Here is a 57,328-nt window from a genome sequence, read left to right on the forward strand (position 1 = left end):
TCGGACGGAGCCCGAACTACCGGTCTCCTTCCCCTCCCTCGACAGGTAATGATCGTTGTTGGGACACGGTGCTGCCTCGTTGCTACGCAACATCGGGTGGGCGTGGGGGCGACGGGTGACAGTGAATATCGGCAGCGCCCGCTTAGCGCATCCATTTCGCACGGCCACTGCCGTCTGATTTGTCACCGTTCCCGCCACGAACCGCCAACGTTTCATACGGTGGGTCTAGACCCACCACCCAAAGCCGCCCGAAAGCACGGTCTACGCACCGGAAGATGTGCTTCTGAAAGTGGCTGGGGTGCCTGGCGATCACGCTTCCGGCCCGAAAGCCCGGTTTGTCCGTGTCCAGTATGTGTGCGCACACCTGTCCGGTATGTGTCCGGTCTAGCCGGCGAAGCAAAGAAAATGGCTACAGCCATGGTCGCGGCGCACCGCTCATCCAGAACCGCCGCCCCGCCTACAGCATATCCGGACGCCTTCCCTACGCGCGCCAGCCGTGCGCGCGCTAAAACAATGCATCACAACAACAGCTTGAGGAGACGACCATGCCATCCCCCCAACCCGAGGCCGGTGCCGATTCGCCCCGCGCCATTGACGTCAGCGTCAGCGGCAGCGCGGGCCGGGTGCCGCAGCCACAAGAATCCGAGAGTGCCTGGCGCTGGTGGCAACGGGGCGTGATTTACGAGGTGTATCCGCGCTCGTTTCAGGACAGCAACGGGGATGGCGTGGGCGATCTGCAGGGCATCCGCCAGCGCCTGCCCTATCTGGCGTGGCTGGGCATCGACGCGGTGTGGATCCCGCCGGTTTATCCCTCGCCCATGGCTGACTTTGGTTATGACGTGATTGATCCGACGGCCATAGACCCGCTGTTTGGCACGCTGGCCGATATGGATGCGCTGATTGCCGATGCGCACCAGCTGGGGCTCAAGGTGATTATCGATTTTGTGCCTAACCATACTTCGGACCAATGTGCATGGTTTGTCGAATCGCGCAGCAGCCGCGAGCACCCCAAGCGTGACTGGTATATCTGGCACGACCCTGCGCCGGATGGTAGCCCGCCCACCAACTGGTTCAGCCACCTGGGCGGTCGCGCCTGGACGCTGGATAAGGCGACCGGCCAATACTATATGCACTCGTTTTTGCCTGAGCAGCCCGACCTGAACTGGCGCAATAACGAAGTGCAAGAAGCGGTGCTGACGCAGATGCGCTTCTGGCTGGAGCGTGGCGTGGATGGTTTTCGCATGGATGCGCTGATGCATTTGTTCAAGGATGCCAACTTCCGCGACAACCCGCCCAATCCCGATTACGACCCGAAAGTGCATGGCGAACACGAGCAACTGATGCCGCGCTTTACGCTGGACCAGGCCGAAGTGCAGGTGGTCATTGCCCGTATGCGCGCCTTGCTGGACCAGTACGAAGGCGACCGCATGATGCTGGGCGAGCTGTATCTGCCGCTGGAAGCGCTGATCGCCTATTACGGGGCCGATGGCAAAGGCGTGCAGCTGCCGACCAATTCGCTGTTGATCCTGCAGCCGTGGCAACTGGATGCCATCCGCCAGGCCATTCTGGAAGTAGAGCGGCTGGTGCCGCAATTTGCCTGGCCCAACTGGTCGTTTGGCAATCACGACAAACAACGCCTGGCAACGCGGCTGGGCGAGGACCAGGTGCGGCTGGCGGCCATGTTGCTGCTGACCTTGCGCGGCACGCCCATCATGTATTACGGCGATGAAATCGGTATGCTGGATGTGCCGGTGGCACCAGAGGACATCCGCGATCCATTTGAAAAGCGCGTGCCCAATAAAGGTTTCGGCCGCGATCCCGAACGCAGTCCGATGCGCTGGGACGCCAGCGCCAAAGCGGGTTTCACCACCGGCGAACCGTGGTTGCCGCTGGGCAGCGCGGTCGCGACGGTGAATGTGGCGTCGGCGCAAGCAGACCCCTCGTCCTTGCTCAATCTGTATCGCGATTTATTGCGCCTGCGTCGCGCTGAGCCCGCCTTGCATATCGGCCGCTTTGAGGACGTGCCCGCGCCCGACACGGTGCTGGCATTTATCCGCGAGCACCATGGCCGCCGTCTGCTGGTGGCGCTGAATTTTGGCACCACACCAGTCCGGTTCAAGTACGCCGGGCTGGAAGGCGCGCGCGTGCTGCTAGGCTCGCACGCGCATGAAGCACCGCAAGCCGCAGGCTGGCAACAAGACGGCGTGCTGCTGCCCGCCTTTGGTGGCGAAATTATCGCCTTGGCAAACCAGGCATAGTCGCGGGCGTCGGATGCGTTGCCCGGCGGGCGACGCACCTCCGCGTATGGCCTGGACGCGGCGTGGGGCCGCGGCTGACGCCGCGCATGGTGCGTTGCCCTTGCGATAACGCACCCTGCGCATCAATGCGCGGTGCGGTACGCGTTCGGCACCGTCCAAGGCGATACCAAAAAGCAGAGCCGGTTCAACGAACCGGCTCTTTTCCCCTCGGCGGCCGTCATTGCGGCCCCGTCTCCCTGCTTGTGTTAATGCGCGGCTTTGTCCAGCAAATACGTTTCGCCTGCCGAGGTAATCTGCCAGCCATAAATGGCATTGGCTTCCAGCAGCGGTGGCTCCACCTGGATCAGATGTTTGACCTGGTCGGTATCCAGCGTCACCGAGCGCCCGGCGGCAGCCAGACGCAGGATTTCCAGATCGCGTGGTGTGAGATCGGCGAGTTCAGACATGATGCGGTTTCCCCTGTTATGTGCGTGTTGTTCACTGCAGGGTGCGCGGTGCGTCCGGCATGCCGGGCGTTATCGGCATATCCAGGATGGTGGTATCCAGCACCTCGCCATCACGTTCCGGCATATGCAGTTCGGTTTCTCCGGGCGGCAGCGGAATCGGCTTGCGATAACGTTGGCTGGGCGGAACAGGAATACTTAATGCGGGCATGATGTTGTCCTCCAGTGATTGAGGCCATCATGCGCGTTTCAGCGCCGCATGCGGAGCGGTTGACGCCGCGCCGCGTTGTGAGCGCGCTGCGCGGCGTGTTGTCGGAACGGTGCGGACGACGCAAGTAGGAGCGCCGTGGCCGCTTTACTCGCTTTTGGGGCGATAGCTCAGCGTGACATCGGGCGCCAGCATATGGCCCATGCGCAGACGTTTGGTCTCGAGGTAATGGCGGTTCTCGTCATTGGGCTCAACCTGATGCACCACGCGCTCGGTAACGGGCAGGCCCGCAGCTTGCAAGGCGGCCAGTTTGAGCGGGTTATTGCTCATCAAACGAACCGAGCGGATGCCCAGATGGCGCAGGATTTCCGCCGCCGCATCGTAGCTGCGCGCATCGATCGGCAAGCCCTGCGCGGTATTGGCATCAACCGTATCCAGCCCCTGATCCTGCAAGGCATAGGCCTGAATCTTGTGCGCCAGCCCGATGCCGCGCCCTTCTTGCCCGCGCAAGTACAGCAACACGCCGCTGCCATGCTGGATAATGCGCTGCAAGGCCATGTCCAGTTGCTCGCCGCAATCGCAACGCAAAGAGCCAAATACATCGCCAGTCAGGCATTCAGAATGCAGCCGCACCAGCACGGCCGATTTGCAATTGATCTCGCCCGCCACCAACGCCATATGCTCGACGCCATCAAGGCGCGAACGATATACGTGCGCGGTAAATTCGCCGTGGCGAGTGGGCAAGCGCGAAATTGCAACCGGATCGACCAGTTCTAACGGGGTGGTGCAAGCGACAGGATTGATGATGGAGGCAGACATGTAAGGCCCGGATAGACTCAGATTTGAGCGGGATAGATGATGCTGCCTGGTAGATTATTCAACCCACGCCCGCTGCGCTTTGATGCACCACAACAAGGAAACGATAGAAATGGACGTTGCAATCATCCAGCAACAATTACGCGATTTTGCCGAAGCACGCGACTGGCCGCAGTTTCATACCCCCAAGAACCTGGTGATGGCGATGTCGGTAGAAATGGCCGAATTGCTGGAGCATTTTCAGTGGCTGACCCCGGAACAAGCGGTGGCACTGAAGGATGATCCGGCCCGGCTGGACGCGGTGGGCCAGGAAATGGCCGATGTGATGATGTATATGCTGCGGCTGGCCGACGTGCTGGGTGTGGATCTGGGCGACGCCATTGCGCGCAAGATGGTGCTGAACGCTATCAAATACCCGGCGCCATAACCCTGGGCGCATAGCGGAAACGGTCGTTTCCAGAGTGTATTACCCGCAGGGCAACGCACTCTGGTGGACCGGGTATCACCCCCTCGGTCCGAGGCTCAAGGTCTAGGCCTGCTGGGTTTTCAGCGTGTGCAGACTATGGCCGCAGGTCAGCAGTACGCCGATCCAGATCGGGATATACGTACCCAGCCCGGCGGCGGTGAACGGCTCGCCGAGGAACAGGATAGAGATAAAGAACAGCAGCACCGGCTCCACATAGCCGAGGATGCCCAGCACGCTCCACGGCAGCAATTTGCTGGCGGCCAGGTAGAGCGCAAACGCCGTCGCGGTCAGAATGCCCAGCAGCGGCAACATCAGCCACAGCATGGGCCGCAACGCCAGCGCGTGGGTGGCGGCGTCGTGGCTGGCCAGATACCACGCCACGCAGGGAAAGATAAACAGGCTTTCCAGTAAAAAGCCGGCCACCGGATCCAGCTTGGCCCAGCGCCGCAACATCAGATAAGGCGGATAGCCCGCCGCCGTCAGCAAGGTCACCCACGAAAACGCGCGCGTCAGCCAGATTTCGTGCAGCACGCCCACGCAGGCAAAGCCCACCGCCAGCCATTGCAGCGGCGTCGGGCGTTCTTTATAAAAAAAGAAACCCGCCAGCACCATCACCAGCGGCAACAGAAAATAACCCAGCGAGACTTCCATCAAGCGCCCTACCCCGGGCGCCCACATAAACAGCCATTGCTGTACAAACAACAAAAACGCCGCCACCGGCAATACCAGCCACAGGACAGGCTCGCGCTTCATGCGGCCACACAAAGCCCAGAACCGGTCGGTCTGACGCAACAACATCAGCACCAGCCACATCGCCGGGATGGTAAAGGTGACGCGCCAGGCCACGATGGCCATGCCATCCAGCGGATGCAGCCACGCGGCATACGCGCCCAGCGTTGCAAACACCAACGACGCGCCCAATGAATAAGCAAACCCACGACCCGACAACAGCATAGATGACCTCTTGATAGAGGCGGCATGCTACCAGCCCGGCCGCATTTGCCCCAGCCCCGCCCGCTGGGTCGCCCCTTTGCTTGCGCCGCAGCGGGTGCGGGACGGGTGCCGTTCTGCTACATTGCGGCACCCGCTTTTGCTGTTTCAGGAACACCCATGTCGAGCTCGCCCAACACCATCCACCATCTGATCGTCCACCACCTCGAAAAGGCCGCCAGCGGCCCGGCCAGCACGCATCTGCGGCCCAACGAAGTGCCGGTAAGCGCCACTGCGCAACGCCTGGTGGATCATCTGTGCCAGCTTTACACCAGCCGTCTGGGTAAGGGATTCGGCAAGTTCGAGAGTGACGAGACGGCGTTTCCGATGCCCGCGCTAGTGCGGCAATGGGCGCAGGAGCAAGCCATCGACTTTGTCAGCTTCAGCCAGCAAATGATGGAACAGTTGCAGGTGCGTGCCGAGCAAGAACCGGCCGCCACCGGCGGCTATATCCTGATCGCGCATGCCAGCAACGAAGGCGGCGCATTCTTGCTGGTGGCGCTGGTGTCAGAAGTGATCGGCACCGCCATCGGCGCCAATATGGACATTAGCGACAGCGTGCATCTGGATATGGATAACCTGCGCGTGGCTGGCCGTATCGATCTGGACGCGTGGCAAGCGGGGGCGGATCGCTATCTGTCCTTCCTGAAAGGCCGTGGCGATGTGGCGCAGTACTTCAAGCTGTTTCTGGGCTGCAACGATGTGGTGACGGCGCTCAAAGAAACGCAAAAGCTGGTGCAGGGTCTGGAAAACTTTGTTGCCAAAACCCAGCTCGGGCACGAGGCCCGCGATACCTTGTTTGCCCGTGCGCACACTTATCTGGATGAGCTGGGCGACGACGCCCGGCCGGTGAGCCTGGACGAAGTGGCGGAAAAAGTCTGGCCCGATGCGCCAGCGGAAATGCGCGAGGCGCTGGCCGATGAAAAGCTGGAACTGTCGAGTGGCTTTGTGCCCGACCGACGTGCCATCAAGCCGCTGATGCGCTTCAAGGCGGCTGCCCCGGGCTGGAAACTGGAATTTGAGCGGGGCGCGCTGCGTAGCGGCGATGTCATCTACAACAAACAGAACGACACCATCGTGCTGTACAACGTGCCGGAACAACTGCGTAAAGAACTGCTGGGCGATTGAACGCATAGGGTGGGTCTAGACCCACCTTTCAAAGTGACTGGCTGGTACGCAGATGTTGGCATTCTTGTTCGCGGCTTTGGCTGGTGGGTCCAGACCCACCCTATAAACAAAACGGCATGGATAGCTCCATGCCGTTTTGCGTTGCACCGGGCGATTGCCGTTTAGTGCAGTTGATGCTTCAGCTGGCTGAGCTGGTCATGCGCTTGTTTGACCGCGTCGCGCAATTTGCTGTCCAGATCATTGTTCTGGCGCACGGCCTGCATGGCCTGGTCGCCCAGTTGCTCCAGCCGGTCGACGGCTTGTGCAAACTGTTGCTCGGGCACGTCGGCAGTCTGGCTGGCAAATTGCTGGCTGGTCTGCTGCGATTGCGTATCAAGCTGGGCGATGGTGTCTTGCAATTGTTGCGGCACGTTTTGAGTTTGGCGACACGTCTGCGCAGCAGTCTGCACGCTACGTTCGATCTGGGAAAAACGTTGCTGGAATTCGCTGGTTTGCATGATAAGCACTCCGTGTTATTCGGCTTGCGCCTTGGAGAACCCAGTCTGCGCCAGCCCGGTGCAGATTACGCCCGGCATGGTGCGCGAACTGCTGTAGGACAGTGCGGCCCCAGCCACTGACAGGCGCTTAACTGCCCTGCAATTGCCGTTGCAGAAACGCCAGCACTTCCAGTTCGAGTTCACGCAGCGGAATTTCGGCCCGGGCCTTATCCGGATCAAGCACGCTGCCCTGCTGATAGGCCTCGATAATCACCGGGTGGATATAACACTTGCGACACACCGCCGGCGTGTTGCCCAGCCGCTGCGATACCACCTGCACCGTGGCGGTGATATGGCGCTTGGCATCGGCATCCGACTCATACGGCCAGTTGCGCGCCAGTTCGCCGGCCGCCAGTACCGTGCCCGCCCAGGTGCGGAAATCCTTGGCGGTGTAATCCTCGCCCGCGATGTCTTTCAGATATTCATTTACATCGGACGAATCCACGCCATGGCGCGCGCCGTCTTCGTCCAGATACTGAAACAATTCTTGCCCCGGCAACTCGCGACACTTTTGCACTATGCGCGCCAGACGGCGATCCGACAGCTCGATATCGTGCTGCTTGCCCGATTTGCCGCGAAAGTGAAAGCGCACCGTATTACCGCTGATATCGACATGCCGATTGCGCATGGTGGTCAGGCCATACGATTTGTTGGCTTTGGCGTATTCATCATTGCCCACGCGGATCAGCGTCGATTCCAGCAGCAACACCACGGCCGCCAGCACTTTGGTGCGCGGCATGCCACGTTGCGCCAGGTCTTGCGCGGCGCGCTCGCGGATTTGCGGCAAAGCGTGGCCAAAGGCCAGCATGCGGTGATATTTGGATTCATCGCGCACTTCGCGCCAACGCGTGTGATAGCGATATTGTTTGCGGCCTTTGGCATCGCGCCCGGTCGCTTGCAAATGCCCGTTGGCATACGGGCAAATCCAGACGTCGGTCCACGCGGGCGGGATGACCAATGCTTTGATCCGCGCCAGCGTGGTCAGGTCAGTCACGCGTTCGCCTTTGTACTCATACACCGTCTTGCCGCGCCGCAGCGCTCGGCTGATGCCGGGTTTGTCATCGCTGACATAACGCAGCCCGGCCAGTCTGGCGCTGGCCTTGGCGGCATCCACATCCGCAGTGGCGGCAACGGGCGGCAGCGGCGGTGGTTTGAGCGCTGCCTTGAGCGCTGTGGCGACTTGAGCGGTGTGCGCATTCATGCGGGCGGCCATATCAACCTTGCGGCGTGGCGGCATCCACCAGCGGCGGCAGGTCCACCGGGCTGAGATGGCGCGCATTGGCCGGATCAACCTGCTGGCCGCGATCATACGGCTCCAGCAATTGCGGCAGACCGGTTTTGAGGGCGGTTTCGATGGCGGCGATCACGCGCACATCGGCCAGGCCTTCGCGACCATCCGGCTCCGGCCAGGTGCCATTGCGGATGCATTCGGAGAAATATTGCGTCTCGCCACCAAAGTGGTCGGTCTGCATAAAGGTTTGGTGGCTGCCCTCGCCTTCGAGCGTCAGATAGTGGTGGTAGTCCACCGACAAATCAAAACAGGGTTCAACCCGCAAATCGCCCTTGGTGCCAATGACGCGATAGCTGTTCACCCCGGCCGAACCGGCATAGCTCACCACGAACTGCGCCAGTCGCTCCCCCGGAAACCGCAAGGTGACCGCCACGGTATCGTGGAAATCAAATTCCAGTTCGGGTCGCCGCGTGCCTGCGGCGTGCACTTCGATCGGCTCGGCGCCAAACATCATGCGCGCGGCATTGATCGGATACGGGCCCATATCCGCCACCGGGCCCGCCCAGAAACCGCTATGCGCGCGGTGATTAGCCGGATCCACCGGTTGGCCAAAGGCGGCGGTAAACAAGCGCACATCGCCCAGTTTGCCTGCGCGCACGGCTTCGACTGCGGCCAGGGTAGCGGGCTCAAAGTGCAAGCGATACGCCACCATAAACGGCGCTTTGCCGCGTTCGGCGGCCTGGATCATGGCCTCGCACTCGGCCACGCTGACGGCAGCGGGTTTTTCCAGCAATACGGGGATGCCGCGCTCCAACGCAGTGACGGCAAATTCCAGATGTTTCCAGTTGGGCGTGGCGATATACAAGGCGTCGATCAGGCCCGAGCCGAGCAAGGTCTCGAACTGGTCGTAATCAAAGTGCGCTTCGGGCGGCACCTGATAGCGGTCGCCCAGTTGGCGCAGCTTGGCCGGATCGTCCGACACCAATGCGCCAACGCTGGAATTGCCCGTGTTGGCCACGCCCGGCAAAAAATATTGCTGGCTGATCCAGCCACAGCCCACCACGCCATAACGCACCTGATCCATTGCCCACTCCGCTGTTGGTTGGCGCAGCGGCAATAACCGTGCGCGTTTGCCACGATAGTGGGTGCGCGGGCGGGGGCTGTATGTCAGACGCCTGCCAATATCCTCATCGGATCAACCTTATAGGCGCTGGCATCTTCGTAATCGACGATGCGGTCGCCGCCGCCCGCGCCCAGCGGACGCGCCAGATCCACTTCCTGCACCGGTATATAACTCTGGCTGCGGGTTGAGAAAAATACTTTGACGCGCGGTTTGAGCATTTCGGTCATATTCGGCTCGCTCACCACGCCGATACGGCCGCTTTCCAGCTTGACCATGCTGCCCACCGGATAAATGCCCACCATGCGGATAAATGCCTGTACCAGCTTGGGATCAAGATGCGACGGCGCCCATTCCCACATGCGGCGCAAGGCTTCGGTGGGCGACAAGCCCGTGTGATAACAACGATTGCTGGTGATGGCGTCATAGACGTCGACCACCGCTGCCATGCGTGCCAATGTCGAAATCTGCTCGCCTTGCAGGCCATGCGGATAACCGCCGCCGCCAAAACGCTCGTGATGATGCAGCGTGATGTCGAGCGCGATATCGGGAATCTCCGGCACATCTTTGAGCACATCCCAGCCCAGCCGCGGATGCTGTTTGATCAATTCAAATTCAGCTTCGGTCAGGCGGCCGGGTTTGTTCAGCACTTCGGACGGGATTTTCATTTTGCCGGTGTCGTGCAGCAATCCGCCCATGCCGGCCAGTTGCACCACGCTCGAATCAAAGCCCACCGAGCGGGTAAAACTCACCATCAGCGCGCATACCGCTACTGAGTGCAGAAAGGTGTATTCGTCGGCCGTTTTGATCTGCAGCAAGGCAGTCAGCGCACCGCTGCTGCGCGAGATGCTGTTGGAAATTTCTTCCACCAGCGGCTCCAGGCTGCTGACCTGCACCACCTTACCCAGGCGCACATCGTTCATGACCTGCTGTACTGCGACTTTGGCCTGATTCTTGATGCGACCGGCGCGGCCCATTTCTTCGGCCACCGTCATGCGGATGATGGGGGCTTCGGCCGTTACCGCCTGCAGCATTTCTTCGTGCACGCGCTGGCGCACTTCGGCCTGGGTGGGGGCATCGGCGACATCCAGACCCTTGTCGGTGTCGATGTAGAGCGAACTGATGCCGGCGGCGCGGATGCGTTCGATTTCGGACGCTTCGCGCAGCGGAAACTGGTTGCGCACAAACGGATGGTTAAACCAGTCGGTGTCCAGGTCATGGACGTACATTCCGATCTTGAGATCGGCAAAAGGTATTTTTTTGATCATGGCCGGTGCCTGGGCTGCAGAGGCGGACGGAGAAGTCGCGCACGCGTCGAATATGGCATATCCGGCCATGCGTTTTGGCCCAGGAGTACACCTGGGTTACAGCGCGGTATTTTGACGTATCACATGCAAAAAGGCATGCCGATGGCATGCCTTTTTGCATATGACTTTGTACTGCAGCGTATCAAACGCCGTTTAGCTGCCGCTACCTTGCGGTTCGACTGCTGGCTTGGAGGCTTTAGCCTTCTTGGCTTTTTTCGGCTTTTTGGCCGTCTTGTGCATCGGCATATCTTGCGAAGTTTCTGGCGTCGCAACCCCGTTGGCGCCACCGGCACCGTTGGCTTCACCCTCTGCAAAGGCGGCGGCCGGAATGGCCAGGGCCGCTGCAATCAACAACGAAGTCAGCTTGATCATGCTTTATCACTCCCGAGTTAGTCATGGCGCTGCTCGCCACCGCTACGCAGTGTAGGAGAGCCAATATGCCAAACGCATCAGAGAAGCACCCGCGCCGCTGTCAGCGCTTTCCCCTTTATCGCAATCTGGCCCCCGCCGGGCGACGGCGTGCGCTGCGGGCGCAAAAAAAAGCGACCCGAAGGTCGCTTTTTCTAACACGGGCTCGCGCCGCATCAATGGGCCATCACAGACCTTTAACCGCGTAGATTGACAGCGTGTTACGCCAGTAGCCCTGGTAGTCCATGCCACAGCCAAACAAAAAGCGATCTTCCACCGCCAGACCGACAAAGTCGGCACTCACGCCGGGGGCTTTGCGGTTGTGCAGTTTGTCGACCAGCACCGCCACCAGCACTTCTTTGGCACCGAGCTTTTTGCAATGGTCGATAACAGCAGCCAGGGTGTGGCCTTCGTCGAGGATGTCGTCGATGATCAGCACGCTGCGGCCTTTCATGTCATCACGCGGCGGCACCAGCCAGTTGAGCGCGCCGCCACTGGTTTCGTGGCGATAACGCGTGGCATGCAGGTAGGAGCATTCCAGCGGAAACTGCAGGCGCGGCAGCAGGTGGCCAGCAACAATCAGGCCACCGTTCATGATGGTGTACACAATCGGATTGCTGCTGGACATCCGCTTGGTAATGTCCACCCCCAGTCGATCGATCGCGGCCAGCACTTCTTGCTCGTCATGCAGGCAGTCAGCGTTATCGATAATGGTATGGGCTTCAGGGAGTTCAAGCGTCACGGGTAAGTCCTCGTTCTTAATGTCCGGCAAAATCGCAGATCGTAAACAGCGGCAAATGATTATCGGCGATCAGTTTTGAGCCACCCAGTTCAGGCAGATCAACAATGGCCGCCGCTTCGACAACGGTGGCGCCCAGGCGGGTCAGCAGCTTGGCCGCAGCCAGCATGGTACCGCCCGTGGCCACCAGATCGTCGATCAATAACACCCGATCGCCAGGTTTGACGGCGTCGGTATGAATTTCGACAGTGGCCGAACCGTATTCCAGTTCGTATTCTTCTGCCACTGTCAGATACGGCAACTTGCCTTTTTTGCGGATGGGCACAAAGCCCAGATTCAGCTCATAGGCCACCACCGCCCCCAGAATAAAGCCGCGTGCGTCGACGCCTGCCACCATATCCAGCTTTTCGTCCATATAGCGGTGCACAAAGGTGTCCACCAGCAAACGAAAGGTTTTGGGATTTTGCAGCAGCGGCGTGATGTCACGGAACATCACCCCGGCCTGCGGCCAATCCGGCACCGTACGGATCTGGGATTGCAGATACTCGGCGTACAACGGCTTTTTCATCCTGGTAAATCCTGGTTACTCACAAATCAAAAGAGGGCGAACTTCACCATCCACAGCAGCGCAATCACGATCACGGCCGGGGACAGATCCTTGAAACGCCCAGCCAGCAGCTTGACGCCGACATAGCTGATAAAACCAAACGCAATGCCATCGGCAATCGAATAGGTAAACGGCATGCCAAAGGCGGTGACCACGGCCGGCGCGGCTTCGGTCAGATCATCCCATTCGATTTCAGCCAGGCCACGCGCCATCAGCACAGCCACGTAGCACAGTGCCGGGGCGGTGGCGAATTCGGGCACCGAGCCCGCCAGCGGCGACAACACCAACGCCACCAGGAACAGGATGGCAACCACAACGGCGGTCAGACCGGTGCGGCCACCCACGGCGGTGCCGGCAGCAGATTCAATATAAGCGGTGGTCGAAGAAGTACCCAAGGCTGCACCCGCCACGATTGCGGCGCTATCGGCAAACAGGGCTTTTTTCAGGCGCGGCAGCTTGCCGTCTTTGTCCAGCAGGCCCGCGCGATGCGAAACGCCAATCAGCGTGCCGGTGGTATCAAACAGATCAACAAAAAAGAATACAAAGATCACACCAGCCAGACCGGCATTGAGCGCGCCTTTGATATCCATTTGCAGCAGCGTCGGAGCCATCGACGGCGGTGCCGAGAACACGCCACCAAACTTGCTCAGACCCATCGCAATCGAGATGACGGTGACCGCCAGAATGCCGATGATGATGGAACCCGGCACGCGACGATATTCCAGCGCCACAATCAGCAAAAAGCCGAATACGGCCAGCAAGGCCGACGGTGAATGGATATTACCCAGCGTAACCAGCGTGGCCGGCGAACCCACCACAATGCCCGCGCCCTTGAGCGCAATCAGGGCCAGAAACAGACCGACACCGGCCGAAATCGACAGCTTGAGCGAATGCGGGATGGCGTTGACCAGGGCTTCTCGCACCTTGAACAAGCTCACCACCACAAAAATCACGCCCGAAATAAACACCGCGCCCAGCGCGATTTGCCAAGGCACTTTCATGCCCATGCACACCGAGAAAGTAAAGTAAGCGTTGAGACCCATGCCCGGCGCCAGCGCGATCGGGTAGTTGGCCACCAGACCCATCACAGCCGAGCCCAGCGCGGCCGCCAGACATGTGGCGACGAAGACTGCGCCGAAGTCCATGCCGGTCAGCTTCAGGATCGAAGGGTTGACGAAGATGATGTAGGCCATCGTCAAGAAAGTGGTAAAGCCCGCCAGCACTTCGGTCTTGACGTCCGTGCCGTGCTCCTTCAGTTTAAAAAACGACTCAAGCATCTTTGGTCCCCGGAATTTCTATTGTTTAAATAGTTAATGGTTTATAGCGTGTCCGCCGCCCGCGCGCGCCGGACCAAGCCGCCGCGACGCCAGATAAAACAACTTCCCGCGCCCTGCCTTCTGGTGGAAGGGTCGTGAGAAGGGAACAACAGATCGAACCTGGAAAAACAGTGTCTGGTAGCAAGAAACGCGCCCACCACCGGGCTGGACGACAGCCAGCTTGCAATTTTGCCGGCGGCTGACAAAGTGACAGCGGCGCTGGCCAAATGGTCAAAACGCGGGACGCCCGGTAATGCGCGCCAAGCGCCTGATCTTTAAGTGATACGGTGTGTCTGCCTCCGCGCCGATACGCAACGGACCACCCCGGATCAATAAAAGGTGCGCAGTGTACTCTGGGCTGTAAGGTTCAACAATCCTTACGGCCTTTTGTAGCGGATGGGCGGCGCTTACTTGTGGGGCGCTCGCGCACCCTGCCGGTGCAACGGCACTAGGGCAAACGCAGCCCGGTCTCTTGCGCAATATGCGTCATCACGCCCTCGCAACCCGCCTCGACTAGATCAAGCACGTGCTCAAAGCCATCCGGGCCACCGTAATAGGGATCGGGCACTTCACGCTCAGGCTGCCCGGGTGCGAAATCAAGAAACAATTTGATCTTGTGCCGGTACGCCGCCGGGCAGTGCTGCTGCAATCGCCGCAGATGCGACTGATCCATCGCCAGCAGCAAATCGAAATGCTCAAAGTCATGCGCATTGACCTGGCGCGCCCGCAGCGCGCTCAAATCAATATCGCGCTTGCGCGCATGCTGCTGCGCGCGCCGATCCGGCGCTTCGCCGACGTGATAATCATCGGTACCCGCCGAATCAACTTCGACCTGAGCCTGCCAACCCGCCTTGCGCACCATCTGGCGCAATAAACCGTCCGCGGTGGGGCTGCGGCAGATATTGCCGGTGCAGACCATCAAAACTGAATAAACACCCATAACATCAATCCCTTATAAAATCTTCAGGAAATTTTTTTCCGTGATGAAGTGCAAGCCATGTCGGTCACACCTTAAGAAGCTCGCAAAATTCCATGACCATACCGCAGAAGTAATGCCTGGTAGCCTGCCTGCAACCGCCGCCTCAGGCGGGTTTTGCTTTGCTATACAAAGCGATGATCTTTTTGATCAGCGAGAAGGATGGTCTATGAATTGAAACTGTGCAATCGCATCGCGCCACCCCAATACTGCTCCAATGATAATTGCCAATAAGGCCAGTATCAGCAGCATTGGCTTCCTGGGGCGATGACGCATCCCTAAATCAAAATAGAGCACGCTAAAAGCCGTTACAAATCCTTGACACGCCAAGGCCCCGAGATACCTTTTAAAATTCAAACCGTGCTGATACGGCACCAAATCTGCTCCCTCATTTATTCCAAGATTGAAATTCGTGGGGGTTAAATAATCGTATGAATACCACGTCACAATCGAAACAAGTGGAACGGCAAGCCCGATGAAAATATACGAATAGCGGCCAAATCGAGGATGAATCAATTTAATCATCGCCGCCTGAATAGTCTGGGAAAGTGAAAAGACGGCAAATATACCAATTACAGCGAGCACACTAAAAAAAAGCGGGGACAACGCCATCATCAAACCAGCGTTGCCTTGGGTCCTGTTTGGATTTCCGTGAATAAAATCAATGAATACCAATGAAACCAGAACTGATATTGATAATGCCAAAGCCGAAAAAACCGCCACCCAAAGCAGGCTTTTGATAAAAAAATATCCGCTATAATTTTTTTCGTCACTCGCGACATTCATATATCACCCCGGAAAAATCATATTCCGCCAATCAAGATGGCCACTACGCGTCGGTCGCACCCATCGACGCTGGCGGACGCCCTGATTGCCGCGCCTTCCTTGCTAAGCAAACCCGCCTTTGCCGACAAGCTGCGCGCCGATATTTGCGACGAAGAATCAAGAAAGCGGCGCTGCGATGCGTGCCAGGCGCAATGGCACCACAGGCTCTGCCCGCTGTCGAGCGCCACAGCGGGTTAGAGGCGCATTCCGCGCGCGGCTGAACTAGGCTTTCGCCAGAAGGCCCGCTGCGCCACCTCGAGAATAGTCTGATAGATCAAAACAGTTGCGGGCTGAGATAGTCCGGGCCGTGACTCCGACTGCGGGGCCGCCTGTTCTGGAGCTCGAGATGAACCTATCTGAACAAGACATGCTGCAATACAACGCCGCCGTGCGCATGCTGCAATCGGCCGATTCGGGCGAGCAGCCTATCGATCAGTTCAAGCAACTGGCTGCCAAAGGCATGGGCAAGGCGGCGTGGAATGTGGCAGTGGCGTATTTGCGCGGGCAGCGCGTGGCGCCCGATGCGGTCATCGGGGCGCGCTATATGTTGGTGGCCGCGCTGGCCGGCGAGCAGAAGGCGTTTTATCCGGTCAGCCGTCTCTACACCGCAGGCGTGTTGCCCGCCACGCCCGATGCGCATGACGAAATGCAGCGCTTTGTGGCGGCACGCTGGTTCTGGCGCGCGCTGGCGCAAGGCGACCAACGCGCCTGGGCCGATTGCAGCTGCATCCACGCCTCGGTGATGTTCCGTTGCCTCGGCTTTGTACCCTATCGCTAGGCGGCCCCGGAACGGCGCATGCGCGAGCAGTGTTATGATGCGGCTTTTGCAATATCGGCTTGATGCACATGGCACAGAATGAAGCGTTCGACCACGACGATGACGTGGAACTGATCAGTAAATCGCAAGCAAAGCGTGATTCCACCCGCCTGCAAGAACTGGGCGAGCAGCTGGTCGCTCTCGATATCAAAGTTGTCTCCACGCTGGGCTTGCCCGAGCGCCTGGTCGAGGCCATCCGCGAATGCAAGCGCCTGCGTAGCCACGGTGCCTTGTCGCGGCAAAAACAATTTATCGGCAAGCTGATGCGCCAGGTTGATCCGGAACCGATCCAGGCCTTGCTGGACCGTATGGCGGGCACTTCGGACGAACACAACGCCTGGTTGCACAAGCTGGAACGCACGCGCGAACAGATGCTGGCTGATGGCAAAACGGTCGAAGCGTTTGTGGCGGAATATCCGGCGGTTGATGTTCAGCACCTGCGCCAGTTGATCCGCAATGCCCTCAAAGAGCGCGAGCAGCAAAAGCCGCCCAAGGCCTATCGCGAGCTGTTCCAGCTGCTGAAGGAATACATCCCCGAACCCGCCCTGCCCCGTTCTGATGGCACCGGCGCGGTGGACCTTGCTGACGCGACCGACGAGGAATAAGGCATGAGCTGGCAAGCCCCCGCGCGTGGTTTGTTGTTTGATATGGATGGCACGCTGGTTGATTCCACCCCCTTGATCGAGCGCATCTGGCGCGGCTGGGCGGCACGCCATGGCATCGACGCGGAATATCTGTTGCAGTTTGTGCATGGTCGGCGGGGGGTTGAGACCATCCAGATCGTGGCGCCAGAGATGGATGCAGCGGCCGAGGTCAAAATCTTGCTGGCCGAAGAAATGGCTGACATGAGCGGCATTACCCAAATCCCTGGCGCGGCCGATTTTGTCGGCCAGTTGCAGCCGCAGGAATGGGCGGTGGTCACTTCCGCGCCGCGCGATATTGCGCTGGCCAAATTACGCGTGGCCGGGGTGCCGGCTCCAGCCATCATTATCGGTGCCGAAGAGGTCAACATCGGCAAGCCGCATCCGGAAGCCTACCAACGCGGTGCGGCGGCGCTGGGCTTTGCGCCGCAAGACTGCATCGCGTTTGAAGACGCCGACAGCGGCATCCGCTCGGCCCACGCGGCAGGCATGCACGTTGTAGCCATCGCGCATGCCGCGGGGCTGGACCAGACCGGGCTGGCGCATCGCCAGATCAATCATTATCACGACCTCAAGCTGACGCGCACGGCCACTGGCCTGGTGTTGGCCAGCGCGGAGTAAATCGCATGAGCTTGCAGATTGGCCTGGTGTCCGTGTCTGACCGCGCCAGCCAGGGCGTGTACACCGACCAGGGCATCCCGGCATTACGCGAATGGTTGAGCGCAGCCTTGACCACGCCGTTTGAAGTTCACACCCGGCTGATTCCGGATGAACAAGCCGAAATCGAAAGCACGCTGATCGAACTGGTCGACACCACCGGCTGCCAGTTGGTGTTGACCACCGGCGGCACCGGCCCGGCGCTGCGCGATGTAACCCCCGATGCCACGCTGGCCGTGGCCGACCGCGAAATGCCCGGCTTTGGCGAACAGATGCGTCAGGTCAGCCTGAAGTTTGTGCCCACGGCGATCCTGTCGCGCCAGGTGGGTGTAATCCGCAAGCAAAGCCTGATTCTTAATCTGCCGGGGCAGCCCAAGGCCATCCGCGAAACGCTGGAAGGCTTGAAAGATGCCGATGGCAAGACGCTGGTGCCAGGTATTTTTGCTGCCGTGCCTTACTGCATTCAGTTGCTGGATGGCCCGTATATAGAAACCGACGCCAGCGTCGTCGCCGCCTTCCGCCCCAAATCTGCCATCAAACCCGCGCCTGCGGTCTGAGAGTATCTGCATGAGTACGTCTGAATTGCTCGACGCCATCGAAATCGACACCGGCGCCCAGCCGACTGCCGCCGTCATCTGGATGCATGGTCTGGGCGCGGACGGCAGCGACTTTGCTGGCGTATTGCCGCAACTGCAACTGCCGGCAACGCTGGCCGTGCGCTTTGTGTTTCCGCACGCGCCACATATGCCGATTACCTGCAACAACGGCTATGTGATGCGCGCCTGGTACGACATTCTGTATTTTGATGATATTGATCGGCATGCCGACGAGAATGGCGTGCGCCAGTCGATTGCTGCGGTGGGTGCCATGATTGCGCAGCTGAACCGGGACGGTATTCCGACTGAACGCATCGTGCTGGCGGGCTTCTCGCAGGGCGGCGCGATTGCGTATAGCGCGGGTTTGACGTTTCCGCAAAAGCTGGCCGGCATCGTGGCGCTATCGACTTATTGGCCGTCCGCCACACTGATCACCGACTCGCCCCACACCATCAACCGGAGCACCCCGGTCTTTGCGGCGCATGGCTTGCAAGACCCGGTCGTGCCCTATGTGCTGGGCGACCGTGCCCGCGCCGCGACTGAGGCTTTGGGCAACCCGGTGCAATGGCAGCATTATCCGATGCAGCACTCGGTATGCGTGCCGGAATTGCAGGCAATCGGCGCGTTCTTGCGCACTGTGCTGGTCTGACCGGTATGCGTGGGTTGTGACGCGCCCTTCAAAGCCAGGCAAACCCCAAGCTGAACTGGCAGCAGCATAAAAAGCCCCGCTGTTGCGGGGCTTGGCTTAAGACGATTGGCTGAGAACGGTGACCGTGACCCAGATCCAGTCCACGCCCTTTTCCAGCTGCGCACCGAGGCTCACGGTAAATTTGCGATCACGCGCCTGCACCTGATAAATCCGTCCGCCCGCGTAATCGGCCGAGTGCACCAGCAGTGTGTTGACGCTGGTGCCATCAATCTCATGCGGCACATACAGGGCGGTACCCGTGGTGAGCAGCGCCGAGCCGTCGATGGCATCAAAATCACCCAGCGCCAATGTGGCATGTTGATGCGCAGGCGGCGCATCTGTGCGCATTTGCACTGCCACCGGCGTGGCCGACAACACTTGCACACCGGCATAAACATCAAATTCATTCAGCCGCGACAAGCGCCGGATGACGCACACGCGCCAGTTTTCTTCGGCGGCAAAGCGCATACCCAGCAATTCGCCCGGCCTGGCCCATTCATTGCTGGCTATGGGCAGGATGGCGCCGTAGCCGCCTTCTGATTCGTTCTCGATATTCCAGCTCTGCCAATCCGCCGCCACCTGCACCGCTTGCTGCGCCGATTGCGCCTGTTTGCTGCGGGTACGGGCCGAGACAAAGCCGTACAGGCGCATATCCATGACTTCGTCGTAATCGATCGCTTCTTTGGCTTCTTTGCCACTGGTAGCGGCATATTTGCCGTTGTCCGCGCGCACATGTTTGTAAAGCCGGTCCAGCCCATGCACCACATCAGCGGTCTTCTGCACGTTGTGCCGATGGCTGCGCTGAATCTGCGCGTTGCGGATCGACATGCTCCAGTACACCTCCAGGTGCTTGAGCAGCTCGATGCACGAGGCAGTGCGGCAATCCGAATTCATGCCCAGCGATTGCGGCGTGGCGCCCGCTTCGAGCTTGCGCAACCAGTCCTGCACGCCGTTGAGCATTTCAAAAATGCCCCAGTAGCGATACGGCTCACCGTGCGCGTCGTCGCGGACTTTCTCGGGGCCTTGTTTGTCGGTGAGGTTGACGCAGTAATGATGGCGATCCGGCAAGAACCGGCGTGAAATCTGCACATCGTGTGACCACACATCCAGCCAGTCATCCACCCAATCCAGTTGCCGCACCGACAGGTTGTTGGCCGCAACCGTGTTCAGCATCAACAGCTGTATATATTCATCAGCGCACGAAGAAACGCGGCCTTCGCGCTGGCCGTACAAGGCAAATGGATTGCTGTCGAAGCCTTCGATTTCGGACAGGCGATACAGGCTGTGCGCTTGTGACCACAGCTTGCCCGGCACTTTATCAAAGCGGAAGTAATGCCATTTGGCCACCACCGCCAGGTAATGCAGGCTGCGCGCGATGGCTTGTGGCAGAAACGGGCGCCAGACGCGCTTTTCGGGCGTGCTGGTTTCCAGCAACACAAAACGGCCATAGGCCTGCACCATGGCTTCGGCAAAGCCGACGATGTCTTCAAACAGTTTCTGTTCAATATTTTTGGCCATGCGCGGATTGGCCACATATTGATCGCGTATGGTTTCCAGCGCGCCTTGTGCTTCTTCGTCCAGCAGCAACAGCGATTGCAACTGATCGGGGGCGACGGGCCGTTGGGTATGCAGGAATTCGCGCACCACCGCCGCCACGCGTTCACGCTGCGCCTGCGGGTCGACCTCGTGCAATCTGGCGCACCAGGCTGCAGCGGCCTTGGGCGAAGACAGCGGCGACTTGTCGCGGGCAAACAGGTTGTTCAGCAATTCGCGCATGCTTGTTCTGCTCTTGTGTATTTATTCTGGTTTTATGCTGCGGCCACCCCGCCATCGCCGCGTTCCACCCAGAAGCGGGCGTCGTCGACGCGGTCAAAGACCTGGATTTGTGCTTCAGAAAACAATTGGTTCAGCCACGCCGTCCACGTAACCCACTGGTCGCTGCTTACAATGGCGACACGACCAAAATCGGCGCGATGTTTGCGGCCGAATTTGACTTCTTCGACCATGGTGTCAATGGTGTAACCCGACATCATGCTCAGATCAAACAACAGGTTGGGCTTGCCTTCAAACTGGATCCGGTACAGCACGTTCTCTTCAAACTCGCGGAAGTCGTGCAAGGTGAACTCAGCGAACACACTCACGGCGACATGGTCAGCTTGTTGATCGATCGTAATCATAATCGGCTCCTAGTTTATTACAATACCCGACAGCCCCAAACCAGAAGTTGTCGGGGCAAGAACTTACGCCACAGTATGCGCGACCAACGGTCGGCGCCGCCATCGCCATTATCCCAAGGCGGTTAGTGGTCTTCTTCGTCGTCCAGCGGCGGGCGGTTCTGCAGGCGTGCTCGCGTCATCGCCATTTTCATTTCGCGCACCGCAGTCGGCAGTCCAACGATCAAAGCGTGGGATATGATCGCGTGCCCGATATTGAGTTCCTCAATTTGCGGAATCGCCGCAATCGGCTCCACGTTGTGATAGTTGAGCCCGTGCCCGGCATTGACCACCAGGCCCAGATTGGAGGCGTATTCGGCTGCCACCTTGATGCGCGCGTATTCCAGCTCTTTGCTCTTGCGATCACGCGCGGCGCCATAGCGCCCGGTGTGCAGTTCGACCACCGACACGCCCAGCGCATGGCACAGGCGGATTTGTTCAAAGTCGGGGTCAACAAAGATGGAAGTGCGGATTTGCGCTGCGTGCAGTTTACGCACGTAATCGCCGATTTCCTGTTTACGCCCGCGCACGTCCAGACCCTGCCACAGGCCGGGTTCATCGCGCGTGGGCGGGACCAGGCAGACATCGCTCGGCGCCTGGTCAATGGCGAAGGCCAGCAATTCGGGATCAAGCGCGATCTCCAGGTTGAGCCGCGTTTGCAGCAGCGCCCGGACCAATCGCACGTCTTCATCGCGAATATGGGCACGGTCCTGGCGTAACAGCATGGTGATCAGATCGGCGCCCGCTTGTTCGGCCACCTGGGCGGCAAAAACGGGGCTGGGTTTGCGGTCATCGCGCGCGTTGCGCACGGTCGCGACGTGATCGACGTTGACGCCTAGCAATAATGCGCCGGCCATGGCGGGCACTCCTGTTATGTCCGGCGCAGGCTGCACCGGGTGGGAATGCACTAAATATAAGCCACTGCGCGAGCCCGCCCAAGCGCTTTGTCACGGCCCGCGCCGGGCTGCGGCGCGATCAGAGTCTTTGCAAATCCAGCAATAACTGGCGCGTGTGCAAGGGTTGTTCGCCCAGCACACTGCCTAATGCTTGCCGCATCAACAACTTGGCCTGAGCCAGCGTGCGTTCGCCGTTGACCTTGCCGCTGGCAAGTTCCAGCAACACTTCGCCGTCAAAGCGGCCCTGCCCCGGGGCAGCGGCAAAGAAACCCTGACCGCCGACAAAGGCATATTGGCGCGTGGCGAGCACGGCCTGACCGTTAACTTCATGGGCAAAATCGAGGCCGTAGCCCAGGCCGGACAGCAAGGCGAGTTCAAACCCGCGCAGGATGGGTTCAACCTGGGCACCTGCGTCGGTGGGCAAGACAGAGAGTTGTCGCACCGCCTCGTAATAGGCGGCGAACAGGTGCGGATGCGGATCTTCGCGGGGTAACAGCCGCATCAGCAGTTCATTGATATAGAAGCCGCATAACAAGGGCGAGCCGACCGGATGCGCCAGCCCCCCCTGCCAATCGGCCGCGTGCAAGGTTTTGACTTCGCCGCCGCCGAACCACGACAGCAGCAAAGGCTGAAACGCCATCAGCACGCCACGCAATTGCGAACCGGGCCGTTGCGCGCCGCGCGCCACTACCGTCAAACGACCGTGGTCGCGGCTGAAGATATCCAGCAGCCGACTGGTCTCGCGGTAGGCATACTGATGCAGGATAAACACCGGCTGCGCGTCAATACGCGGCTGGCTTTTACCACTGCGAGGGCGCTTGCTGCGCGCGGGCGCGGCCAATGGCGGTCCTTACTCGAAACCGTGTTGACGCAACACGCGCGTGTCGTCGGCCCAACCGCTTTTGACCTTGACCCACACTTGCAGGAACACCTTGGCATCGAACAGTTTTTCCATATCGACACGGGCATCGGTGCTGATGCGTTTGAGTTTTTCGCCATTCTTGCCGATCAGGATAGCCTTCTGGCCATCACGATCCACCAGCACGGCGGCATAAATCTTGTACAACGGCCGGCCATCGCGCATGGTTTCTTCGTCGAACTTTTCGATTTCGACGGTCATGGCATACGGCAATTCGTCGCCCAGCATGCGGAACAACTTTTCGCGGATGATTTCGGAAGCCAGGAAACGCGAATTACGGTCGGTAATCTGGTCCTCATCGTACAAAGGCACCGACACCGGCAGCAACGGCGTTACCGCTTCCATCAGTACGTCCAGCTTTTGCGCCTTCATCGCCGAAACCGGCACGATGGCGTGGAAGTTGAACGCGGCCGAAACGCGTTGCAAGAACGGCAACAACACGCCCTTGTCGGCCAGTTCATCCACCTTGTTCACCACCAATAACACCGGGCGATTGTCTGGCAGCAGCTTGAGCACGGCTTCGTCGGCGGGGCCAAAATTCAATGCTTCGATCACAAACAACACCACATCCACATCGGCCAGTGTGGTGGTGACGTTGCGGTTCATCGCGTCGTTGAGGGCATTCTTGTAGCGCGTCTGGAAACCAGGGGTATCCACAAATACGTATTGCGCTTTCGGCTCAGTCAGCACACCCGTCACGCGGTGGCGCGTGGTTTGCGCTTTGCGCGAGGTAATGCTGATTTTCTGGCCGATGAGGTGGTTCATCAGCGTGGATTTGCCCACGTTAGGGCGGCCCACAATGGCGACAAAGCCACAGCGGTAATCGGGAGGAAACGCGCTCGGGGTGGCCGCGGTTTCAATAAGATCAGAGTCAGCCATATTCGGCTCCATAGGAAGGTCTACGCACGCTACTCAGGCGTGGGTCTACAGGTGTAGATAAAAAGTCCGGCGCGCCAGGTGGGTGCGCCGGGGTAGTACCGCACCCGCTCAGGTGCGTTTACCGGCTTTACCCGGATATTTCTCTTTGAGGATGCCCAGCGCATCGCCCGCGGCCACTTGTTCCGCCGCACGCCGGCTGGCACCGAGGGCACGGGTTTGCACCGCCAGCTCGGGCACATTGCACGCCACCTCAAACACCAGATTAGGCGATTCGCCTTCCTGGCGTACCACCTCATACAGCGGCAGCGCTTTGTGGCGCGCCTGCAGCCATTCCTGCAAGGCTGTCTTGGGGTCTTTGAGGGCTTTGCTCGGGTCGATGGCCGTAATGCGCGGCACAAACAACATCTCTACGACGGTTTGCGCGGCTTCAAAACCGCCGTCCAGCCAGATGGCGCCAAAGATGGCTTCGAGCGCATCGGCCAATATCGACGGCCGCCGGTGGCCGCCGCTTTTGAGTTCGCCTTCGCCCAGCGACAGATAATCGCCCAGCTCCAGCGTGCTGGCCACGTCGGCCAGCGACTCCTGACGCACCAGCGAGGCACGCAGGCGCGATAATTCGCCTTCGTTCAGCTGCGGAAAATGCACAAACAGCGCGCGGCCCACCACCGCATTCAGCACGGCGTCGCCGACAAATTCCAGCCGCTCATTATGCGTTGCGGCGTAGCTGCGATGAGTAAGCGCCTGACGAATCAGGCGCTGCTCGTTAAAGGTATAACCGAGCACCTTTTGCAGGCGCTCGGGAGGCAAAACAATAGACACGCTTATGGACCTACCTGTGCGCCGCTGCCTTCGTAGATATCGAAATCAAACAGCAAGCTGATATTGGCCACCAAAGGCACGGTGCGCTGATAGTTGACGCTCACGGAAGTATTGCCGCCAGCCTGCTGGATTTGCAGATCGCTGGCCTTTACCGATTCGATATCGTCAATTTCCGCGTGCTTGGAGAAGGCACTGCGAATTTCTGCAGGCGGTTGGCCCGCGCCTTCTTTGGCAATGGTTTTGATCGTCTTCTTGATGTTGAAATACTCAACATAAGCCGGGATCACTTTAAAGAATGTCACTGCGACGGCTGCGACAAACACCGCCACCATAATAAAACCGAAAAACGAAAGCCCTTGTTGCTTGCGCATTTTTAATATCCCCCTGAAGCGCGCCGGATCATATTGCCCGGTTCGCGCGGTGCTTCGATGTGTCAGTGTATGACGGTGCCGATACGGCGCAGATCATGCAGGTTGAACCACACCAGAAAGGCTTTGCCGACCACATATTTGTCCGGCACAAAGCCCCAGTAGCGGCTATCGGCCGAGTGATCCCGGTTGTCGCCCATCATGAAGAAGAAGCCGTCCGGGACCTTACAACTAAAGCCATCGTCATCATAACGGCAGTTTTCGCGGAACGGAAAGTCGCGCACCTCCGAAAGCATGACGTATGGCGGATTCCCGATGGCTTGCAGCGTGTTGTAGGTATGCGCGCCCTGGGTTTCCTTGAACTGGTTGTTGCGCTCAAGGCGTTGACCATCTTCAACGTATTCCAGCTGACCGGCATCCGCGGTCGGCACCGGCTTGCCATTGATGGTGAGTTGCTTGTGGCGGTATTCCACGGTATCGCCCGGCAGGCCGATTACGCGCTTGATAAAGTTGATCTCCGGGTTCTCGGGATAGTTGAATACCATCACGTCGCCATGCTCGGGCTGCCCCACCGGTATCGCCACATTGTTCAGAATCGGCACCCGCAGGCCATAGGAAAACTTGTTGACCAGAATAAAATCACCCACCACCAGGCCCGGCCGCATGGACGAAGACGGAATCTGGTACGGCTCGATCACAAACGAGCGCAGCAAGAACACCACCAGGATTACCGGAAAGAAACCGCGACCATATTCAACCCAGTCGGCGGGCTGCTTGTCACCCCGGGCCTTGCTGAGCCTGAACTTGTCCAGCGCCCACACCACGCCCGTCAGCACCACAAAAATCAGCATGGCGCCAGGAATCGAAAACTTCTGCACCAGCAGAATGAACACACCGACGATGGCAAACAGATAGCCGTATTGCACCAGTTGCGGCGCTTCAGTGCCGGTGCGCGGCTGCTTGTTGCCAAGCACAATCATGATGGGGCCAAGCAATGTGACGATTGCGCCGATCAAATTCCAGTTCATCAGAGACCTTGTAGGTGGTTGGGCGAGCCCGGCTTGCGGCCCGCCAGAAACGCTTTTATTTATCGCTGACTTGCAGGATGGCGAGGAAAGCCTCTTGCGGGATTTCCACGTTGCCCACTTGTTTCATGCGCTTTTTACCGGCTTTTTGCTTCTCAAGCAGCTTTTTCTTCCGCGTGATATCGCCGCCATAACATTTGGCCAGCACGTCTTTACGCATGGCCTTGACGGTTTCACGCGCGATGATGTGGCTACCAATCGCAGCCTGGATGGCGATATCAAATTGCTGGCGCGGAATCAGTTCGCGCATTTTGGACACCAGTTCACGCCCGCGATACACGCTCATGGAGCGATGCACGATCAGGCTTAACGCATCGACGCGCTCGCTGTTGACCAACACGTCCAGCTTGACCAGGTCTTCAGCGCGGAATTCCTTGAAGTCATAGTCCAGCGAGGCGTAACCGCGCGATACCGACTTGAGCTTGTCAAAGAAATCCATCACCACTTCGGCCATCGGCAGATCGTAGGTCAGCAATACCTGGCGACCCATGTATTGCATATTGCGTTGCGCGCCACGCTTCTGATTACACAGCGTCATGACGGCGCCCACGTAATCCTGCGGCACGAGGATGGTCGAGGTAATGATGGGCTCGCGAATCTCCTCCACCTTGCTGGGGTCGGGCAGACGCGACGGGTTTTCAATTTCGACGACTTCGCCGCCTTTGAGCACCAGCTGATACACCACGGTCGGGGCCGTGGTGATCAGGTCCATATCAAATTCGCGCTCGAGCCGCTCTTGCACAATCTCAAGGTGCAGCAGGCCAAGGAAGCCGCACCGGAAGCCAAAGCCCAGCGCTTGCGAGACTTCAGGCTCGTAATGCAGCGAAGCATCGTTGAGCTTCAGTTTTTCCAGCGAATCGCGCAGCGACTCGTAATCGTGGCTTTCCACCGGATACAGCCCGGCAAATACCTGCGATTTCACTTCTTTAAAGCCCGGCAAGGCTTCAACGGCCGGGCTCTTGACGGTGGTGATGGTGTCGCCGACTTTGGCGCTGGCCAGTTCTTTAATCCCGGCAATCACAAAGCCAACTTCGCCCGCGCGCAATACGTCGCGCTGCACCGACTTCGGCGTAAACACCCCAACCTGTTCGCACAAATGCTGCGCTTTGGTCGACATGAACAGAATCTTGTCTTTAGGCGACAACTGTCCATCCACCACGCGCACCAGCATCACCACGCCGACGTAATTATCGAACCACGAATCGACGATCAACGCTTTGAGCGGGCCATCCGGGTTGCCGCGCGGCGCGGGAACCTTGCGCACGACTTCTTCCAGGATGTCCTGAATACCGATGCCACTCTTGGCCGAGGCGCGCACGGCGTCGATGGCTTCGATGCCGACGATGTCTTCGATTTCCTGGATCACGCGCTCGGGTTCGGCGGCGGGCAAGTCAATCTTGTTGAGCACGGCGACCACTTCCACGCCCTGCTCGATTGCGGTGTAGCAGTTGGCCACCGTTTGCGCCTCAACGCCTTGCGAGGCATCCACCACCAGCAGCGCGCCTTCGCACGCGGCCAGCGAGCGGCTGACTTCATAGCTGAAGTCGACGTGGCCCGGCGTGTCGATCAGGTTGAGGTTGTAGATCTGGCCATCGAGCGCTTTGTAGGTCAGCGCGGCGGTTTGCGCCTTGATGGTGATGCCGCGTTCTTTTTCGATATCCATCGAGTCGAGCACTTGCTCGGACATCTCGCGCAGCTCAAGGCCGCCACAAAACTGGATAAAGCGATCCGCCAGGGTGGATTTGCCGTGGTCGATATGCGCGATGATGGAGAAATTACGAATGTGCTTCATCAGGGGGACTGTGTTCCATGCCGAAAGCGGCTGTAAAAAAGGGCACGCCTTGCGTGCCCCAGCAGGTAGACGGCCGGGGTTGTACCCGGGCGTGACCGGTTCGGCCGCGATTTTACCGGAAATCGGCGTGCCTCACAAAACCGCCCCACGGGCGGTGAACCGCAGCTTAGACCCGGGCCGACAGAAATACGTCCAGCGCCGCCAGATCAAGATGGTAATGACAGATTTCGTGATCGTGCAGATCAGTCAGCACGGGCACCAGTTCGCCGTAGCGATCTTCCAGGTCGTCATCATCATCGATATCGATAAAGTCGACCTGAAAACCCCGTTGATGCGACAGCGCGTCCAGTTGTTCGCGCATTTCGGTGCAGAGACTGCAATAGACACGGCCATACAGCCGCAAGCGGATAGCGCCAGCATTCATCGTGGATCAGCTCATGCCGCCGGTGGCGGTGGTGCGATCGCAAAAGCGCACTGGTTGAACGCCGGGCACCAGTTTTTCCAGCGTGGTCGGCTCGGCCATGCGGGCCAGTTGACTGCGTTGCTTGAGCAAAGCAAATCCCAACACAAAACCCAGGCCCGCACCAAGCACCGCGCCCAGGTCAGGCAAACCGAACGGCTCGATTACATGGCCCACGGCCGCGCCGATCAGCAATGCAAACAGCGGCACGCCATAGGCAGCCAGCGCGCTACGCAACAACATGCCGTCGGCAACCCCGATCCGGACAAAATCGCCTGCTTGCGCGTCGACGGTGTTGCGCACGCGGAAGCTCTCTTGCGCGGTGCCAAACAAACGCGTGATTGCCACCGATTTGCAGCCGGTTTCGGGGTCGCAATTACCGCACGGCGAATGCGGTTTGATCTTGACCCACACATGCTGGCCGTCACGGCGCGTTACTTGAGCTTCACTTTCGATCATCGTTTTGTTTCCTGGTAACGGCGCTTATTGCGCGGCCGCCTTTTCACCTTTGGGTGTGTATCCATAACTGAAAGCCTGCACCGTATCGACCGGCACTTCACCCAGCACCGTCAGCAGCCAGGGGCCTGCCTGGCGTGCGAACACGCTGATGCCGGCTTGCTGCGCGATACCCAAGGGGGCTGCCGCGTCGAACGGTTCGATAAACACCGACACCGTCACCAGCCCATCACTGTACAGATGATGCGTTACCGGCCTGGTCTTGCCGCTCAGAGGACGCTGGCTGACTTTGAGCAAGCGGAATCCATTCGGCAAATTGTGGATATCCCACGCCGGATCTTTGGGCAGTGCGGTGGTACCGGGGTTGTCATCCAGCGGTGCTGCCTTCACCGGATGGACAGGCTTTAACAGTCGCTTGTCGAGCGTTCCGCCGATCTGGATTTGCGAAAAGGCAAATACTTCGACGGGCTCATGCCGGCTACCCAGCATGAGCGACTTGATCATCAAACCACTATCCGGATCGACCCAATAGCGATGCGCGTAGCGCAGTTTATCTTTGGGATCAAAGTCATAAATATTGGTCACGACACCGGCAATGCGTTCCTGGCCGATCAGACGGATCTGGTAGTTGGCCAGCACATGCTCGGGTTCGTCGGGCAATTGTCGGGGAAAAAGCTTGGAAGACTGGCGTCGATCCATCGGCAATACCTGACCACCCGGCAGATACAGGCTGATCTGGTTGCCTTGGCGCACCATTTCGCGCGGCGGCCCGTCCAGCGACTCGCGCCGTTCGATGTCGGCGCCATTGCCGGCTTCATGGATAACGCGGAACGATTCCATGTTGTCGCCGTGCTGATGCACGTAGATGCCCTGGAACGTGACATCGCGCGCCGCAGTGGCAACACGCGACACCAGTTGCGTGGCCTCTTGCGGGCTCATGAAATCATTATTTGCGGAAGGTGGTGCTGCGAGCACACGTTGGCCCGCCAGAAGCAAACTACCGGCCAGGATCCAGCCCTTGGTCTTCATCATTATTTTGGCTGCTTGGTCTCAAACGAAGCGTAAACGATATCGCGCCCATCAATGACATTGCCCGAGTCTTCGCGGTGGGCCGCCAGGTAAGCACGGAATTGCGGGTTGCTGTCGGCAGCGTTAGCCACTTTCAGCGGGCTGGCCGAGACGGCAGCCACTTGCGGCAGTGCGGTGACGTTGCCATTGGTGTAGGCACCATGGAACGCTTGCCAGCCCACCACACCCAGGAAGGCCACCGATGCCGCGGCCGACAGCGGTGCCAGCGCACGGCGCATAAAGCGGCGCTTGCGCGGGTTGGCTTGCGGCGCAATCACGATGGGTTCTTCGGCCAGACGCGCCGAGAATTTCTGCATGAAGTCAGGCGACAGGATGGGATGCTGCTGCATGACGTCACCGACCATATGCCAGTCGTGCCACTGCTGCCGCAGCGATGCGTCGGCATTCAGGCTGGCCAGCACCTGGTCATAACCCGATGGGTCGAGCTCACCATCGATCAGCGCGGACAAATGCTCTTTCATGATTGCGTACCCTCTAAGCGCCTGAGTGAACCAGGCATCAAGCTTCCAACTACCAACGCCGGTCTTTGCCGACCGTCTCGAGAAGCGGCCGCAGTTTAGCGGAGATTGCTTCACGGGCGCGAAAGATGCGCGAACGCACCGTTCCAATTGGACAATTCATCACACTGGCGATGTCCTCATATGACAAACCATCCATCTCGCGCAGGCTGATTGCGGTGCGCAGCTCGTCAGGCAAGGACTCGACCACCTCGTTGACGGTTCTGACAATCTCACGATTTGCAAGTTCAGCTTCGGGCGTATGGTAATCCGGAATCTGTGCGGCGGCATCAAGGGTTTCGCCTTCGTCGTCTTCATAATCGGCCGACAACTGCGGCCGACGGCCCAACGCCGCCAGATAGTTCTTGGCAGTGTTGATGGCGATGCGATACAGCCAGGTGTAAAAGGCGCTCTCGCCCCGAAACGACGGCAGCGCACGATAGGCCTTGATAAAAGCCTCTTGCGTGACGTCTTCGATCTCTGCGGGATCCCTGATCAAGCGGGACAGCAGTCGGGCGATTCTGCGTTGATACTTGGCGACCAGGAGCTCGAATGCTCGCTTGTCACCGTTCTGCGCCCGATGCACAAGCTCTTGATCGACATCCCGTTCGGTCATGTGTTCCAAATGCGGGCTCCGTGTTATCCGGCCTGCGTAAATTTTGATTTGCGGCGCCGCCGTGCAGCGTTGATCCGGGCAATCCTGTTGTTTCCAGCTTTACGCGGTGAACCGATTTCTATGTATCCGTTGCTTGCGGTTTCTGGCGTCCGGTTTGATCAATCCAGGTTGGCAAGACCTGCGTGGCTTGATCGCCGTCGGGATAACGCCTCGACCTTTTCACCCGTTAACAGGCACTCCGGCTCGCGGGCCGGGTGCGCGCTACTGCGCGCTCAGTGGGCAGTTGGGGGCTTGTATCTGCTTTTGCAAGCACTTGTCGTGCCGGGGCATCGTCGCATCCGATGCTTAATGGCGGCTTAAAGCACGATTGGTGCTATTCACCTGTCATGGCTGGAGACCAGGGTGGACTGATATAGTGTGCCCCTCGACCCACCTTGCAAGGAGCCTGAACTGACATGCGCCAATTCGATGTTCTGATCATGGGGAGCGGCCTTGCCGGCATGACCATTGCGCTGCAGCTGGCCGACAAACTCAAGGTGGGGCTGGTCACCAAGCGCGAACTGCGCGATGGCGGCAGCGCCTGGGCGCAAGGCGGTATTGCCGCGGTACTCGACGATGCCGACAGCATCGAATCGCATATCCGCGATACCCATATTGCGGGCGGCGGCTTATGCGATGAACAAGCCACGCGTTTTATTATCGAAAACTCGCGCGAAGCCATCGACTGGCTGATCTCGATGGGCGTGCCCTTCACCCGGGATGCCAGTGGCGACACCAACTACAACGGCTACCATCTAACGCGCGAAGGCGGCCACAGCCATCGCCGCATCATTCACGCCGCTGACGCAACCGGCGCCGCCGTGATCGATACGCTGGCCAAGAAAGTGGCGGCGCACCCGCACATTACCGTGCTGGAAGAACACATCGCGCTGGATCTCATCACCGGCAAAAAGCTGGGGCTGGAAGACGACCGTTGCTGGGGCGCCTATGTCTATGACAAGCAAGCCGGCAAGGTCGAAACCATGTTGGCGCAGCACACCGTGTTGTGTACCGGCGGCGCGGGCAAGGTCTATCTATATACAACCAACCCGGACGTGGCCACCGGCGATGGCATCGCCATGGGCTGGCGTGCGGGCTGTCGCGTGTCGAATATGGAATTTATCCAGTTCCACCCGACCTGCCTGTATCACCCGCATGCCAAATCGTTTTTGATTACCGAAGCGGTGCGTGGCGAAGGCGGCATTTTGCGGCTGCCCGATGGCACGCGCTTTATGCCCAACCACGACGAACGCGGCGAGCTGGCCCCACGCGATATCGTCGCGCGCGCCATCGACTTCGAGATGAAAAAAGGCGGCTATGACTGCGTCTATCTCGATATCTCGTATAAGCCGTCCAGCTTTGTCAAAGAGCACTTCCCCACCATCTACCAGCGCTGTCTGGAGCTGGGTATCGACATCACGCGCGAGCCGATTCCCGTCGTTCCCGCCGCGCATTACACCTGCGGTGGCCTGACGGTAGATCTGACCGGGCATACCGACGTGGACGGCCTCTATGCCGTCGGCGAAGCCGCCTGCACCGGCCTGCATGGGGCCAACCGGCTGGCGTCGAACTCCTTGCTGGAATGCATGGTCATCGGCAAAGCCGCCGCCGCCGAAATGCTGGCCGCGCCGCCGCGCGAACTGCCTGAAGTACCGGAATGGGATGAAAGCCAGGTGAGCGACCCGGACGAAGCCGTGGTCATCTCGCACAACTGGGACGAGCTGCGTCGCTTTATGTGGGATTACGTCGGCATCGTACGCACCAACAAACGCCTCGAACGCGCGCTGCACCGTATCCAGTTGCTGCAAACCGAAATCCACGACTATTACAGCAACTTCCGCGTCGGCAACGACCTGATCGAACTGCGCAACCTGGTCACCACCGCCGAACTGATCGTACGCAGCGCCATGGCGCGCAAAGAAAGCCGCGGCCTGCACTACAGCCGCGACTATCCGGAGTTGCTGCCGGATGCGGTGCCGACAGTGCTCACGCCGACGCTGGAAGGCACCGGCCAGGCCGGGATGTAAAAAACAGCGCCCGAAGGGCCAGAAACAAACAAAAAAACCAGGGCAGACAGCCCTGGCTTTTTGCTTTATCAAAACCGTACCCGCAAACCAGACGACCCCAAAGGGGCCGAGGCTGCGCCTCAAATGTGCGTTGCCCTCCGGGTAACGCACCCTACAAAAGCTTTTGCCCTGGGGCTTGCCGCGGCAACAGCGAAGCGCATTGCCCGGAGGTTTGCCCCGGCAACAGCGAAGCGCATTGCCCGCGGTTTGCCCCGGCAACAGCGAAGCGCATTGCCCGGCGTTTGCCCCGGCAACAGCGCAGCGCATTGCCCGGCGTTTGCCCCGGCAACAGCGAAGCGCATTGCCCGCGATTCGCCCCTGCAACAGCGAAGCGCATTGCCCCCGGTTTGCCCCGGCAACAGCGAAGCCCATTGCCCGGCGTTTGACCCGGCAACAGCGAAGCGCATTGCCCCCGGTTTGCCCCGGCAACAGCGAAGCGCATTGCCCGGCGTTTGACCCGGCAACAGCGAAGCGCATTGCCCGGCGTTTGCCCCGGCAACAGCGAAGCGCATTGCCCGGCGTTTGCCCCGGCAACAGCGAAGCGCATTGCAAGTATCAACAATGCAGCGTCGGGGCCGCTGCAGTGCGGTCAGTTTGCGTACCGCCGGAACGGAGAAACCGGAGCGTACGTTTTGTACGTGAGGATTTCGAGTACCGCCGGGACGCAAAATGGCCGTGCTGCAGTGGCCCCCTCACCCTTGGGAGGGGCGGGGCATGCCGATGTGATACCCCTGCAGATAATCCACCCCGATCTCAGTCAATTTCGCCGCAATCTGAGCCGACTCCACATACTCCGCAATCGTCTGTCGCCCCATCGCATGCGCAATGCGGTTGACCGCAATCACCATCTGCCGGCTGACGTGGTCTTCCACCACATCACGCACCAGACTGCCATCGATCTTCAGATAATCCACCGGCAGCGTCTTCAGATAAGTAAACGACGAAAAGCCGCTGCCAAAGTCGTCCAGCGCAAAGCGACAGCCGCGCAAGCGCAGTGCCTCAATAAACAGCGTGGACTCCTTGATATTGGCAATGGCGCTGGTTTCAGTAATCTCAAAACACAACAAATCGGGCGGCACTTTCGATTCGTCCAGCTGCTCCAGCACAAACGCCAGCGTCTGTTTGGTCAGCGACTTGCCCGAGAGATTGACCGACAGCATGGTCACCTTTTCGCCGCGCGCCATGCGCTCGTTGATTTCGGCCAGCGTATGCGCGATCACCCAGCGGTCGATGGTCGCCATCAAGTCATAGCGTTCTGCCGCCGGGATAAACGCGCCCGGCGAGATGACCTTGCCCGTTGCATCCACCAGCCGCAGCAGCACTTCGTAATGCGGTTCACCCTGGCCATTGGCGGCCACGATGGGCTGAAAGTACAGCTGGAACCAGTTCTGCTCAGCCGCCTGGCGCAAGGTGGCCAGCAACTGCAATTCGTTATGCCGATGTTCCAGATTGACTTCGCCACCGCGATACCACGAATAGCGATTGCGCCCCGCCTCTTTCGCCGCAAAACAGGCGACGTCGGCGCGGCTGATTACTTCTTGCAGATTGGGCGCGTCAGCATCCAGATTGACCAGGCCCATGCTGCCGGTGACGGTAAACGGGCGGTCGTGCCAGACAAAGCGATATTGCTCCAGCGTCATCAGGATGCGTTCGGCCAGCGCCTGCGCGCCGTCGCTCTCTTCGCCGGGCACCAGCACGCCGAATTCATCGCCGCCTAAACGCCCGACCAGCACGCCGATGGGCACCATTTCTTGCAACAAACGCGCCAGCTGGCGCAGCAATTCATCGCCCGCCAGATGGCCGCAGGTATCGTTGACCAGCTTGAACTGATCCAGATCCAGCTGCATCAGCACACAGGCTTTGCCGCCTGAGCGCACGGTTTCGTTGGCGTGCACCAGCGCACTCATAAAGCCGCGTCGATTGGTCAGGCTGGTCAGTTCATCGTGCGTGGCCTGATACGCCAGACGCGCCGTCAGCGCCTCGGCTTCAGAAATATCGTGCAGCGCCACCACAAAGCCGATGCCATCGGCATCGGGCACGGCGGCCAGCGCCATCTCGACGCGATAACGTTGACCAAGGCGACTGATCACCGTGGCCGTAACGCGGCGCGGCGGATGCTTGCCCGCTTGCACTTCATCCAGCATTTCGATCAGTTGCGTGCTGCCGTTTTCGGCCAGCGTGGCCACCACTTCGGTAATCGGACGGCCTAGCGCTTCCTGATACATCCAGCCCGTCAGCGTTTCCGCCGCCGGGTTCAGCAATTTGACGCGGCCATCGGCCGTGGTGGTGATGATGGCGTCGGCCACCGAGCCCAGGGTGGCTTCGGCCAGCTCTTTTTCGCGGATCAGTTCATGCTGCGCCTGATCACGTTCGTTCAGGCCTTGTTGCAGATTGCGGCGCATGGCATTGAAGGCATCGGCCAGCGTTTGCAGCTCATCCGGGCTGGTATCGCGCCGGGCCAGCACCAATGGCGCGGTCAAGCTCTCGTAATTGAAGTGGCGAGTGAAATCGGCGATATGGCGGAGATGCCGCGCAATCAGACGGTGGTACAGCAAGATAAAACACAGCGCTGCCGCAAACATCCCGGTCGCCAGCAGCAGCAGAATCCGCATCATCTGATCAAAGATCTGCGCTTCCAGCCCGTCCAGCGTGTTCACCAGCGTCAGCTGGCCCAGCCGCACCGCCTTGTTGGTAAGCGGATGCAGGTATTCAACCGGAAAGCTCATGCTGACCACTGAGCGATGATCGTCCGGCAATTGCCCGGCCTGATACCGTGAGCCGTCGGTTTCCACCAGTTCGGCGTAACCGACCACCTTGGTTTGCAACAGCGAATTGAGCTGGGTGCGCACCGCCTCGGTATTGACCAGCCACAGATTGACGGCCAACTGCGGGCGCACGGTGCGCGACAGTGTTTCCAGATCGCTACGAATCTGGGTCAGGCTACGTTGGTATTCCTGGCGGGCCAGAAAGAACGCCAGCGATAGCGCGACCAGCACGCTGGTTACGATGACGGCAGCCACCAGGCGCAATGCTAAGCGGTTATCTGTATAGAAATTGCGCAGCCGGGATAACAAGGGCGGAATCACTTGGAAGGGGTTGGTCACGGGGTCATTCAGGGAATGAGCATAAACAGAGTATTTTGCTGGCACAAACTGTAATTATCGGCGATGCCACTTTTGTGTGTGCACCATGACACCAGCATGTGCGCGGCATGCGGCGCAGCGGCCGCCCAGGCAATCCGGGCGCGCCTTGCGCCCGGTCAATACTGCTTAAGAAAAATGCTTGCAGAACAGCCGCTTGCCCGCCGCGTCGGGATCAAAGATCCCTGTAGTTAGGCCCGCCACCGCCCTCTGGCGTCTGCCAGACGATGTTTTGCGAAGGGTCTTTGATATCGCAGGTTTTACAGTGCAAACAATTTTGCGCATTGATTTGCAGGGCGGGCACGCCGTCGCGCTGCACTGTTTCATACACCCCGGCCGGACAATAATGCGTTTCTGGCGCGCCATACACCTGCAAATTCAAAGAGATAGCGCGCTCGGCGTGCAGCAACTGCAAATGCACCGGCTGATTGGCCTCATGCCAGGTGTTGGATAATTGCAACGAACTGGCTTTATCAAAGGTCAGCACGCCATCGGGGCGTGGATAGCTTTCAGCTTGTAAGCTGGCTTGCGGCCGCAGCGTGGCAAAGTCAGGTTTGCTATGGCGCAAGGTCCAGGGCGTGCCCAAACCGAGCTGTTGCAGCCACATCTCGGCCCCGGCATACAGCGTGCCCGCCACCAGCCCCAGCCGCGACAAAGCCGGTTTGATATTGCGAACCTGGCGCAATTCGCGGCCGATAGACGACGTGCGCACCGCCTCGGTGTAATCCGCCAGCACATCGTGTTGTCGCCCGCTTTGTAGCGCAGCAAAAGCGCTGGCGGCGGCAAGCATGCCGCTCTTCATCGCGTTGTGATTGCCCTTGATACGCGGCACGTTAACCATGCCAGCCGCACAGCCCAGCAATACGCCGCCGGCAAATGCCAGTTGCGGCAGGCTTTGCCAGCCGCCTTCGCTGATGGCGCGGGCGCCGTAGCCGATGCGCTCGCCGCCAGCCAGCATGCTGCGTATGGCGGGATGCGTTTTGGCACGCTGGAATTCTTCAAACGGCGACAAGGACGGATTAGCGTAATCCAGGTGCGTAACCAGGCCGATCGAAATCAGGTCTGGCGCCATGTGATAGATAAACAGGCCGCCGCCCGCGCGATCGCCCAAAGGCCAGCCCAGCGCGTGGATCACGCTGCCAGCACGATGTTGCGCCGCCGGCACGCGCCACAATTCCTTTACGCCCAGGCCGTATTTCTGTGGCACCGGCCGCAAGCCCAGGCGTTGCTCCAGCACGCGGGTTAGCGAGCCGCGTGCGCCCTCACCGATCAGGGTATAGCGGGCGTGGATTTCAATGCCGGGCGCGTAGGCGGCGGTCGGCTTGCCGTCCTTGCCCACCCCGGCATCGGCCACTTGCACGCCTTTGACCACGTCGTGCTCATCAAACACCAGCGCCGCTGCCGGAAAGCCAGGATAAATCTCAACGCCCAGCGCCTCGGCCTGCTCGCCCAGCCACTGGCCAAACCGCGTCAGGCTGATGATGTAATTGCCGTCATTGCGCATCAGGGGCGGCAACATAAAGCCGGGCATGGCGTAGGCGGCGTCTTCATCCAGCAATAAAAACTGATCATGCGTGACCGGCGTATCCAGCGGCGCACCGCGCTCGCGCCAATCCGGCAGCAATTCATTCAGCGCCACCGGGTCCAGCACCGCGCCAGATAACAAATGCGCCCCCACTTGCGCACCCTTCTCCAGCACACAGACGCTGACCTCGGTCTGCGCGGCGGCCGCCAGTTGCTTCAGGCGGATGGCCGCCGCTAAACCGGCCGGGCCGGCGCCGACGATAACGACGTCGTATTCCATTACATCGCGTTGCATACGCTGTCCCGCACTCCAGATTTAACTACTTACAGATAGTGAACCGGTTGCCCATCCGGCCCCGGCAACACGATCTCGTCGCTACGGCGCACGCCTTGCGACACGGCACGGCACAGCGCAATAAAGGCCTCGACCCCGGCGGTACGGAATTTCTGCTTGTGCAACACAAAGTGGAACATGCGTTGCAGATCGAGTCCCGGCACATCCAGCGGCACCAGGCTGCCGCGGCGGAACGCCTCCTTGAGCGCCAGCCGACTGATGCAGCCTATGCCCAGGCCCGATTCCACCGCGCGCTTGATCGCCTCGGTATGTTCCAGCTCCAGCCGGATATCCAGCCCCGACGCCACATGCCGCATCGCGTAGTCAAAGGTCTGGCGCGTGCCGGAACCGGCTTCGCGCAAGATCCACGGCGCAGCCACCAGATCTGCCATGCTCACACTGTCTTGCCGGGCCAGCGGATGGCCCGGCGCGGCAAACACCACCAGTTCATCGGCAATCCACGGCAGCACTTCCAGATCAGGATGCTGAAAATCGCCTTCGATCAAACCGACGTCGACTTCCAGGTGCGCCACCTGGCGCACGATGGTGGCGGTGTTGTGCACCGACATCTGCACGCGGCAGCCCGGGTGCTGGCGCATGAAGTCGCCCACCAGCAGCGTGGCCAGATAGTTGCCGATGGTGAGCGAAGCGCCAATGCTGAGCGGGCCGATGCCGGTGTCGCCAGTGAGTAGAGATTCGATCTGCCCGGCCCTATCTAATAGTTCGATGGCCCGTGGCAACAGCTGGCGGCTGAGCTCATTCAGCTGCAGCCGCTTGCCGAAGCGATCAAACAAGCGCGTATCAAACTGTTTTTCCAGTTCGGCCAGCGCGGTGCTGGTGGCGGACTGCGACATGGATAAGGCTTCGGCCGCGCGTGAAACGCTTTCTTGCCGCGCCACGGCAACGAACACTTCGAGTTGTCTGAGGGTGTATCTCATATCTACTTTGTCGATTAGTTTTATTTAAACAATCCAGTTAACAGATATTGTACGTGTACTTAGAATGGCTCGACAAGTAACTCACAGGAATATCGCGATGACCGCAAATAGCAAATACACCACAGAGACGATTACGTATCTGCACCGGTGGACGCCCAACCTGTTTACCTTGCGCACCACGCGTGGCGAGGCCTTCAAGTTTGTGCCGGGGCAGTTTGCGCGGTTGGGCGTGCAGAAGGGCGACAAGATCGTCTGGCGCGCTTATTCGATTCTGTCGGCCGACTACGACGAGCATCTCGAATTTCTGTCCATCGTGGTGCCCAACGGTGAATTCACCAGCGAGTTGAATAATCTGAAGGTTGGCGACCCGCTGTTTGTTGATAAGACTGCCTACGGCTTTCTCACCCGCGATCGTTTCGAGCACGGCAAAGATTTGTGGATGTTGGCCACCGGCACGGGCCTGGCGCCGTTCTTGTCCATCCTCTACGACTTTAGCGCGTGGGAAGAATATGACCGGCTGATCCTGGTGCAGAGCGTGCGCGAAAAAGCCGAGCTGGCGTACGAAGACACCATCCGCGCTTTTGCCACGCACGAGTTCTACAGCGAATTTGCGCACAAACTGCATTACGTGCCCATCGTGACGCGAGAAGTCGTCGAAGGCGCACTCGATACCCGCATTACCGACTTACTGAAAAACGGCGGACTGGAAGCCGCCACCGGGATCGCGTTGGATCAGGAGCGCTCGCGCATCATGATCTGCGGCAACCCGGATATGGTCGATGAAACCCGCAATATTCTGGGCGAGCGCGGCTTCACCCTGTCGCGCCGCGGTGCGCCGGGCCATCTGGCTGTCGAACAACTGTGGTAAGCCGCTGGGCACTCAAGGACACACAACAATGAAGATACTGGTAGCGGTCAAGCGCGTCGTGGACGCCAACGTCAAAGTGCGGCTGAAAGCCGATGGCTCGGATGTCGATATCGGCGCCGCCAAAATGAGCATGAATCCCTTCGATGAAAACGCCATCGAAGCGGCCGTGCGCTTTAAAGAGGCTGGCCAGGCCAGCGAGATTATTGTGGTCAGCATCGGCCCGGCCGGCGCGCAAGATACCTTGCGGCATGCCCTGGCAATGGGCGCCGATCGCGCGGTACTGATCGATAGCGGCGATGCGCCGGTCGATGCGCTCAACAGCGCCAAACTGTTGCGGCAACTGGCCGAGCGCGAACAGCCCGATCTGATCTTGCTGGGCAAACAAGCCATCGACGAAGACGCCGCCGTGGTCGGCCCGATGCTGGCGGCCTTGCTGAACCGCGCCCAGGCGGTGGCGGCCTCGCACATCACGCTGGATTCAGCGCAGGCACTGAGCGTCGTTCGCGAAATCGAAGGCGGCCAGCAAACCGTGCGTGTGCCCCTGCCCGCCGTGGTCACCGCCGATTTGCGCCTGAACGAACCGCGTTACGTCAAATTGCCCAATCTGATGCAGGCACGCAAAAAGACCATCGAAACCTTGACGCCGCAGACCTTGGGCATCGCACTCACGCCGCACCAGCAATTGCTGGGCGTGAGCGAACCGCCCGCACGCGCCGCTGGCACCCGCGTCAATAGCGTGGAAGAACTGATTAACCGTCTGCGCGCAGACACCAAGGTGTTGCCATGAAAATCCTGCTTGTCGCTGAACATCATCAAGGCCAACTGCGTCCCGCCACGCGCCACGCTGTGAGCGCGGCCCGTCAGTTGGGTGAGCAGATCGACGCGGTTATCGCCGGGGCCGACCTCGGCACTGCGGCGCACGAACTGGCACAAATTGCGGGGGTGCAGCGCGTGCTGCAACTCGACACCACCGCCCCGATCAGCCCGGAACAACTGGCGCCGGCGCTGCTGGCGCTGGCAGCGGATTACACGGTTATCCTCGCCGCAGCGGGCACGTTATCGCGCGATGTATTGCCGCGCGTGGCCGCGCTGCTCGACGTCAACATGCTGCCCGACCTGATCCGCATCGAAAGCGCCGACACTTTTGTGCGCCCGACTTACGCCGGCAATGTGCATGCGCGAGTGCAAAGCCTGGATACACGCCGCGTGCTCAGCGTGCGCGCGCCCGCCTTTGCCGCTGCGGGCAACCAGGCCGCCGCGCCCATCGAAACCCGCGCGCTAAACCTCGATAGCGCCCAGCCGCATTCCAGCTGGCTGGCCGAAGTGCAACCGCAGAGCGACCGCCCCGAACTGACCAATGCCCGCGTGGTGGTCAGCGGCGGCCGCGCGCTGGGCAGCGCTGCCGGTTTCGACACTCTGCTGCAACCGCTGGCGAGCAAGCTGAATGCCGCCATCGGCGCCAGCCGCGCCGCCGTCGACGAAGGCTTTGCCCCCAACGAAGCCCAGGTCGGCCAGACCGGCGTGGTGGTGGCGCCGGAGCTGTATATCGCCATCGGCATCTCCGGCGCGGTACAACATCTGGCGGGCATGAAAGACAGCACCGTGGTGGTCGCCATCAATAGCGATCCGGATGCGCCGATCTTTCAGCATGCCGATTACAGCCTGGTAGGGGACTTATTCAGCGTGGTGCCCGAGTTGACCGCACGCTTGTGAGAGAGAGATTGCGCTTAGCAAAACGCCGGCTTGTGCCGGCGTTTTTTTATGCCGTGCCGCCCGCGCCGCTGCGGTAGCCGGTGCCGCGACTCGGCATACCCCGGGTTTTCATAACAGGGGATTTTGTAAGAAAACCACTTACTCCGCATATTATTTCGCTGTCGGCAGCGTACATTTCTGTATGTATAAACCCTGCGACGCCGCGTAAATCTTTGTAGAATACCCAGCCCTAGCTTACAAGAAAGTCCACCAGGAACGCTCCTGGGACGGGCTCCCCGGTATAATTTGCTAGTGTGTAAGCATACCGCGTTGTTTTTGCGCATTCTGGGTATTCATGCTGCGTCAATTTTCTTTCGCCCGCCTGGGCATGTCGGTGTTCGTGTTTGTGCTGAGCCTGTTCGGCCGCAGCGCCGTGGCCGCGCCCAGCGTGGCGTTTTACTACGGCAGCAATCCGCCGCTGGTCACGCTGGCCACTTATGACTGGGCCGTGGTGGAGCCAGATGCCCTGCCCGCCCCGCCCGTCGGTGGCAAAACCACGTGGTTTGCCTATGTGAGTCTGGGCGAGGTGCATCCGGAGCGCGACTACGCGCGCGACATCCCGGCAGCCTGGCAGTTGGGCAGCAATGCCGCCTGGGGCGGCGCGGTCATTGACCAGACGCCAGCGGCGTGGCCGCAGTTTGTGCTGGACCGCATGATCACGCCCTTGTGGCAGCGCGGTTATCACGCTTTTTTTCTGGATACGCTCGACGCCTTTAACCTGGTGGCCCGCACCGACGCGCAACGCCAGGCGCAGGCCGATGGGCTGGTGCGCGTGATCAAGGCCATCAAGGCGCGCTATCCCGAGGCGCAGCTGTTTGCCAATCGCGGCTTTGAAATCATGCCGCGCATACACGATCAACTGGTCGGCGTGGCATTCGAGTCATTGGTGCAGGGATGGGATGCCGACAAGAAACAGTTCCGCACAGTGCCCGTGGCCGACCAGCAATGGTTGCTGCAGCAACTGGCGCCGATCACCACACAATATAAATTGCCGGTAGTGGCCATTGATTACGCCGCCCCTGCCGACAGCGCACGCATTGCGCAGCAAATCAGCGCGCACGGCTTTATTCCGTGGGTGAGCGATCCCTTGCTGTCCACCCTGCCCGCCCCTGCGCCGCTGGCCGGGCTCAAGCCGCTGCCGCGCAAGGTTTATATCCTTTACAACGCCCGGCTGGCGCCCAGCATCATGGGCAACGAAATTCTTTATTTATCCACCCCGCTCAATTATCTGGGTTTGGTGCCGCGCTATATCGATGTGGCCGGGCCGATGCCGGACGATATCGATAGTGGCCAGGTTGCCGGTGTGATCAGTTGGCTGACCGCAGGCAACAGCACGCCCGCCGCCGAGCAATGGCTCAGCCGCGCGCTGGCGGCGCATGTGCCGTGGGTGATGCTGGGCAATCCGGGCTTTGATCTGGATAGCGGTTGGCAAGGTCAGCTTGGCATTCAGTCGGATAACGGCGTCACCACCGTCGAGCAAGCACGCATTTTGCAGCAATCGCCGCTGCTGCAGGCAGAGGCCCCGTTGTTGCCGCAGCGGGTCGGTTTTTGGGGCTGGCATTTACGCGACGGCACGCCGTGGCTGACCATAGGCGCGGGTGACCGCCAGCATGTCGCCATCGCAGTCACGCCTTGGGGCGGTTATGCGCTTGATCCTTATATGTTGGTGGAACTGCCTGATTACACCGCGCGTTGGCTGATTGATCCGGTCGCGTTCTTCCAGAAAGCGCTGCAATTGCCACCGATGCCGGTGCCCGATGTGACCACCGAAAATGGTCGCCGGGTATTTCTGTTTCATATCGATGGCGATGGCTTTGTCTCCAAAGCCGAGCGTCCGGGCTATCCGATTTCCGGCAAAGTCATGACCGACGAAGTACTCAGCCGTCGTGCGCTGCCGGTAACGGCTTCGGTTATTGAAGGCGAAATCGGCCCAACCGGCCTTTACCCCAAACAATCCGCCGAATTTGAAAAAGCCGCACGGGCCATGTTTGCTTTGCCCAATGTCGAGATTGCCAGCCACTCTTATTCGCACCCCTTCAAATGGGGCCTGGCCGAGGCTGGCGTGGGCGAGAGTTACCACCTCGATATCCCTGGCTACGTGTTTAATATTCAACGCGAAACCAAAGACTCGATCGACTACATCAATCGTCGCCTGGTGCCGCCGGGCAAAAAAGTGGAAGTCTATCTGTGGCCCGGCGATTGCAACCCGCCCCCCGATGCCATTGCCGCCGTGCGCCAGACCGGCGTGCTGGCCATGAATGGCGGTGACACGCTGATTACGCGCAGCCAGAACACCCTTACCCAGGTGGACGCGATTGGTTTGTACAAGCGCGACGAACTGCAGATTTTTGCGCCCAACCAGAACGAGAACGTCTACACCAACGACTGGACCGGCCCGTATTACGGCTTCCGCCGTGCCATCGAAACCTTTGAGCTGACCGATTTACCGCGGCGCTATAAAGCCATCGACGTGTACGTGCATTTTTATACCGCCAGCAAACGCGCCTCGCTCGATGCGCTCAACCAGACGCTGGACTGGGCGCAGCAACAAGCCATTACCCCGCTGTATGCGTCGCAATACATCGCGCGTGCCACCAGCTTTTTTGTCGATGCACAGGTAGCCCGCGACGGCGATGCCTTTGTGCTGCATGGCGGCGCGCTGCGCACCTTCCGTATCCCGCAAAGCATGGGTTATCCCGATCTGGGCAAAAGTACCGGCGTGGCCGGTTATCTGGATCACGGCGTGGAGCGTTATCTGCATCTGACTGGCCCGGACGCACGTATAGCGTTGCAAGCGAGCGCGCCCACGCAAATCTCGCTGGCCGACGCCAATGGCGTGACGCAACAGGCGCATATCACGCCACAACGACTGGAAATCCGTTTACGCGCCGAACAACAGAATCTGCAATTCAGCCTGCGCAATGCGCAAGGTTGTAGCGTGACCGCCGACGGCAAACCCGTGTCCGCCAGCAGCACCGATGGCACCGTGACTCACTATAAATTGACTACGCATGCTGCCTCGATCATCGCCCAATGCCCACGTTGAACCGCAAGAACGGGCGCGCCTGGTTTCGCGCTGGAGCATTGCGGCCCTCGTAATCGTGGTGGGCGCAGGGCTGGTGTTCTTGTTTCCGCGCGAATCGATTACGCGTGCGGCGGCGTTGGCACGCCCGGAAGATGCGCTGGCCTCCGATTATTTGCGCTCAGAACTGGCGCACCATCCCGACGACGTCGAAGTGCGCCAGACGCTGGTGGGGCGTTATGCGCGCGCTGGCAATTTTGCCGAGGCGCAGCGCTTGCTGGCGCCGATGGCCGCCAATCCGCATACGCGGCAACAGGCCGATCTGGCGCGGGTGGATTTGCAGGAAGCCGAAATCAGCTCGCTGCTGCCGGGCGCGCCACGCGTGGCCGCCATCGAACGCATGCACAGCCTGATTGCCGAAGTAACGCAAAGCTGGCTGGACCAACGCGTGGTGCTCGACCCCAACTGGCTGATGACTAAATTGTCGACGTGGGCGCCCGAATTGCTGGACCCGGTGTATTTATCGATGGCGCAGCGGCAGCCGGCTGAGGCGGGGCGTTGGTTGGCCAAAGCCGCTGATTCGGCCATGGGCGCCGGGCATTATAAAGCCAGCGCACAAGCCTGGTTTGCTGCGCAAGATGCCGCCAGAGATCCGGCGCAACGGCGCATGTATTTCATGCGTGGCGTTTCGGCGCTGCGCGCGGGCAATCTGGCAACCGAAGCCGTGCGCGAGGCCGAGCAACATGGCCAGGAATGGCGCAATGACCGCGAAGTACTGATCCTGCTGATCAACCTGGCGCGCGCCAGCAACAACCCAGCCATGGCCGACCGCTACGCCCGCCGCTTGCTGCAGATGAGCTGGCTGCAGCTGCCCGGCAATGGGCGCGGTAGCGTTATCGTTGCGGATTACCCACGTGCCCTGCCCCGCCTGGCATTGGGCCTGCCGGCACCCAACGGGGTGCTGCGGACCGCCGAGACCGCGCCTGCGCCGAGTAGCGCCGGGCAACCCCACGCCGCCTATGACGGCGAAACCTGGCGTCTGGCCTATGACGTTTTCGTCAGCAATAAAAAACTGAACGACGCGCTGACGGTGGCGCAAACCGCGCTCAAATCCGTGCCCGACGATGCTGATTGGCAACGCCGTTATGCCCAGGCCGCAGAATGGTCAGGCCAGCCCGCGCTGGCGTTACCGATGTGGCGCAAGCTGGCGCAGCAAAGCAATGATGAAACCGCATGGCAGGCCGTGTTCCGCCTGGCGCCCAGCCTGCTGGATGACGATGCCTTGCTGGCGGCCTGGCAGCATACCGAGCAACAACGCGCGCTCACCGATAAAGAGTGGCTGCAGCTGGTGGCCATCTACGAACGCATCGGCCAGCCGCGCAAAGGCGCGCAGATGTTTGAAGCCGCCTTCCAGCGTCGCGCCACGCCTTTATTGCTGGAACAAGCGGGCTGGTTGCGTCAGCGCGATGGCGACGACGCCGGTGCCGCGCGCGATTACGAGCAATTGATGAGCCGCTTTGGCCCACGCGTGGATTGGGCCACCACGCTCGCCGCCTTGCGCTACAGCCATAGCGATCTGGAAGGCGCGTATCAGGCGCTGTGGCAGGCGCACACCGTGGCGCGCGCCGATGATGAGAACTACTGGCGCACCCTGGGTGATCTGGCGTGGTATCTGCATCACAGCGAACAGGCGCGGCTGGCACTGGACCATCTGCATGAGCAAAACCAGTGGCAGGCACTGGATGTGGAACGCATGCTGGCTTTGCTGCCGTCCACTGATCTGCTGGCACGGCAGGCCTTGCTGGAAAACGCCTGGCGGCAATTCCACCAGGTCGACTTTTTGATCGACGCGCTCGCCCTGGACATGGACCGGGTGGATTACAGTGGCGCCCACCGCCTGCTGAACTCGCTCGACCCCCAGCAACTGGCCACGCTCGAAGCCAATGCCGGGTTTCTGGTCCAGCGCGCCCGCCTCGAACAATCCGAACATCAACTCCCCGCCGCCCAACGCGATATCACCGCCGCGTTGGCCTTGACGCCCGACTCGATCGAGCTGCGCATCAGCATCATCTGGTTGCTGGTCGAACGCCGCGATGCCGCCACCTTGTCTGGCGTGTTGCCGCGCTGGGAGCATGCCGCCGCCGACAACCCCTCGCTGGCCGAAGCCATCGCCGCGGGTTGGCAATCGCTGGGCCAGCTCAATCGCGCCATCGCCTGGAGCCGCAAACTGTTGCCGCTGCATCAAGACGACATGCTGTGGCTGAGCAACTACGCCGATATGATCGAACAAGCTGGCCAGATGGATCTGGCGTGGCAAATCCGGCGTTATGCCTGGCAAAATCGCGATGTCATGCCCGCGCGCGATATCGACACGCTGGTGTCGCGGCTGGCGCAAACGCTGCGCTTTGCGCCGATCGACCAGGCGCAACGCGCGCTGTACGCCGCCATCATGCAAGCGCAAACCCCGGCCGGCGCTGCGCCGAGCCAGGCCGATCGCGATCGCATCGACGAGTTGGTGTACAGCTGGCATCTGGGCCAGGAAGACGATGCCGCCGCACGCTTCTGGTACTGGCAACGCCATGCACGCCAACTGACCGATCCGCATTATCTGGAGCTGGCGGCGGCGGTGAAGCGCGGCGACGACGAGGCGATCGCACGGTTTCTGGCACGCGATGGCGTGGCGACGCAACCGGCGGACCAGGCCTCGATGGCACAAGAAGCCGGGCTGTGGCCGCTGGCGCTATCGCTCACGCATTACCACGCCAACGGCACGCCCGATAACGATGCCCTGCATCTGAGCCTGAGCGACCAGTTGCTGGCCAATCAGCCGGAACAAGTGGCGCTGGGCATGGTGCGGGTGCAGGGTAGCGATGTCACCGGCACGCGCTTGCTGCTGCAAGGCACAGCGGCGCTCACGCCCAATACCCGCTTGTCGCTGGCGCTGGACCGCGCCCCGCTGACTTATGAACCCAGCGGCTACAGCCAGATCAACACGCACGCCATGGTGACCTTGTCGTTGCTCGGCCCCAGCAATGCCCGTGGCGGCGGCGCGGGTCTGAGCCTCAGCGCGCTGGCCAACAAGGGGCGCCAGTCCTATGCCGGTTTTGTGCTGCATCTGGCGGGCGGAGTGGAAGACCTGGGCTGGACGCTGGAAGGTGCGATCAATGAACAAGCCGCCGATGACGGCCTGCTGATGTTGCTGGGCAAACAAGACCGGGTTACGGCGCAAGGCAGTTGGCGCATCAATCGCATGATCAATGGCGAAGTCCAACTCAGCTATAACCGCTTTGCCTTGCAGGACGGCACTTATCTGGGCGCAAAAACCGATGAAGCGCTGGCGCTGCAATATCGGCTGCCGCAATCGCCATTCAGCGTGCGTGGCAGCGTCGAGGCGGCGCAGTACCACGCCAGCGGCAACACCAGCAGCAACTACGACAATGTACTGCCCAATACCGACACGCTGGGCAGCGCCGAATTGCTGCCGCAGAACTTCCAGCGCGCTGATATCGCGCTCGGCTACGACATCGAAAACCGCGACGTTTTCCGCCGCGATATCCGGCCGTTTGGCTCGATCGGGACGGGCTACCACTCGATCAGTGGACGGCAATTTGAATGGCTGATCGGCCTGGGCGGACGCGTGTTTGGCAGCGACCGGCTGGCGCTGTACGGGCAGCAGAATACCGATGCCAGTGGCGGGCAAAACCGCGAATACGGCTTGAACTATGAATTCTATTATTGAGGGGGCAATTTTTATGCACACATCCAGTTCTTATCGCGGCGTCTGGCGCCGGCTTGCAGCCAGCGTGGGCGCGGCTGCCCTGCTGGGCCTGAGCGCTTGCGCGGTCACGAGCACCAGTGGCAACAGCACGCCCGCGCTGCCTGCGGCCGAAAAATGGGCGATGTTGCCCTTGCTCAACCGCACTGAAACCCCACTGGCCGGCTTGCGCGCCGAATCCATCGTCGAGCCTTTGCTGGTGCAACACGGCCTGACCCAGTTGCAGCTGTACCCGTCCAGCCTGGCCAAAGACAGCATGCTGGCCGCCGATGACCGGGCCGCCGTGGACGCGGCGCGCCAGTGGGCGCAAGCGCAGCACATCCGCTACGCGGTCGGTGGCAGCGTGGATGAATGGCGTTACAAGGTGGGCGTCGATGGCGAACCGGCCGTGGGCGTCAGCCTGATGGTGTGGGATCTGCAAACCGGCCAGGTGGTGTGGAGTGGCGTCGGCGGCAAGAGTGGTTATTCGCGTGAGGCGCTCTCGGCCGTGGCGCAAAAGCTCATCAGCAAATTGATTGACGACCTGCCGCTTGCGCGAGGCACCAGTGCCCCTGCTCAGTAAAACGCCCTGGCGCCAATATGCCATTCGCCGCCGCACCTGGTGGCAATGGGTCGAAGCCTTGCTGGTGCCGGTGATCGGCCTGGCACTGGCGCTGCTGGTGCATCCCGATGACGCGTTTACCCGACACGACGGCTTTCCCTGGCTGTGGCTGGCGCCTTTGCTGGTGGCATTGCGCTATGGCGTGCTGCCCGGTTTGCTCAGCGGCGGTGTGCTGCTGGCGGCGTGGCCGGTCTGGGGCGACGCACCCATTCCCCCCGCGGCGTATTTTATTGGCGGCCTGATGCTGGTGATTATCGGCGGCCAGTTCAGCGGCTTGTGGCACACGCGTGAGCGCCGGGTGCAAGAGCTCAACCAGTATCTGGACCAACGTATGGACCAGCTGGCGCGGCGTTATCACTTGTTGCGCTTGTCGCATGAGCGGCTGGAACAGAACCTGATCAGCCGGCCACAAACGCTGCGCGACTCGCTGGCCAAATTGCGCGATCTGTTGGCCACCCTGCCGCCGCATGAAGGCCTGTCGGCGGCGCAGCCGTTTCTGGATTTCATGACCGAGTTCTGTCAGCTCGAAGGCGCGGTGATCTTTGCCGCGCAAAAAAACCGGCTGCTGCCCGACCCGGTCGCGCTGGTGGGCCGCGATATGGATTATCAGGTGGATGATCCACTGATCCGTTTTGCGCTCGACCGGCGCGAGCTGTGCCATGTGCAAAGCGAAAACATCGATATCGCGCCCAGCAAACTGCTGGTGGCGCTGCCGCTGAAAAACAGCCTGGGCCAGTTGATGGGCTTGCTCGCGGTCAAGCAAATGCCTTTCTTTGCCCTGACCGACGACAACCTGCAAATGCTGTCAGTGCTGTCGGCCTATTACACCGAGCAAATCGTGGTGCGCGACAGTGCCGCCGCCTTGCTTGATGTAATGCCGGATTGCCCGCGTGAATTTGCCTACGAGGTATTCAATCTGCAACGGGTACAGCGCGAGACCGGCATTTCCAGCGTGATCGTGGTGCAGATTTTCCATCCCGGCCGCCATCAGCGCGACGCGTTCGAACTGGTGCGCAAACACCAACGTGCGCTGGACCAGGTCTGGGCCATCGACACCACGCGCAATCGCTTGCTGGTGACCTTGATGCCGCTGGCGACGCTGGTGTCGCTGGAAGGCTATCTGGCGCGTATCGAACATTTGCTGCGCGAGCAACTGGCGCTGACCCTGGCTGAGGCAGGCTACGAAACGCGCCACGTTGAGCTGTCGCAGCCAGCGGGCTGGTTGCTGTTACAGGATGTGTTGAATGCCAACCGTAACTAGACGCGGTTTACGCCGCGCACTGGCGGTCATCGGCCAATTGCCGTGGTTGGGCCTGGCGCTGGCCGATGTGCTGGTGCTGCTGGCTTTGCTGGCAGCCGAAACGCCCGGCATGCAGGTGGTATGGGCGGTGGCGCACGTGACGGTGAGCGCGGTGTTGGTGGGCTGGATCTGGCGCTGGCTGCTGCTGCAATGGGAAGAAGAACGTTGGCATGTGTTGTTGTTGCTGGTGGCGCTGGCGCTGTTCTTGCCCGCCATCGGCCCGCTCGGCCTGGCCTTTGCCGCCGCGCTGGCGCAGCAACTGCCGGAACGACGTGAGGTCACCGATTATTTTCGCGTGCTGCCCGCGCCGGAATTCACGTTGCGCACGGCGCAGCGTGAAGTGCGTTATGGCGTGGGCGGCGTACGCGCGCGGCTGGCTGATCCGCTGGCGCCCAGCAATATCCGCCTGAATGCCTTGCTGACGCTCAAATCGATGCCGCAGCGCTTATCCAACGATATGTTGCGCGATTTGCTGGACGACCCGGAAGAAGACCTGCGCCTGCTGGCCTACGGCATGCTGGATCAGGAAGAAAAACGCATCAATGCCCAGATCAACGATGCGCTGACGCAATACGCTGCGGCAGATACCCGCGCGGCCGCCGCGCAACGGCTGGCCTTTTTGTACTGGGAACAGATTTACCACGGCATGGCGCAGGGCGATCTGCGCCGCTACGCGCTGGAGCAATCGGCGCGTTATCTGGAAGAAGCCGTGGCGGCGCAGCCCGATCAGGCCGATCTGTGGATGCTGCGCGGCAAGCTGCACGCTGCGCGCGGCGAAACGGATCTGGCGCGCGACGCCTATCAACAGGCCAGTTTGCTGGGTTTTCCCATCGTGCGACTGATCCCGTATCTGGCCGAACATGCTTATCGCCAGCGCGACTTTGAGGGGGTGCGCGCGCTGCTGAACAGCCTGCATTTTTTGCACGTGAACGATACGCTGCAGCCCGTGGCGCGTTACTGGAGAAAGGCGTCATGAAGAACAGCACGCTGGCCGAACTGGCCACCGCGCCCGAGGTGGATGTGTGCCTGTTGCTGGAAGGCACGTTTCCCTATGTCAGTGGCGGCGTGTCGAGCTGGGTCAACCAGATGATACGTGGGTTCCCGCACATGACCTTTGGCATCGTGTTTCTGGGCAGCCGCCGCAGCGATTACAACGAAATGAAGTACGCCATTCCGGATAACGTCAAATGGCTGACGGAACATTATCTGCATGATCAAGAACCCGGCACCGTGCACGCGCGTCCCGCTGCGCGCGCGGGGGACAAGGCGCTGTTCGCCAATGTCCGCGACGCCCACGCCGCGTTTCAGGCGCCGCACGCCCCCGATACCCAGCCCGATGCGGTGCGCCGCATGATCGGCCAGTTGCTGGCGGGTACCTTGAGCAAGGACGATTTTCTGTACAGCGAAGAATCGTGGAAGGTGATCCGCGATCAATATCGCGCACGCTCATCCGACCCTTCGTTCGTCGATTATTTCTGGACCATCCGCGCCATGCATACGCCAATCTGGATGCTGGCGGCGTTAGCGCGCGGCCTGCCGCGGGCGCGGGCTTACCACACGGTTTCCACCGGTTACGCCGGCTTTCTGGGCGCTATGCTGCGTCAGCAAAGCGGCCGCCCGCTGTTGTTATCCGAGCACGGCATTTACACCAAAGAACGCAAGATCGATCTGTATCAGAGCGACTGGATACGCGATAACCGCAATGTGTTTGAACGCGAAGTGACGCAGATCAGCTATTTCCGCGCGCTGTGGATCCGCTTTTTTGAGGTGCTGGGCAAGCTTTGCTACGACTCGGCCGACCACATCATTGCGCTGTACGAAAACAACCGCCTGCGCCAGATTGCCGACGGCGCACCGGCCGAGCGCACCATCAATATCCCCAATGGCGTGGATTTGCCGCGCCTGGCGCCATTGCGCGAGCTGCGCCCAGCCGAAATCCCGCAAGTGCTGTGTCTGATCGGCCGCGTGGTGCCGATCAAGGACATCAAGACGTTTATTCGCGCCATGCGCACGGTGGTGAACCAGTTGCCCCACGCCGAAGCGTGGATCGCCGGGCCGGAAGATGAGTCACCGGAATACGCCGAGGAATGCCGCAATCTGGCAACCAGCCTGGGCTTGAGCGAAAAAGTGAAGTTTCTCGGTTTTCAGAAGATCAACGAGCTGATGCCCAAAGTGGGCGTACTGATCTTGAGCTCGATCTCCGAAGCGCTGCCGCTGGTGGTGCTGGAAGGCTTTGCGGCGGGCGTGCCCTCGATTACCACCGATGTCGGCTCTTGCCGGCAGTTGATCTACGGGCTGGATGCCGAAGACCAGGCCATCGGCGCGGCTGGCCGCGTGGTGGGCGTGGCCGACGCCCCTGCCCTCGCCCATGCCGCCATCGAACTGCTCGGTGACCCGGCCGCGTGGACTGCGGCACAGACTGCGGGCGTGGAACGTGTAACGCGTTATTACACGCACGCGCATATGTTTGGCGCATATCAATCGATTTACCAACAGGCATTGCAGATGCCCGATACCGCTGGAGTAATCGCCTGATGGCGGGGATAGGTTTTGAGCTGCGCAAGATACTCAAGCGCGATAATTATTTCGCCCTGCTGGAGGCGTATACCTACGCCGGCCTGATTGGCGCCGGGCCGTGGATATTGTCCATCGTCGGCGTGCAACTGATCGGCTTTTTAAGTTTGACGGTGGTGGTGCCGCAATTTTCGGTGGCGCAATTCCAGGTCTCGGTCACCTATTTATTAGCCGCCAGCCTGATTGTGACCGGGCCACTGCAATTGGCATTTACTCGCTATATTGCCGATCGCTTGTTTGATAAACACGAAGAACAAGTCTTGCCCAATTTTCTCGGGGCGCAATTGTTTACTTTGCTGGTGGCGGCAGTAATCGGTGGCGTGCTGTTCTTTACCGCATTTGCCGGGCTGGATCTGGTGTATCGGCTGTTGATGTTTACCGGTTTTATCCTGTTGTGCCTGATCTGGATTGCGGCGATTTTCTTGTCCGGCATGAAGCGTTATCTGGCCATTGTGTGGCTGTTTGCGCTGGGCTATGGCGTTACCGTCATCGTTGCCTTATGGCTCCGCCCCTACGGCCTGAACGGCTTGCTGGGTGGTTTTGTCACCGGCCATTACGTTTTGGCGTGCGGGCTGTGGTTTCTGGTGTTGCGCGCTTATCCGTCAAAGTATTTGCTGGCTTTTGATTTTCTTAAAAAAGACCGCATGTATCGCGCGCTGCTCTGGACCGGCTTGTTTTACAACCTGGCCATCTGGCTGGATAAAGCCATTTTCTGGTATTCGCCATCGACCAGCCAACATGTGATCGGTCCGCTGCGCGCGTCCAGCATTTATGACTTTCCCATCTTTCTGGCCTATCTCTCGATCATTCCCGGCATGGCCGCGTTTCTGGTGCGCATCGAGACGGATTTTGTCGAGTATTACAACCGCTTTTATGACGCAATCCGCGATGGCGGCTCATTGGATCAGATCGAAACCTTGCGCAACGAAATGGTATTCACCATACGGCAAGGCCTGGCCGAGATCATCAAAATCCAGGGCCTGGCCGTGCTGGTCGCGTTTATGCTCGGCGATAAAGTGTTTAAGTTGCTGGGGATTTCGCCGCTGTATTTGCCGCTGTTATATATCGATGTGGTGGCAGCGGGATTACAGGTAGCGCTATTGGCAATCCTGAACATCTTTTTCTATCTGGATAAACGCCGCGAAGTCTTGCTGGTGACCGGACTGTTTGTGCTGAGCAATGGCGTGCTGACCGGCCTGTCGATCTGGGCGGGCCCCAGCTGGTATGGCATGGGCTTTGCCTGCGCGCTGCTGATTGTGGTGGTGGTGGCCATGGTGATCCTGAACGCGCGCCTGGACAAACTGGAGTACGAGACCTTTATGCTGCAGTGAGCAAGGCCCCGGCTGGCATCTCTGCTGCAAGCCAGGGCCCGGCCGCGGGCAAGTTGGGCAATGCGTGGCGCAACCGCTCAGCCCGCCAGCGCGGCACGTTGGCGACCGTTTTTGACGGTTAGCCAGATTGCCGCGATCAGAAAGTAGAACGCGCCGAATCCTGCGTACGGCGCCACCGTCGTGACGTCCAGCGCGATGCCACTCTGCGCCTGATAAAACATAAAGCCACCCGCCAGCGCGGACTGAGCGCCGCTCACCAGCATGGGCCACTGACCACTGGCGGTGTTCCAGCGCCGCACCCCGGTTGCCAACTGCAGCAATCCCGAAAAAATTGCCCACGCACCAAAGACCGTGATGACGGCAGGCATGCCAACGCTGAGCGCCCAGCACACCGCGAGTGCGATGACGCTGCTGACGATCAGGTTGAATTTCTGCGACGGGTTAACGCCCAGGCCGCCATTGCTGCGGGCATCCAGATAATTGGCGAGCGCATCCCACGCCGGGTATGCGACCAGCAGCGCCGCACCGATGGCCGGATTGGGTTTGCCCACGATAACGGCGAGCGCGATCCAGATGATGGAAACGCCGGTGCGCAGAAAATAATAGGTCTGCAGCCAACGGTCGAGGGAACGATCGGCGGCGTTGGTGGTGGCAGCTTGCATGGTGGTTCTCCAGGGGTCAGGGCCATCGCGTGAGCGACGATTATCTATCAGTAGGTAGGTAAGCAAGCCGCAACTCGGCGCGCTTGTGGGGGTAAGGACAACTCGGGTTAAAACATCCAGCAGGCCAAGGGGGCAGCGACGAATGCACCGTCACCTCTATCCAGCCACCGGCCAAGGCAACAAATGCTAGCCTACTAGTTGGTAGACTGCAATATGCCGTCTGGCGGCACAATCGCACCGCCTTGTTAGCGCGGAGGTGCGCTTTGATCGATTACCTACCAACTGGTAGAATAGTTGGCCATTCAACCTGGAACAATCTTGCTATGTATGCAGAGCTTTCACCGAAAGCCGCGGAAATCGTGACGCTGACTCGGTCACTGCTAGAGGCAGGCGGGTACAACAGCTTTAGTTATGCAGATATTTCGGCCCGCGTGCAAATCAGCAAGGCGAGCATTCATTATCATTTTCCGACCAAGGCGGAACTGGTGCGTGAGGTGGTGGCGCGCTATCGCGCCGAGGCGCGCGAGGGATTGGCGATGCTGGACCGGCAGTTGGCCGATCCGGCGGCCGCGTTGCAGGCCTATGTGGGCTATTGGACCAACTGCATCGAGAAGGGAACGTCCTCGTTCTGCATCTGCGCCATGCTGGCGGCCGAGCTGCCCAGCATACCGGCCGAGGTGGCCGCTGAGGTGCAGGGGCATTTTGAAGATCTGGATGCCTGGCTGGCATCCATCTTTGAGCGTGGTGTGGCCAAGGGCCAGTTTCAGCTGGAGGGCAGCGCGCTGATCGAGGCCCGGTTTTTTATGTCCGCGGTATATGGGGCGATGCTGGCAGCACGCGGTCTGGCGGATCCGCGCATGTTTGAAGCGCTGGTGGCCATGGCGATCAAACGGTTGACGCGCGACGCCTGAGCGGCCTTGCAGCGCCGCCCTGCCCCCGCGCGCTGCAATTGCAATGATTAATGCTTGCGACCGTTGGCCGTGGCCGCCGGACAAGTCTCACATTGCTTGGTACACACTTTGTCCAGACTCTGCGACAAGGCACACACCGAGCGACGACACGCCACAAAGCGGATGTTTTCTTCGTGTGCCATCTCGCGGTAGTGGCGCATCACGTTGTGCCCCAGAAAATCAGTAAACAGGATGATCAGGTCCACGCCTTTCAGGCTGGCGGGTTTACGTTGATGCGATGCATTGCGGCCTGACACGTGTTTATGAATGGCAATGCCGTATTGATTAAGCACGTCCGGGATATTGCCGAGGGTGTCTGCGCCGACGAGATAGGCTTGCATAGTGGCTCTCCATGGTTTGCATCAAAAAGCCACGCCTTGCGCAGCGGATGGAGAGCATCTTATTTTAAATGAGAACCGTTATCAATACGATTTACGCAGATTTTTTACCGGCGGCTTGCAGAACTTTTTTCCCCGGGAAAGTACCTGCCACCCGCAAACGCCGCAGTGGCAGGCGTGGGTAGGTCAGGACCAGACCAGCACCACCTTGCCGCGATTGCCACCGTCTGCCACGTGCTGATGCGCTTGCGCCACATCCTCTGCCGCAAAAGTCTTGTCGATGGTCACGCGCAAACTGCCCGCGTCCAGACCCGGTAATACATGCTCGCGCAATCCACGCACGATGCGCGCTTTGGCTTCGATCGGCTGCGAGCGCAGCGTACTGCCGCGCACAGTCTGGCGTTTAACCAGCAACTGACCCATATTCGCCTGCGCCATCGGGCCGCGCAGCATGCCGATCACGATGATCTGGCCGTCGGCGTTCAGGCAGGCCTGATTACGCGGCAGATAGTCGCCACCCACGGTATCGAGAATCAGATCGACGCCGCCCAACTCCTTCAGCACGTCTTCAAATTGCTGATCGTGGTAATCAATGGCCAGATCGGCACCCAGTTCGCGGCAGTAGGCGCACTTATCCGGGCCACCAGCGGTAACCGCCACCCACGCGCCATAGCTTTTGCACAGCTGGATGCCAGCGCTGCCGATGCCGCTGGCACCGGCATGGATCAGCACGCGCTGGCCTTGGCGCAACTGGCCCAGCTCCACCAGGTTAAACCACACCGTCATCCAGGTTTCCGGCAGGCTGGCGGCGTCGATATCGGTCAGATGTTCCGGCGTGGGCAGCGCCAGCCGTGCATCCAGCAAGGCATATTCGGCATAGCCACCGCCGCCGATCAAACCAAACACGCGCTGGCCGACGCTAAAACCTTCGACCGCGCTGCCCAAGCTTTCGACCACGCCAGAGATTTCCATACCCATGATCAGCGATTCGCCCGGTGGCGGCGGATAGTTGCCTTCGCGCTGGGCCAGATCGGCGCGGTTGATGCCGCTGGCGGCCACTTTCACCAGCAATTGGTGCGCGGCGGGTTCGGGGCGTTCGATTTGCGTGATCTGCAGCGTGTCGACGCCACCGGGTTGGCTTTGGGTAACTGCGCGCATCTGGGGCATGGCAATAACTCCGTTCTGGTTTGGGTATGGCTTTGTATGCAAAAAGGCCACGGAATTCCGTGGCCTTTGCATTACAACTGACTGC

The 57,328-nt window shown here is 60.1% G+C and carries 54 protein-coding genes; 20 read left to right on the plus strand and 34 right to left on the minus strand.

Annotated features, from left to right (window positions below):
• Positions 1–545: 545 nt before the first annotated feature.
• The gene (locus tag ACYQ1A_RS14330; protein WP_499363035.1) at positions 546–2,258 is read left to right on the plus strand and encodes an alpha-amylase family glycosyl hydrolase; all 1,713 of its coding nucleotides are present in this window, start codon (positions 546–548) and stop codon (positions 2,256–2,258) included.
• A gap of 245 nt (positions 2,259–2,503) precedes the next feature.
• On the opposite strand, the gene ACYQ1A_RS14335 is transcribed toward ACYQ1A_RS14330, so the two are convergent.
• The 3 genes from ACYQ1A_RS14335 to ribA all read right to left on the minus strand — a co-directional run bounded on the left by ACYQ1A_RS14335 (position 2,504) and on the right by ribA (position 3,728).
• Positions 2,504–2,704 (minus strand): hypothetical protein, encoded by a 201-nt coding sequence (locus tag ACYQ1A_RS14335; RefSeq protein WP_062220925.1) that lies wholly within the window; start codon positions 2,702–2,704, stop codon positions 2,504–2,506.
• Positions 2,705–2,735: 31 nt separating this feature from the next.
• On the minus strand, positions 2,736–2,912 hold the full coding sequence (locus ACYQ1A_RS14340) for a hypothetical protein (RefSeq protein ID WP_499363037.1): 177 nt from the start codon (positions 2,910–2,912) through the stop codon (positions 2,736–2,738).
• A gap of 144 nt (positions 2,913–3,056) precedes the next feature.
• Complete coding sequence (ribA, locus tag ACYQ1A_RS14345) at positions 3,057–3,728, minus strand: GTP cyclohydrolase II (protein WP_499363039.1); 672 nt, start codon at positions 3,726–3,728, stop codon at positions 3,057–3,059.
• Between the two features lie 109 nt (positions 3,729–3,837).
• On the opposite strand from ribA, the gene ACYQ1A_RS14350 reads away from it, so the two are divergent.
• Positions 3,838–4,152, plus strand: a complete 315-nt coding sequence (locus ACYQ1A_RS14350) for a nucleotide pyrophosphohydrolase (protein ID WP_062220931.1) — start codon at positions 3,838–3,840, stop codon at positions 4,150–4,152.
• A gap of 102 nt (positions 4,153–4,254) precedes the next feature.
• Here ACYQ1A_RS14350 and rarD read toward each other — a convergent pair whose 3' ends face one another.
• Entirely contained in the window at positions 4,255–5,145 is an 891-nt protein-coding gene (gene rarD / locus ACYQ1A_RS14355; RefSeq protein WP_499363041.1) for an EamA family transporter RarD, read from the minus strand.
• A 156-nt stretch (positions 5,146–5,301) separates the two neighbouring features.
• Here rarD and ACYQ1A_RS14360 point away from each other — a divergent pair, with 156 nt between their 5' ends.
• Positions 5,302–6,309 carry a nucleoid-associated protein gene (locus ACYQ1A_RS14360; RefSeq protein WP_062220922.1) on the plus strand — a complete coding sequence of 336 codons (1,008 nt, stop codon included), beginning with the start codon at positions 5,302–5,304 and terminating at the stop codon, positions 6,307–6,309.
• Positions 6,310–6,470: 161 nt separating this feature from the next.
• On the opposite strand, the gene ACYQ1A_RS14365 is transcribed toward ACYQ1A_RS14360, so the two are convergent.
• The 10 genes from ACYQ1A_RS14365 to ACYQ1A_RS14410 form a co-directional block, all read right to left on the minus strand.
• Positions 6,471–6,806 (minus strand): hypothetical protein, encoded by a 336-nt coding sequence (locus ACYQ1A_RS14365; RefSeq protein WP_499363043.1) that lies wholly within the window; start codon positions 6,804–6,806, stop codon positions 6,471–6,473.
• A 127-nt stretch (positions 6,807–6,933) separates the two neighbouring features.
• Positions 6,934–8,046, minus strand: a complete 1,113-nt coding sequence (locus ACYQ1A_RS14370) for a DNA topoisomerase IB (protein ID WP_499363045.1) — start codon at positions 8,044–8,046, stop codon at positions 6,934–6,936.
• A gap of 13 nt (positions 8,047–8,059) precedes the next feature.
• Complete coding sequence (locus ACYQ1A_RS14375) at positions 8,060–9,160, minus strand: Gfo/Idh/MocA family protein (protein ID WP_499363047.1); 1,101 nt, start codon at positions 9,158–9,160, stop codon at positions 8,060–8,062.
• A gap of 83 nt (positions 9,161–9,243) precedes the next feature.
• Positions 9,244–10,464 (minus strand): HD-GYP domain-containing protein, encoded by a 1,221-nt coding sequence (locus ACYQ1A_RS14380; protein ID WP_499363049.1) that lies wholly within the window; start codon positions 10,462–10,464, stop codon positions 9,244–9,246.
• A 192-nt stretch (positions 10,465–10,656) separates the two neighbouring features.
• Positions 10,657–10,875, minus strand: coding sequence for a hypothetical protein (locus ACYQ1A_RS14385; protein ID WP_499363050.1), 219 nt, complete (start codon positions 10,873–10,875; stop codon positions 10,657–10,659).
• 223 nt (positions 10,876–11,098) lie between these two features.
• Positions 11,099–11,653: a hypoxanthine-guanine phosphoribosyltransferase gene (locus tag ACYQ1A_RS14390; protein WP_053937887.1), complete on the minus strand. Its 555-nt coding sequence runs from the start codon at positions 11,651–11,653 to the stop codon at positions 11,099–11,101.
• Between the two features lie 16 nt (positions 11,654–11,669).
• Positions 11,670–12,218 carry an adenine phosphoribosyltransferase gene (locus tag ACYQ1A_RS14395; protein ID WP_499363052.1) on the minus strand — a complete coding sequence of 183 codons (549 nt, stop codon included), beginning with the start codon at positions 12,216–12,218 and terminating at the stop codon, positions 11,670–11,672.
• 26 nt (positions 12,219–12,244) lie between these two features.
• Positions 12,245–13,534 (minus strand): NCS2 family permease, encoded by a 1,290-nt coding sequence (locus tag ACYQ1A_RS14400; RefSeq protein WP_499363054.1) that lies wholly within the window; start codon positions 13,532–13,534, stop codon positions 12,245–12,247.
• A gap of 487 nt (positions 13,535–14,021) precedes the next feature.
• Positions 14,022–14,513, minus strand: coding sequence for a low molecular weight protein-tyrosine-phosphatase (locus tag ACYQ1A_RS14405; RefSeq protein ID WP_499363056.1), 492 nt, complete (start codon positions 14,511–14,513; stop codon positions 14,022–14,024).
• A gap of 186 nt (positions 14,514–14,699) precedes the next feature.
• Complete coding sequence (locus ACYQ1A_RS14410; RefSeq protein ID WP_499363057.1) at positions 14,700–15,335, minus strand: hypothetical protein; 636 nt, start codon at positions 15,333–15,335, stop codon at positions 14,700–14,702.
• 385 nt (positions 15,336–15,720) lie between these two features.
• Between ACYQ1A_RS14410 and ACYQ1A_RS14415 the strand changes: the two genes are divergently transcribed.
• The 5 genes from ACYQ1A_RS14415 (at position 15,721) to ACYQ1A_RS14435 (ending at position 18,734) form a co-directional block, all read left to right on the plus strand.
• Positions 15,721–16,152: an SEL1-like repeat protein gene (locus tag ACYQ1A_RS14415; RefSeq protein ID WP_499363059.1), complete on the plus strand. Its 432-nt coding sequence runs from the start codon at positions 15,721–15,723 to the stop codon at positions 16,150–16,152.
• A 68-nt stretch (positions 16,153–16,220) separates the two neighbouring features.
• Positions 16,221–16,796, plus strand: a complete 576-nt coding sequence (gene yjgA / locus ACYQ1A_RS14420; RefSeq protein WP_499363061.1) for a ribosome biogenesis factor YjgA — start codon at positions 16,221–16,223, stop codon at positions 16,794–16,796.
• A gap of 3 nt (positions 16,797–16,799) precedes the next feature.
• Positions 16,800–17,453, plus strand: a complete 654-nt coding sequence (locus tag ACYQ1A_RS14425; protein WP_062220898.1) for an HAD-IA family hydrolase — start codon at positions 16,800–16,802, stop codon at positions 17,451–17,453.
• Positions 17,454–17,458: 5 nt separating this feature from the next.
• Positions 17,459–18,046 carry a molybdopterin adenylyltransferase gene (gene mog / locus ACYQ1A_RS14430; RefSeq protein ID WP_499363063.1) on the plus strand — a complete coding sequence of 196 codons (588 nt, stop codon included), beginning with the start codon at positions 17,459–17,461 and terminating at the stop codon, positions 18,044–18,046.
• Between the two features lie 10 nt (positions 18,047–18,056).
• Positions 18,057–18,734, plus strand: a complete 678-nt coding sequence (locus ACYQ1A_RS14435) for an alpha/beta hydrolase (RefSeq protein WP_499363065.1) — start codon at positions 18,057–18,059, stop codon at positions 18,732–18,734.
• 96 nt (positions 18,735–18,830) lie between these two features.
• Here the strand turns inward: ACYQ1A_RS14435 and ACYQ1A_RS14440 are convergent, their stop codons facing one another.
• From ACYQ1A_RS14440 to rpoE, 14 genes are all read right to left on the minus strand, one after another.
• Positions 18,831–20,549, minus strand: a complete 1,719-nt coding sequence (locus ACYQ1A_RS14440) for a cyclic-di-GMP receptor FimW-related protein (RefSeq protein ID WP_499363067.1) — start codon at positions 20,547–20,549, stop codon at positions 18,831–18,833.
• Positions 20,550–20,581: 32 nt separating this feature from the next.
• A complete protein-coding gene (locus tag ACYQ1A_RS14445; protein WP_062220886.1) occupies positions 20,582–20,950 on the minus strand; it encodes a SpoIIAA family protein in 369 nt (122 codons plus the stop codon).
• A gap of 122 nt (positions 20,951–21,072) precedes the next feature.
• Positions 21,073–21,843, minus strand: a complete 771-nt coding sequence (locus ACYQ1A_RS14450; protein ID WP_499363069.1) for a pyridoxine 5'-phosphate synthase — start codon at positions 21,841–21,843, stop codon at positions 21,073–21,075.
• 118 nt (positions 21,844–21,961) lie between these two features.
• The gene (gene recO / locus ACYQ1A_RS14455) at positions 21,962–22,723 is read right to left on the minus strand and encodes a DNA repair protein RecO (RefSeq protein ID WP_499363071.1); all 762 of its coding nucleotides are present in this window, start codon (positions 22,721–22,723) and stop codon (positions 21,962–21,964) included.
• A 9-nt stretch (positions 22,724–22,732) separates the two neighbouring features.
• Positions 22,733–23,680, minus strand: coding sequence for a GTPase Era (era, locus tag ACYQ1A_RS14460; protein ID WP_499363073.1), 948 nt, complete (start codon positions 23,678–23,680; stop codon positions 22,733–22,735).
• Between the two features lie 108 nt (positions 23,681–23,788).
• A complete protein-coding gene (rnc, locus tag ACYQ1A_RS14465; RefSeq protein ID WP_499363075.1) occupies positions 23,789–24,499 on the minus strand; it encodes a ribonuclease III in 711 nt (236 codons plus the stop codon).
• 2 nt (positions 24,500–24,501) lie between these two features.
• Positions 24,502–24,870, minus strand: coding sequence for a DUF4845 domain-containing protein (locus ACYQ1A_RS14470; protein WP_499363077.1), 369 nt, complete (start codon positions 24,868–24,870; stop codon positions 24,502–24,504).
• Positions 24,871–24,932: 62 nt separating this feature from the next.
• Positions 24,933–25,895 (minus strand): signal peptidase I, encoded by a 963-nt coding sequence (gene lepB / locus ACYQ1A_RS14475; RefSeq protein WP_499363079.1) that lies wholly within the window; start codon positions 25,893–25,895, stop codon positions 24,933–24,935.
• Positions 25,896–25,950: 55 nt separating this feature from the next.
• Positions 25,951–27,744: a translation elongation factor 4 gene (lepA, locus tag ACYQ1A_RS14480; RefSeq protein ID WP_053937819.1), complete on the minus strand. Its 1,794-nt coding sequence runs from the start codon at positions 27,742–27,744 to the stop codon at positions 25,951–25,953.
• A 166-nt stretch (positions 27,745–27,910) separates the two neighbouring features.
• Positions 27,911–28,168, minus strand: coding sequence for a glutaredoxin family protein (locus ACYQ1A_RS14485; protein ID WP_499363081.1), 258 nt, complete (start codon positions 28,166–28,168; stop codon positions 27,911–27,913).
• Positions 28,169–28,174: 6 nt separating this feature from the next.
• Positions 28,175–28,663, minus strand: coding sequence for a SoxR reducing system RseC family protein (locus tag ACYQ1A_RS14490; protein ID WP_062220872.1), 489 nt, complete (start codon positions 28,661–28,663; stop codon positions 28,175–28,177).
• 24 nt (positions 28,664–28,687) lie between these two features.
• Entirely contained in the window at positions 28,688–29,692 is a 1,005-nt protein-coding gene (locus ACYQ1A_RS14495) for a MucB/RseB C-terminal domain-containing protein (RefSeq protein ID WP_499363083.1), read from the minus strand.
• Positions 29,692–30,210 (minus strand): sigma-E factor negative regulatory protein, encoded by a 519-nt coding sequence (locus tag ACYQ1A_RS14500; RefSeq protein ID WP_499363085.1) that lies wholly within the window; start codon positions 30,208–30,210, stop codon positions 29,692–29,694. Before ACYQ1A_RS14500 ends, ACYQ1A_RS14495 begins: the two co-directional genes overlap by 1 nt.
• A 49-nt stretch (positions 30,211–30,259) precedes the next feature.
• A complete protein-coding gene (gene rpoE, locus ACYQ1A_RS14505) occupies positions 30,260–30,862 on the minus strand; it encodes an RNA polymerase sigma factor RpoE (protein WP_053937814.1) in 603 nt (200 codons plus the stop codon).
• A 455-nt stretch (positions 30,863–31,317) separates the two neighbouring features.
• Between rpoE and nadB the strand changes: the two genes are divergently transcribed.
• Positions 31,318–32,928, plus strand: coding sequence for an L-aspartate oxidase (gene nadB, locus ACYQ1A_RS14510; RefSeq protein ID WP_499363087.1), 1,611 nt, complete (start codon positions 31,318–31,320; stop codon positions 32,926–32,928).
• Positions 32,929–33,659: 731 nt separating this feature from the next.
• Here the strand turns inward: nadB and ACYQ1A_RS14515 are convergent.
• The 3 genes from ACYQ1A_RS14515 to ACYQ1A_RS14525 form a co-directional block, all read right to left on the minus strand.
• Positions 33,660–36,071: an EAL domain-containing protein gene (locus ACYQ1A_RS14515; RefSeq protein WP_499363089.1), complete on the minus strand. Its 2,412-nt coding sequence runs from the start codon at positions 36,069–36,071 to the stop codon at positions 33,660–33,662.
• A gap of 211 nt (positions 36,072–36,282) precedes the next feature.
• The gene (locus ACYQ1A_RS14520) at positions 36,283–37,926 is read right to left on the minus strand and encodes an electron transfer flavoprotein-ubiquinone oxidoreductase (RefSeq protein ID WP_499363093.1); all 1,644 of its coding nucleotides are present in this window, start codon (positions 37,924–37,926) and stop codon (positions 36,283–36,285) included.
• A 29-nt stretch (positions 37,927–37,955) separates the two neighbouring features.
• Positions 37,956–38,903, minus strand: coding sequence for a LysR family transcriptional regulator (locus tag ACYQ1A_RS14525; protein WP_499363095.1), 948 nt, complete (start codon positions 38,901–38,903; stop codon positions 37,956–37,958).
• Between the two features lie 97 nt (positions 38,904–39,000).
• Here ACYQ1A_RS14525 and ACYQ1A_RS14530 point away from each other — a divergent pair, with 97 nt between their 5' ends.
• The 10 genes from ACYQ1A_RS14530 to pelG all read left to right on the plus strand — a co-directional run bounded on the left by ACYQ1A_RS14530 (position 39,001) and on the right by pelG (position 54,126).
• Entirely contained in the window at positions 39,001–39,771 is a 771-nt protein-coding gene (locus ACYQ1A_RS14530) for a ferredoxin--NADP reductase (RefSeq protein WP_499363096.1), read from the plus strand.
• 28 nt (positions 39,772–39,799) lie between these two features.
• Positions 39,800–40,558 (plus strand): electron transfer flavoprotein subunit beta/FixA family protein, encoded by a 759-nt coding sequence (locus ACYQ1A_RS14535; RefSeq protein WP_499363097.1) that lies wholly within the window; start codon positions 39,800–39,802, stop codon positions 40,556–40,558.
• Positions 40,555–41,484: an electron transfer flavoprotein subunit alpha/FixB family protein gene (locus tag ACYQ1A_RS14540; RefSeq protein ID WP_499363100.1), complete on the plus strand. Its 930-nt coding sequence runs from the start codon at positions 40,555–40,557 to the stop codon at positions 41,482–41,484. The genes ACYQ1A_RS14535 and ACYQ1A_RS14540 overlap by 4 nt, the downstream gene beginning before the upstream one ends.
• A 334-nt stretch (positions 41,485–41,818) precedes the next feature.
• A complete protein-coding gene (locus tag ACYQ1A_RS14545; RefSeq protein WP_499363103.1) occupies positions 41,819–44,569 on the plus strand; it encodes a bifunctional glycoside hydrolase/polysaccharide deacetylase family protein in 2,751 nt (916 codons plus the stop codon).
• On the plus strand, positions 44,535–48,284 hold the full coding sequence (locus ACYQ1A_RS14550) for a tetratricopeptide repeat protein (RefSeq protein ID WP_499363105.1): 3,750 nt from the start codon (positions 44,535–44,537) through the stop codon (positions 48,282–48,284). Before ACYQ1A_RS14545 ends, ACYQ1A_RS14550 begins: the two co-directional genes overlap by 35 nt.
• Positions 48,285–48,297: 13 nt before the next feature.
• Entirely contained in the window at positions 48,298–48,882 is a 585-nt protein-coding gene (locus ACYQ1A_RS14555; RefSeq protein WP_499363107.1) for a hypothetical protein, read from the plus strand.
• Entirely contained in the window at positions 48,866–50,182 is a 1,317-nt protein-coding gene (locus tag ACYQ1A_RS14560; RefSeq protein WP_499363109.1) for a PelD GGDEF domain-containing protein, read from the plus strand. The genes ACYQ1A_RS14555 and ACYQ1A_RS14560 overlap by 17 nt, the downstream gene beginning before the upstream one ends.
• The gene (locus tag ACYQ1A_RS14565; RefSeq protein ID WP_499363111.1) at positions 50,166–51,197 is read left to right on the plus strand and encodes a tetratricopeptide repeat protein; all 1,032 of its coding nucleotides are present in this window, start codon (positions 50,166–50,168) and stop codon (positions 51,195–51,197) included. Before ACYQ1A_RS14560 ends, ACYQ1A_RS14565 begins: the two co-directional genes overlap by 17 nt.
• A complete protein-coding gene (pelF, locus tag ACYQ1A_RS14570; RefSeq protein ID WP_499363113.1) occupies positions 51,194–52,756 on the plus strand; it encodes a GT4 family glycosyltransferase PelF in 1,563 nt (520 codons plus the stop codon). The genes ACYQ1A_RS14565 and pelF overlap by 4 nt, the downstream gene beginning before the upstream one ends.
• Entirely contained in the window at positions 52,756–54,126 is a 1,371-nt protein-coding gene (gene pelG / locus ACYQ1A_RS14575) for an exopolysaccharide Pel transporter PelG (protein WP_499363115.1), read from the plus strand. Before pelF ends, pelG begins: the two co-directional genes overlap by 1 nt.
• Before the next feature lie 77 nt (positions 54,127–54,203).
• Here pelG and ACYQ1A_RS14580 read toward each other — a convergent pair whose 3' ends face one another.
• Complete coding sequence (locus ACYQ1A_RS14580; protein ID WP_499363117.1) at positions 54,204–54,788, minus strand: DUF308 domain-containing protein; 585 nt, start codon at positions 54,786–54,788, stop codon at positions 54,204–54,206.
• A 263-nt stretch (positions 54,789–55,051) separates the two neighbouring features.
• Between ACYQ1A_RS14580 and ACYQ1A_RS14585 the strand changes: the two genes are divergently transcribed.
• Positions 55,052–55,699 (plus strand): TetR/AcrR family transcriptional regulator, encoded by a 648-nt coding sequence (locus ACYQ1A_RS14585; protein ID WP_499363119.1) that lies wholly within the window; start codon positions 55,052–55,054, stop codon positions 55,697–55,699.
• A 47-nt stretch (positions 55,700–55,746) separates the two neighbouring features.
• On the opposite strand, the gene ACYQ1A_RS14590 is transcribed toward ACYQ1A_RS14585, so the two are convergent.
• Complete coding sequence (locus ACYQ1A_RS14590; RefSeq protein ID WP_053937796.1) at positions 55,747–56,079, minus strand: DUF2325 domain-containing protein; 333 nt, start codon at positions 56,077–56,079, stop codon at positions 55,747–55,749.
• Positions 56,080–56,262: 183 nt separating this feature from the next.
• Positions 56,263–57,243, minus strand: coding sequence for an NAD(P)H-quinone oxidoreductase (locus ACYQ1A_RS14595; protein ID WP_499363121.1), 981 nt, complete (start codon positions 57,241–57,243; stop codon positions 56,263–56,265).
• Positions 57,244–57,328 lie beyond the last annotated feature (85 nt).

The organism is Silvimonas sp. JCM 19000, from assembly GCF_054652575.1.

Bases quoted from the DNA above. Each gene is read 5' to 3' on its own strand.
- ACYQ1A_RS14495 (WP_499363083.1), bottom strand. From the start codon at position 29,692: ATGATGAAGACCAAGGGCTGGATCCTGGCCGGTAGTTTGCTTCTGGCG.
- ACYQ1A_RS14400 (WP_499363054.1), bottom strand. From the start codon at position 13,534: ATGCTTGAGTCGTTTTTTAAACTGAAGGAGCACGGCACGGACGTCAAG.
- ACYQ1A_RS14445 (WP_062220886.1), bottom strand. From the start codon at position 20,950: ATGATTACGATCGATCAACAAGCTGACCATGTCGCCGTGAGTGTGTTC.
- era (WP_499363073.1), bottom strand. From the start codon at position 23,680: ATGGCTGACTCTGATCTTATTGAAACCGCGGCCACCCCGAGCGCGTTT.
- ACYQ1A_RS14335 (WP_062220925.1), bottom strand. From the start codon at position 2,704: ATGTCTGAACTCGCCGATCTCACACCACGCGATCTGGAAATCCTGCGT.
- ACYQ1A_RS14370 (WP_499363045.1), bottom strand. From the start codon at position 8,046: ATGAATGCGCACACCGCTCAAGTCGCCACAGCGCTCAAGGCAGCGCTC.
- ACYQ1A_RS14595 (WP_499363121.1), bottom strand. From the start codon at position 57,243: ATGCCCCAGATGCGCGCAGTTACCCAAAGCCAACCCGGTGGCGTCGAC.
- ACYQ1A_RS14565 (WP_499363111.1), top strand. From the start codon at position 50,166: ATGCCAACCGTAACTAGACGCGGTTTACGCCGCGCACTGGCGGTCATC.
- ACYQ1A_RS14375 (WP_499363047.1), bottom strand. From the start codon at position 9,160: ATGGATCAGGTGCGTTATGGCGTGGTGGGCTGTGGCTGGATCAGCCAG.
- ACYQ1A_RS14535 (WP_499363097.1), top strand. From the start codon at position 39,800: ATGAAGATACTGGTAGCGGTCAAGCGCGTCGTGGACGCCAACGTCAAA.
- ACYQ1A_RS14410 (WP_499363057.1), bottom strand. From the start codon at position 15,335: ATGAATGTCGCGAGTGACGAAAAAAATTATAGCGGATATTTTTTTATC.
- ACYQ1A_RS14385 (WP_499363050.1), bottom strand. From the start codon at position 10,875: ATGATCAAGCTGACTTCGTTGTTGATTGCAGCGGCCCTGGCCATTCCG.
- ACYQ1A_RS14380 (WP_499363049.1), bottom strand. From the start codon at position 10,464: ATGATCAAAAAAATACCTTTTGCCGATCTCAAGATCGGAATGTACGTC.
- pelF (WP_499363113.1), top strand. From the start codon at position 51,194: ATGAAGAACAGCACGCTGGCCGAACTGGCCACCGCGCCCGAGGTGGAT.
- rpoE (WP_053937814.1), bottom strand. From the start codon at position 30,862: ATGACCGAACGGGATGTCGATCAAGAGCTTGTGCATCGGGCGCAGAAC.
- ACYQ1A_RS14545 (WP_499363103.1), top strand. From the start codon at position 41,819: ATGCTGCGTCAATTTTCTTTCGCCCGCCTGGGCATGTCGGTGTTCGTG.
- ACYQ1A_RS14580 (WP_499363117.1), bottom strand. From the start codon at position 54,788: ATGCAAGCTGCCACCACCAACGCCGCCGATCGTTCCCTCGACCGTTGG.
- ACYQ1A_RS14450 (WP_499363069.1), bottom strand. From the start codon at position 21,843: ATGGCCGGCGCATTATTGCTAGGCGTCAACGTCGATCACGTCGCGACC.
- pelG (WP_499363115.1), top strand. From the start codon at position 52,756: ATGGCGGGGATAGGTTTTGAGCTGCGCAAGATACTCAAGCGCGATAAT.
- ACYQ1A_RS14340 (WP_499363037.1), bottom strand. From the start codon at position 2,912: ATGCCCGCATTAAGTATTCCTGTTCCGCCCAGCCAACGTTATCGCAAG.
- ACYQ1A_RS14440 (WP_499363067.1), bottom strand. From the start codon at position 20,549: ATGCGCGAATTGCTGAACAACCTGTTTGCCCGCGACAAGTCGCCGCTG.
- yjgA (WP_499363061.1), top strand. From the start codon at position 16,221: ATGGCACAGAATGAAGCGTTCGACCACGACGATGACGTGGAACTGATC.
- ACYQ1A_RS14425 (WP_062220898.1), top strand. From the start codon at position 16,800: ATGAGCTGGCAAGCCCCCGCGCGTGGTTTGTTGTTTGATATGGATGGC.
- ACYQ1A_RS14490 (WP_062220872.1), bottom strand. From the start codon at position 28,663: ATGATCGAAAGTGAAGCTCAAGTAACGCGCCGTGACGGCCAGCATGTG.
- ACYQ1A_RS14525 (WP_499363095.1), bottom strand. From the start codon at position 38,903: ATGAGATACACCCTCAGACAACTCGAAGTGTTCGTTGCCGTGGCGCGG.
- lepB (WP_499363079.1), bottom strand. From the start codon at position 25,895: ATGAACTGGAATTTGATCGGCGCAATCGTCACATTGCTTGGCCCCATC.
- ACYQ1A_RS14435 (WP_499363065.1), top strand. From the start codon at position 18,057: ATGAGTACGTCTGAATTGCTCGACGCCATCGAAATCGACACCGGCGCC.
- nadB (WP_499363087.1), top strand. From the start codon at position 31,318: ATGCGCCAATTCGATGTTCTGATCATGGGGAGCGGCCTTGCCGGCATG.
- ACYQ1A_RS14360 (WP_062220922.1), top strand. From the start codon at position 5,302: ATGTCGAGCTCGCCCAACACCATCCACCATCTGATCGTCCACCACCTC.
- ACYQ1A_RS14395 (WP_499363052.1), bottom strand. From the start codon at position 12,218: ATGAAAAAGCCGTTGTACGCCGAGTATCTGCAATCCCAGATCCGTACG.
- ACYQ1A_RS14550 (WP_499363105.1), top strand. From the start codon at position 44,535: ATGCTGCCTCGATCATCGCCCAATGCCCACGTTGAACCGCAAGAACGG.
- rarD (WP_499363041.1), bottom strand. From the start codon at position 5,145: ATGCTGTTGTCGGGTCGTGGGTTTGCTTATTCATTGGGCGCGTCGTTG.
- ACYQ1A_RS14405 (WP_499363056.1), bottom strand. From the start codon at position 14,513: ATGGGTGTTTATTCAGTTTTGATGGTCTGCACCGGCAATATCTGCCGC.
- lepA (WP_053937819.1), bottom strand. From the start codon at position 27,744: ATGAAGCACATTCGTAATTTCTCCATCATCGCGCATATCGACCACGGC.
- ACYQ1A_RS14330 (WP_499363035.1), top strand. From the start codon at position 546: ATGCCATCCCCCCAACCCGAGGCCGGTGCCGATTCGCCCCGCGCCATT.
- ribA (WP_499363039.1), bottom strand. From the start codon at position 3,728: ATGTCTGCCTCCATCATCAATCCTGTCGCTTGCACCACCCCGTTAGAA.
- ACYQ1A_RS14530 (WP_499363096.1), top strand. From the start codon at position 39,001: ATGACCGCAAATAGCAAATACACCACAGAGACGATTACGTATCTGCAC.
- ACYQ1A_RS14365 (WP_499363043.1), bottom strand. From the start codon at position 6,806: ATGCAAACCAGCGAATTCCAGCAACGTTTTTCCCAGATCGAACGTAGC.
- ACYQ1A_RS14555 (WP_499363107.1), top strand. From the start codon at position 48,298: ATGCACACATCCAGTTCTTATCGCGGCGTCTGGCGCCGGCTTGCAGCC.
- mog (WP_499363063.1), top strand. From the start codon at position 17,459: ATGAGCTTGCAGATTGGCCTGGTGTCCGTGTCTGACCGCGCCAGCCAG.
- ACYQ1A_RS14590 (WP_053937796.1), bottom strand. From the start codon at position 56,079: ATGCAAGCCTATCTCGTCGGCGCAGACACCCTCGGCAATATCCCGGAC.
- ACYQ1A_RS14415 (WP_499363059.1), top strand. From the start codon at position 15,721: ATGAACCTATCTGAACAAGACATGCTGCAATACAACGCCGCCGTGCGC.
- ACYQ1A_RS14350 (WP_062220931.1), top strand. From the start codon at position 3,838: ATGGACGTTGCAATCATCCAGCAACAATTACGCGATTTTGCCGAAGCA.
- ACYQ1A_RS14520 (WP_499363093.1), bottom strand. From the start codon at position 37,926: ATGCAACGCGATGTAATGGAATACGACGTCGTTATCGTCGGCGCCGGC.
- ACYQ1A_RS14500 (WP_499363085.1), bottom strand. From the start codon at position 30,210: ATGAAAGAGCATTTGTCCGCGCTGATCGATGGTGAGCTCGACCCATCG.
- ACYQ1A_RS14540 (WP_499363100.1), top strand. From the start codon at position 40,555: ATGAAAATCCTGCTTGTCGCTGAACATCATCAAGGCCAACTGCGTCCC.
- ACYQ1A_RS14485 (WP_499363081.1), bottom strand. From the start codon at position 28,168: ATGAATGCTGGCGCTATCCGCTTGCGGCTGTATGGCCGTGTCTATTGC.
- ACYQ1A_RS14470 (WP_499363077.1), bottom strand. From the start codon at position 24,870: ATGCGCAAGCAACAAGGGCTTTCGTTTTTCGGTTTTATTATGGTGGCG.